This is a genomic window from Marinovum sp. (assembly GCF_034669705.1).
Lineage (GTDB): Bacteria > Pseudomonadota > Alphaproteobacteria > Rhodobacterales > Rhodobacteraceae > Marinovum.
The window spans coordinates 1-41,959 of sequence record NZ_JAXMOR010000041.1; the positions used below are offsets into that span (position 1 = coordinate 1).

The window sequence follows — 41,959 nt, forward strand, 5'->3', positions numbered from 1 at the left end:
GGCCAACCTCGAGAAACTTGGCGCTGCGAGCCTCGCCGCGCTGGTCATGGACCTGGTTAAGGGGAGCGCGACTTTGCAGCGTCGCGCGCGGATGGAACTCAGTGCCGCCCAGGGGCCCCACGAGGTTGCCGCCGATCTGCGCAAACGCTTCGCCTCGCTGCGCCGCGCGACCAGCTTTGTCGACTGGCGCAAGCAAAGGGCGCTGGTCAAGGATCTCGAGGGTCTGCTGGGCATGATCGAGACTACAATCGCCCCGCAGGATCCGGACGAGGCTTTTGAGCTGCTCTGGTCCTTCCTGCAACTGGCCCCCGCGATCCACGAACGCACCGATGTCAGCAACGGCGCGATCGGTGGCGTCATGAGCCATGCGGTGGCCCTGATCGCGGAGATCTCGCCCAGAATTTCAAAGGACCGGACTGCGCTGGCTGAAGGGGTTCTCGACGCGGTCGCCGAGGCCGGCTACGGCGAGTTCGACGGGATCATTCCCGCGACTGCGGAGGCGCTCGGCCAGGAGGGGCTTGAGCATCTCAAGCGCATCACACAAGCCTGGGCCGAGGCGCCACCGACCGAGCATCAGCTCGAGCAATACCGGGGCTACGGCCTCATGTCGTCTGCCGAAGACAGCGTGCGCCGCAACAAGCAGGCGACGCTGTCGATCATCCTGGCCGACGTCGCGGACGCGCAGGGGGATGTCGACGCCTACATCGCCCGCTATTCCGCAGAACAGCTGACCTATGGCACCATCGCCCCCGACGTGGCCCGGCGCTTGCTGGACGCCGGACGTGTCGACGAGGCTTTTGACATCGTCACCCGTTCCCGCGCAGCCGAAGACGGGAAGTCGTTCCGGATGTTCCGCTACGATCTCGACGCGGTCTATGAAGAATGCCTTGAACGGCAGGGCAAGACGGAGGACTTGAAGGCCCATCTGTGGACGACATTCGAGCAGACCCTCAGCGCGCCCTGCCTTCGGAAGTATCTGAAACTGCTGCCCGATTTCGACGACATCGAGGCCGAAGAGGCCGCTCTGGACTTCGCTGAGGCCTACCCGCACCTCGGCGCCGCGATCAGCTTCCTCGTGGACTGGCCGTCTCACGACCGCGCGGCACGGACCGTTCTGGCACGGGCCGGAGAGGTGGACGGAAATTCCTATACCACCCTGACGACGGCGGCTGACGCGCTCGAAGCCGAGCATCCGCTCGCCGCCACGCTGATGCGCCGCGCGATGGTTCTGGACACGCTGAACGGAGGAAAGTCCAAGCGCTATCGCCACGCGGCGCGCCACTTGGCCGAATGCCAGTCCCGCGATGCCGCCATCACGGATTATGCCGACCAACCAACGCATTCGGAATTTCTCGAAGTGCTAAAGCAGGACCACGGTCGAAAACACGGGTTCTGGCGACTGGTCGAAGTGTAATTCCGGCCCAGTGCTGACTTTCCGGGCTACTCAGATGCGGCAGCGCAGAGTCCCCGAACCGGACGTTCAAACATCGGCTCGGTTCACCCTGCATAGAAGGACGCCCGACCCAAGGGGGCCGAACGCTCTCCTGCTGTCGATCAGAACGGATCAGTCGTCGTTCGCATCATCAACGGTCTCTTCGAGGTCTTCCTGTGCATCCTCTGCAGCTTCTTCGGCGTCCTCCGCCGTATCCTCGGCCGCATCTGCTGCGTCAGTCATGTCGCTGTCACGCGGGCCCGAGGTGTCGATGCCGTTCTCGGCAGCAGTTTCCTGATCGATCTCACACGCGGTCTCGTCGGAGCCCTTGAACTGTTCGGCGATCACGTTGGCATCAACGTCACAGACGTTGGCGGCCACGCCGACCGGCACCTGAACGGTGTTACCGTCGACCGAGAGATTGACGAGGCCTTCCTGCTGACCATTGCCAGTGCCCGACCCGCCATTCGAACCGGTCCCGATGCCGTTCTCGGCAGCAGTTTCCTGATCGATCTCGCACGCGGTCTCGTCGGAGCCCACGAACTGGCTGGCCAACACATTGACATCGAGATCGCACACATTGGCTGCGACGCTCACCGGCACCTGCACGGTGTTGTCGTCCACGGAAACGTTGACGAGCCCTTCCTGGCCTTGGGCAAGGGCGCCTGAGGCGGCAACGGTGAGGGCTGTGGCAGCGACGAGGCTCTTGGATTTCATGAACATATGATTCCTCTCCTTCAGTGTTCTGACCGGCCGGGACAGTTATCTGCTGAGTGGGCCCAGGCGGTCTCGGAGGGTAGAACCGTCGCAACAGGGTCTCGTTCCAACCTGTTTCGTAGTCCGCACCGAGGGCGAGGTCGTCCGGCAAATATCTGCCGGTGCCTCGGCGAGGATCTGCGAGAACCGGCGATCAGCCCGCCGCAGCGGTGATCGTGATCGCTCTGTGCGGGAACCTTTTTCAGCGCAGCAGCCGCGCGACGTCTGAAAGTCGCATTTGCTCCGGCGGATTCGTCGAACTGGCTTGGCGTCTGTTCAGATGGAGAGGGGTGGTTGAGATCGCCGCCCCTGAGGTCCTTAAGAACACAATGCGAGAGCAGTTGCAGGAATCGGCCGCGCGATTGTAGCTCCAAGGCGCCAGAGCTTATTGGTCTTTCGTATGGCAGCCTTAACGAATTGATAGGTGCTTGGTTGGTTGGGCTCAGGACCCATTGATTTCAGCAGAATGTCATGATTCACCGCGCGAAAACAGAGCGGTGAACCTGTCTGATCTCTTGTGCCAGCGGCCAACTCAAAGTCTTGCTGAGGACCCGGCGGCTTCTCGTCACCGCGTCAGCAACGATGTCCGCGCTGTCGGCATCGAAATCGTTTCCGGTACGTTCCCATAGCTCAACATCAGGTTTTCGGGCGCGCGCAGCAAGACAGTGTGGCTGGTGATATTGGATCCGATTGTAGGCCGTCAGTCGGGCGACAACAGGACAACATCCTAGTGGTGAATTTTCCGAAAGTTAACTCGTTTACAAAGGCTTGCTTCCCATGGGCCAGGTTTGTCCGCCCTCGATCATATCTATGTCAGACATAAATGTTGACTTTGTCCGACATTGATTCGATGATGCTTTCAACGTGAAGGAGTTCAGACCAGATGACCGAAATTTCCACTTCAGCCGACGCCATGCTGTCGCACGCCCGACGGCTCGAGACCGGGCGCGACGTGATGGATACGCTGGCCGAGCTGGTCGAGGTCGCCGGGCTGAAAGTGGGTGACCGCTTGCCGCCCGAAGTGGAGCTGGCGCGCAAGCTGGGGGTCAGCCGCTCGAAAGTGCGCGAGGCGCTGATGTCCTGGCAGAAGATGGGCATCGTGACGCGTAACAAGGGGGCCGGCACGGTGCTGGCGGCCGAGGTGTCGCGCGGTGCGATCCACATGCCGCTGACCCTGAAGATCGAGGCCGAGAGCCTGCTTCGGACCCACGCCGTGCGTCGGCCGCTGGAGATCGAGGCTGCCCGCCTGGCGGCGCGCAATGCCAGCGACCAGCAACGCCGCGAGATCGTCGCGCGGATGACCGAACTGCTCGCCGTCTTTGAGGCGCGAGAGGACTGGCGCGGCAGCGACCACCGCTTTCACCACGCCATCCATGAGGCCAGCGGCAATCCACTTTTCGGTCAGTTCATCGAGCAGATCCAACGCGCTTTCGACAGCGTGTACCCGGCGCCGCTGGGCAAGCCGCAACTGGGTGAGAGCACGATCCCGATGCACCGGCCATTGGCCGAGGCGATCGCCGCGGGCGACGAAGAGCAGGCCGGCCGTGTGATGGCCGAGATCCTCGACATCGTCGCCGATGAGGTCGCCCGCGAGATGGAGACCGCCCGTGGATAAGCGCTTGCCCCAGACCGGCCTCGACATCGCCACGCTGCTGGCCGAGCCCTACCATGCCGCAGGCGGGATCGCCGCGGCGGTGCCGCCGATCGTGCAGACCTCGCTCTTTACCTTCGACGATTACGCCGCCTTCGAAGCGCGCATGTCCGGCCGGTCCGACAGCCCGATCTACACCCGGGTCCAGAACCCGACGGTCAGCGCTTTCGAAGAGATGATGGCCCGCGCCGAAGGGGCAGAGGAGGGCATCGGCTTTGCCTCGGGGATGGCCGCGATCTCGGGCACGCTGCTGTCGCTGTTGGCGCCCGGCGACCGGATCGCCTGCATCACCCATGTCTATTCCGACACCTTTCGCCTGATCGAGACGCATCTGAAGCCCTGCGGCGTCGAGGTGACCTATCACGATCCCGAGGCGTTCGAGACCGACCCCGACCTGCTCAAGGGTGCGCGGCTGGCCTATCTCGAAAGCCCCGGCTCGATGATGATGCGCACGCTCGATCTCGACCGCGTGGCCGAGCATGCCCGCCGCCACGGGGCGCTGACGGTGATCGACAACACATGGGCGACGCCGGTGCTGCAGACGCCCATCGCCCATGGCATCGACGTGTCCCTGCAGTCGGCCTCGAAGTACATCGGCGGCCATTCCGACACCGTGGCCGGCATTGTCTGCACCAGCGCCGAGATCGCGGCCCGCATCCGCGCCCATGCGCTGACCTTGTTTGGCGGCAAGCTCGCGCCCTTCGAGGCCTTCCTGCTGACCCGCGGTCTGCGTACCCTGAGCGCCCGGATCGCCCAGCACCAGCGCGCTGCCGATCTCTTCGTCGACCGGTTTGTCAGCCGTCCGGAGGTGCGCGCGGTGCATGCGCCGGGCCAGGGAGGCACGCTCAAGGGCCGGTCGGGTCTGATGTCCATCGAGTTCGACGAGACCGTCGATATTCCCCGCTTTGCCGATGCCCTGCGCCTGTTCCGGCTGGGCGTCAGCTGGGGCGGCTTCGAAAGCCTCGTGCTGCCCGCCAGCGTGGGACTCGCACAGGCCGCCGACCCGAATCCGATGCGCCATTTCGGCGTGCCGGAGCGGCTTGTCCGGCTCAGCCTCGGGTTGGAGGAGCCCGAGGATCTCTGGGCCGATTTCTGCACCGCGCTCGACGCGGCGCGCGTCTGAACCATTCCAAGAATACCAACAGGAGGAGACCCCCATGAAACCTATTGCTCTGCCGACGGCCCTGACCGCCGCGCTGATGGCCTCTGGCGCCTATGCCGAGACCCGGCTGAAGCTGGTCGAGGTGATCACCAGCCCCGAGCGTACCCAAGTGCTGCAGGAGTTGGTCGACGAGTATGAAGCCGCAAACGAGGGCGTCGAGGTCGAGATCGTCTCGCTGCCTTGGGGGCAGGCCTTCGAGAAGCTGGCAACCATGGTGGCCGGTGGCGACATTCCCGACGTGGTCGAAATGCCCGAACGCTGGCTGTCGCTCTATGCCGGGGCCGACAAGCTGGTGAACCTCGAAGAGCACATCGCGGGGTGGGAACACGGCGACACCCTGTCGGACAAGACCATGGACATGGCACGCTATGCCGGGGGCGAGGCGCATATGCTGCCCTACGGCTTCTATCTGCGGGCGATGTTCTACAACAAGAAGCTGCTGGACGAGGCCGGTGTGGATGCGCCGCCGAAGACCATGGAAGAATTCCGCCAGGCCGCTGCGGCTGTCTCGGCGCTGGACGGCAAGTCGGGCTACTGCCTGCGCGGCGGGCCCGGCGGGCTGAACGCTTGGGTGATGATGGCGGCGGCGATGAACGGCACCAACGAATTCTTCACCGAGGACGGCCAGAGCCGGATCAACGAGCCGGGATCGGTCGAAGGTCTCCAGTTCCTGATCGACATGTACCAAGACGGCAACGCGCCGCGCGACAGCGTCAACTGGGGCTTCAACGAGATCGTCGCCGGTTTCTATTCGGGCACCTGCGCCTTTCTCGATCAGGACCCCGACGCGCTGATCGCTGTGGCCGAGCGGATGCCGGCCGAGGATTTCGCGGTGATCCCGATGCCGGTCGGCCCCTCGGGCAAGGCCTTCCCGACCATGGGTTTCGTCGGCTGGTCGATCTTCAACAGCACCGAGCACGAGGACGAGGCGTTTGACCTCGTCGCGCATCTGTCGTCGCCCGAGGCCAACGCCACCTGGACCAAGCGTGTCGGCGTGATCCCGATCCACGAGGGCGCGGACGAGGATCCGCACTTCAAGACCGAGCAGTTCGCCGGCTGGTTCGAGACCATGGAAAGCGCCGACTACGTGCCGACCATCATGCCCAGCTACCTCGAACAATTCGGCTATTTCGCCGACTCCATCGCGCTCGACTCGAGCCAGGAGGCGCTGCTGGGGCAACGCAGCGCGCAGGAGATCGCCGATGAATGGGCGGGTTTCCTGACCGAGCAATACGCCGAATGGAAGTCGGAGCAATGACCTCGCTCACCGATACAGTCGTGCCCGGGAAACCCTGGGCGCGACGCTCCTTCTACCTGAGCTATATGGTCGAGCCGTACCTCTATATCGGCCCGGCGCTGGTGCTGATCGGCGCGGTGATCCTGTTTCCGCTGATCTTCGGCATCTCCTATTCCTTCCAGTCGATCGCGTTGCTGAAACCCTTCGACACCGGCTGGGTCGGGTTCGAGAACTACATCGACCTGTGGACCGACGCGAAGTTCTGGCGCGCCATCGAGAACACCGCGTGGTGGACCTTCGGATCGCTCGCCTTCCAGTTCTCGCTGGGCCTCGGCCTCGCGCTGATCCTCAACACCGCCTTTCCCGGCAAGCGGCTGTTTCAGGCGCTGGTGTTCCTGCCCTGGGCGGTGCCGACCTTCCTGACCGCGCTGACCTTTGCCTGGCTGTTCAACCCGGTGATCGGCCCGTTCCCGCACTGGCTGGCCGCCCTCGGCATCCTCGACGAGCCCTATAACATCCTCGGCGATCCGAGCCTTGCGATGTGGGGGCCGATCCTGGCCAACATCTGGTTCGGCGTGCCGTTCTTTGCCATCACCCTGCTGGCGGCGCTGCAATCCATTCCGGGCGAGCTTTATGAGGCCGCCGAGATGGACGGCGCCAGCGACTGGCAATGCTTTGCCAAGATCACGCTGCCCTACCTCGCGCCGATGATCACCATCACCGTCATGCTGCGCACCATCTGGATCGCGAACTTCGCTGACATGATCTACGTGATGACCGGCGGCGGCCCGGCCGGATCGACCGAGATCCTGTCGTCCTATGTCTTCACCACGGCCTTCCGCAAGCTCGACTTCGGCTATGCCTCGGCCATCGCGGTCGCCCTTCTGTTCATCCTGCTGATCTACGCGCTGATCCTGCTCGTCGTGCGTCAGAAGCTGGTCAAGGTCTGAGGAGGCTCGCATGTCCACGCTCACCCAACCCTCGGCGCTGAGAACCACCGGCAAATACGCCGCCATCGGGTTCTACCTGCTCTTCGCGCTGTTCCCGATTTACTGGCTGGTCAAGATCGCGCTGACGCCCGATGCGCTGATCTATTCCGAAGGCACGCGGATGATCCCCTCGGCGCTGACCCTCGAGAACTTTGCGGCGGTGCTGCAAAGCGACTTCCTGAGCTACTTCGCCAACAGCCTGGTGGTGTCGCTGGGCGCGGCGGCGGGCACCACGCTGGTGGCGGCGGGCGCGGGCTATTGCTTCTCGCGGTTCCGCTTTGCCGGCAAGAAGGTGATCATTGCGCTGCTGCTCATCACCCAGATGTTCCCGCTTCTGATGATCATCGCGCCGATCTACAAGATCGTGGCCTCGCTGGGCCTGCTCAATTCGCTGGTCAGCCTAATCGTGGTCTACACCGCTTTCAACATCCCCTTCGCGACCTTCCTGATGCAGTCGTTCTTTGACGGCATCCCCGAAGACCTGGAAGAAGCGGCGATGATGGACGGCTGCACGCGGTTTCAGGCGCTGCGCAAGGTGGTCTTTCCGCTGACGCTGCCGGGGCTTGGCGCGACGCTGGGCTTTGTCTTCACCGCCGCATGGTCCGAGCTGCTCTTCGCGCTCATGCTGATTTCCAAGAACGACACGATGACCTTCCCGGTGGGGCTGCTGACCTTCGTGTCGAAATTCTCGGTGGACTGGGGGCAGATGATGGCGGCGGGCACGCTGGCACTGATCCCCAGCTGTCTCTTCTTCATCTTCATACAACGCTACCTCGTGCAGGGACTGACGTCCGGCGCGGTCAAGGGATAACGGAGGCGATCATGGCCAGAATGGAACTCAAAGACGTCACCAAGAGCTATGGCAGTGTCGAGGTGATGCGCGACATCAACCTTGCCATCGACGACGGCGAATTCATCGTCCTCGTCGGCCCCTCGGGCTGCGGCAAGTCCACGCTTCTGCGGATGATCGCGGGGCTGGAGCCGATCTCGGGTGGCGAATTCACCATCGACGGGGCGCGCATGAACGAGGTGCGCCCCCGCGACCGCGACATTGCCATGGTGTTCCAGTCCTACGCGCTCTACCCGCATATGACCGTGGGCCGGAACATGGGCTTTTCGATGGAGATCGCCGGCGCCCCCAAGGAAGACCGCGCCCGCAAGGTGGCCGAGGCCGCCAAGGTGCTGGGGCTGGAGAAACTGGTCGACCGCTATCCCCGTGAGCTCTCGGGCGGCCAGCGCCAGCGCGTCGCCATGGGCCGCGCCATCATCCGCGAGCCGCGGGCGTTCCTGTTCGACGAGCCGCTGTCGAACCTCGATGCCTCGCTGCGCATCGAGATGCGGCTCGAGATCGCGCGGCTGCACCAGGCGCTGAAATCCACCATGGTCTATGTCACCCACGACCAGGTCGAGGCGCTGACCCTGGCGGACAGGATCGTGGTGCTCGAGGCGGGCCGCATCCAGCAGGTCGGCTCGCCGCTGGAGCTCTACGAGCGCCCCGCCAACAAGTTCGTCGCGCAGTTCATCGGCTCTCCCACCATGAACGTCCTCCCCGCGACGCCGGACGAGGCGGGGGTGCGGCTGCCGCAGGGCGCCACCCTCGACCTCGGCCGCGAAATCGCCACCCTTGGCACCGTCGAGCTGGGCATCCGCCCCGAGCATATCGACGTGGTCGACCCCGCGCAGGGCGACATCCGCGCCAAGGCCGATGTGGTCGAACACCTCGGATCGGACACCAACATCTATGTCCGGACCGAGCATCAGGGCGGGCTGATGGTGCGGGTACACGGCAATATCGCCATGACGCCCGGCGCACCGCTGGGGCTGCGGCTGCAACGCGAGAACCTGCATCTCTTTGCCGCGGACGGCACCGCGCTGGGCCGCAAACCTGCCCTCGCGGCCTGAACCGCGACCCCCGAAACCCCCTGAGAGACCCGGCGAGGCGCCCAAGGCGCCCCGTTCTCTTCCGCTCATCCAGAGGTTCGCCATGAACAAGCCAATGTCCCCCGTGTTCCCCTTGTCCCCCGACATCGACCCGATCGAAACCGGGGAATGGATCGAAGCGCTCGACAGCCTCGTCGGCACCTGCGGGCCGGAGCGCGCGCAATACGTGCTGACCCGGTTGCAGGACCGCGCCCGCATCCACAGCGTCACGCCGCAGGGCCTGCCGTTTTCCAGCTATCGCAACACCATCCCGGCCGCCGCCCAGCCCGCCTATCCCGGCGACCTGGAGATGGAGCGGCGCCTCACCTCGATCATCCGCTGGAACGCGCTGGCCATGGTGGTGCGGGCCAACCGCGCCTATGGCGAGCTGGGCGGGCATATCGCCTCCTACGCCTCGGCCGCCGAGATCTTCGAGACCGGGTTCAACCATTTCTTTCAGGCGGATACCGAAAGCGGACCGGGCGATCTGGTCTATTTCCAGCCGCACTCCGCCCCCGGCATCTATGCCCGCGCCTTTCTCGAAGGCCACCTGAGCGAGGCCGACATCGCCAATTACCGCCAGGAGGTGCCGGGACCGGGCTTGTGTTCCTACCCGCATCCCTGGCTGATGAAGGACTTCTGGCAGGTGCCGACCGGGTCGATGGGCATCGGCCCGCTCTCGGCGGTCTATCAGGCGCGGATGATGCGCTATCTCGAGGCGCGGGGTCTGGCGCAGACCCGGCGGCGGCACGTCTGGGGCGTCTTCGGCGATGGCGAGATGGACGAGCCGGAATCGATTGCCGGGCTGACGCTGGCGGCGCGCGAGCGGCTGGACAACCTGACCTTCGTGGTCAACTGCAACCTGCAGCGGCTCGACGGCCCGGTGCGCGGCAATGGCCAGATCATCCAGGAGCTGGAGTCGCTGTTTCTCGGTGCCGGCTGGAACGTGATCAAGGTGCTCTGGGGCTCCGACTGGGACGATCTGTTTGCCCGCGACCGCAACCACGTGCTGCTGCGCCGCTTCGCCGAAACCGTCGACGGCCAGTACCAGACCCTCGGCTCCAAGGACGGCGATTACAACCGCGCCACCTTCTTCGACGCCGACCCCGAAACCGCCGCGCTGGTGCGCGACATGAGCGACGAACAGATCCACCGGCTCGAACGCGGCGGGCATGACATGCGCAAGCTGCACGCGGCCTTTGCCGCTGCCAAGGCGCATGAAGGCCAGCCGACGGTGATCCTTGCCAAGACCAAGAAGGGCTACGGCATGGGCGGCGCGGGTGAAAGCCGGATGACCGCGCATCAGGCCAAGAAGCTCGACGAGGAGGCGCTGCTGGCCTTCCGCGACCGCTTTGACCTGCCGCTGTCGGACGCGGCGACGCGGGCGCTGGAGTTCTATCGCCCCGCTGAGGACAGCCCCGAGCTGCGCTACCTGCGCGACCGCCGCCGCGCGCTTGGCGGCTATCTGCCGCGCCGGCGCACCCAGCCCTCGGCGCCGCCACTCGCACGGCCGGCGCCCAAGGCCTATGCCGGCTTCGCCCGTGACGCCGACGGCAAGGCCATGTCCACCACCATGGCCGCCGTCCGCATGCTCTCGGCGCTGGTCAAGGACAAGGTGCTGGGGCCGCGCATCGTGCCCATCGTGGCCGACGAGGCGCGCACTTTCGGCATGGACAACCTGTTCCGCCAGATCGGCATCTATGCCCCCGACGGCCAGCTCTACGAGCCGCAGGACAAAGGCTCGATGCTCTACTACAAGGAATCCGCCAGCGGCCAGCTGCTCGAGGAGGGCATCACCGAGGCCGGCGCGATTTCGTCCTGGACCGCCGCCGCCACCGCCTATTCGATCCACGATACCGAGCTGCTGCCGGTCTACATCTACTACTCGATGTTCGGCTTTCAGCGTGTCGGAGACCTGATCTGGGCCGCAGCCGACCAGCGCGCCCGCGGCTTCCTGCTGGGCGCCACCGCCGGGCGCACCACCCTGTCGGGCGAGGGGCTGCAACACCAGGACGGCACCAGCCAGCTGATCGCCGCGACGATCCCCAACTGCCGCGCCTACGACCCCGCCTTTGCCTGCGAATTGGCGGTTATCATGGAATACGGCATGACCCGGATGATCGACGAGCGGCGCGACGAGTTCTTCTACATCACGGTGATGAACGAGAACTACGCCCAACCCTCGCTGCCCGAAGGCGTGGAGGCGGACATCATCCGCGGCATGTACCGCCACTCGACCCACGGCGAGGGCCCGGCGCAGGTACGGCTGCTGGGCGCTGGCACGATCCTGCGCGAGGTCATTGCCGCCGCCGAGACGCTGGCCGCCGAGCATGGCATCACCAGCGAGGTCTATTCCGTCACCTCCTTCAGCGAACTGGCCCGCGAGGGCGCAGAGGTCGACCGCCGGGCCCGCGCGGGCGCAGACCCCGGGCCGGCCCATGTCAGCCGCCTGTTGTCCGGCCCCGCGCCGATCATCGCGGCCACCGATTACGTCCGCGCCGTGCCGCAGCAGATCGCGACCTACGTCGACGCGCCGATGACCGTGCTCGGCACCGACGGCTTTGGCCGCTCGGCCAACCGCGAGAACCTGCGCCGGTTCTTCGGCGTCGACCGCGAGACGATCTGCCAAGCGGCGCTGCACAGCTGCAAGGATGCGTGACATGACCCCATCCGCAGATCCCGGCCAATCAGGAGGTCCGATGACTGACCCTCCCTCGCTCGGCGCCCCGGACCCCGAGACCCGCTGGCTGCAAGACCCCGTCCATCGCGACTGGCTGGCCCGGCACGCCGCATCGCAGTTCGCCTTCTTCCGCCGCTGCCTGCGGCCCGAACCGGGATTTCACCTGCTCGACACCGACGGGCCGCCCGATCACGGGTGCCCCGCAGCAGCTGCATGACACGTCCCGGCTGGTGCATTCCTTCGCCCTCGGGCAAATCGCGGGCGCTCCGGATGCGGCGGAGGTGGTCGATCACGGCATGGACTTACCGCCGTGCGTCTAAGTCGTGCAGCAAGGTCACGTGAAGGGGTCTATAATTGTCTCAGCTGAGGCAGGCGGGAATGTCGCCCGAAGCAGGAACAGGCACTGTTCCGCCGCGGCAGCACCAGAACGGCAGTATCGAGCGATCTGCAGAGTGGCTGGTGCCCGGCGGTGAGATCTCGCGGCGACCCGGCCCTGTGCGTCAACATTCCGGCCGTCGGGCGTCAAATCCTCCGATCAGGCGCATGAGGTGGCTGGCCCGGACACCGCAATCGCATCCGGTCAGCAGGGCGCGATTGCGGCAAACGTCACGCAATGTCAGGAGGCTCACTTGCCGCGCTCCGGTATCTCCATCGCGGTCCATCTGGTAATCGACAGGTCCAAAGGGAACCGCCGACGCGATGGAAATGGGCGACGTCTTGGTGGTTCGTCAGGACGGCAATAAAGACCCGAACCCAGACAATCCGCACCTCAAGGGAATCGAGGCTTACTTGACCAAGAAAGAAAATCGCGTCCGCCAGAGGGTTGCTATTTGAGCGTGCCTGACAGACAGATCCGCCGAGCCCCTGATCGGACGCCATTCAGGCTTACCTCAAGGCCATGCCGTGCTTAACTGGTTGTTGATGCCAGGTTTCGGTGAAGATGGGGCTGCGCCGCAGAATTGTTGTTATCTTCGAGGTCGGATCGACTTGTCTTTTGCGATCTTCGGGTCCGCGAGGTGCAGCAAATGCACGCTCGGCGGATCGGGACTGCCGCCATGCATCAGCACCATGTCGGGATACTTGGCGCGGACTTGGTCGAGCTTGGCCCAGATTAGCTGGTGGTCGTTGAATTCGGGGCCGCGGGTCAGGGCCACTTGCCAGCCCCATGACCAGAACAGCCCTCCAAGCAGGTCCTTCCGAGCAATAGAGCTGACTTCTATGCCTCATAAAAGATCTAAATACGAGTAATAGAAATGGCGTCTATACCTCATGGCTTGGAACTGGACGCTGCCGGATTTCCGGTATGACGCCTCCGCTTTGGAGCCGTTCGAGCAGCAGTTTCTCGTGTCTTCTGGGGAAATCCTCGGCGCAGTCCATCATGTCAGCCAGCCGGAGCGCGAGCAACTCCGCATCGAACTGCTCAGCGAGGAAGCGATACAGACGAGCGCCATCGAGGTCGAAATCCTCGACCGGCTCAGTGTCCAGTCGTCGCTGCGCCGCCATCTGGGGCGTGATCCGGACAGCTACCCTACCAAACCACGCGAACAGGGCGTCGCGGAAATGATGGTCGACGTCTATTCCAGCTTTGCGGACCCGGTGGCCCACGAGACTTTATTTCGCTGGCATCGGATGCTCCTGTCCCATGACCGCCAGTTGGACACCATCGGGACCTACCGACACCACGCCGAGGCGATGCAAATCGTTTCCGATCGTCTCGACCGTCCGACGATCCATTTCGAAGCGCCTCCCTCAGCGCGGGTCAAGCCCGAAATGGAGCGATACGCGGCTTGGTTTAACAAGACCGGGCCGGGGGTAGCAGAGCCGCTCCCGGCCCTGACGCGTGCGGGGTTAAGCCACCTCTATTTTGAGAGCATCCACCCCTTTGAGGATGGCAACGGCCGCCTCGGACGGGCCCTCGCCGAGAAGTCGCTGGCGCAGAATATTGGCCAGCCCACCCTCATCTCGCTCGCCTTCACCATCGAGAAGGAGCGCAAGGCTTACTACGACCAGCTCGAGCAGCATCAAAAAACGCTCGATGTGACCGAGTGGCTCGTCTGGTTCGCGGAGGTCGTCTTGAAGGCCCAACAGGTCACACTCGACCGCGTGGGCTTCTTCATCAGCAAAGTACACTTTTACGATCGGCATAAAGACCAGCTGAACGAACGCCAGGCCAAGGCCATCGCTCGAATGTTTCGGGAAGGCCCTGGCGGATTCGAAGGCGGCCTCAGCGCCGAGAACTACATCAAGATCACCGGAACCTCACGCGCAGCCGCGACCCGCGACCTGCAGGACATGGTCGAGAAGGGAGCGCTCAACCGAACCGGTGAACGACGTCACACGCGGTACTGGTTGAATCTCGACCAAGGGATTGAAAATTTGTCATAAAGCCAGTTACTTGCCAGATTTCTGGTATCCGTTTTATGTAAGTTTCGTCAGGCGTAGCTTGATGATATGTCAACGAGACGAAGCCGCGCGCACCTGCCGCGGCCCCTTCCCTGCCTTGAATGGAAGGTCTTGCCATGCGTTTCATCTTCGCCCTTCTCCTCGCCGCTGTTGCCGCGACGGCCACGGCACAGACTGCGCCGTCATCCAGCGAAATCGCCAGCTACGACGGGCTGTTCCGCGCCGCGCATGAGGGTGACACCGCCGCCATCCGCCGGCTTGCCGCCAATGGCGCCGACCTGAATGCCCATGACCGCCGCGGCCGCACCCCGGCCCATGTCGCGGCCTTCGCCTCGCAGGATGCCGCCCTGCGCGCGCTTGCCGAGGCCGGGGCCGATATGAACGCGTTGGAGCATCAGGCTTATGACGTGGTCACCATCGCCGCGGTGGCGGACGATCCCGAGCTGATGTCGCTGGCCATCGAACTCGGCAACGATCCCGGCCTTGTCACCAGTCCTTATGACGGCACTGCGCTGATCGCCGCGGCGCACCTCGGCCATGTCGAGGTCGTCCGCCGCCTGATCGCCGCCGGCGCTCCGCTCGACCACGTCAACAACCTGCACTGGACGGCGGTGATGGAGGCGGTGGTGCTGGGCGATGGCGGTCCGGACCATCAGGCCGTGCTCGACGCCCTGCTTGATGCCGGGGCCACCGAACGCTTGCGGACCGCGAAGGCCTTACCCCGCTGCAACATGCCGAAAGGCGCGGATACACTGAAATGGCCCAACGACTCCGACAGGAGGATTAGGGCGCTTACGCCCCCGCTCCGAACTTCAAAACCGGGATGCCCAGCTTGCGGGCCTTGTCGGCGAGGTTTTCCTGGATGCCGGTGCCCGGGAAGACCAGGACGCCCACCGGCAGAACCTCGAGCATCGCGTCGTTGCGTTTGAAGGGCGCCGCCTTGGCGTGCTTGGTCCAATCGGGTTTGAAGGCGATCTGGGTGACCTTGCGGGTCTTGGCCCATTTGGCGGCGATGCGCTCGGCGCCGCGCGGACTGCCGCCATGCATCAGCACCATGTCGGGATACTTGGCGCGAACCTGGTCGAGCTTGGCCCAGATCAGCTGGTGATCGTTAAACTCGGTGCCACCGGTCAGGGCCACTTTGGTACCTTCGGGCAGGAGCTGCTCGGCCTCGGCGCGGCGGCGGGCCTTCAGGAAATCCCGGCTGTCGATCATCGCCGAGGTCAGGCCCCGGTGGCTGATCGTGGAGCCGGAGCGCGGGCGCCAGGCGGAGCCGGTGTGCAGTTCTAACTGCTCGGCGGCGATTTCGCGGAACAGGTCCATGCAGCTCCTGTCGCGCCTGGACGGCCGCGACATCGCCCAGCACAAGTTGGTAGAACCGATATTGATACGACGCGAGAGTTGCCGACGTTTCGGATTACCGCGCCAGCCAGCCGCCGTCGACGTTGAGAACCGCGCCGTGCACGTAGTCCGAGGCCGGGGCGGAGAGGAAGACCGCGCTGTCGGCGATGTCCTGGGCCTGGCCCCATCGGCCCGCAGGGATGCGGTCGAGGATGGCCTTGCTGCGCTCGGGATCGGCGCGGAGCGCCGCGGTGTTGGCGGTCTCGATATAGCCCGGCGCGATGGCGTTGACATTGATGCCCTGCGCCGCCCATTCGTTGGCCAGAAGCTTTGTCAGCCCCGCCACGCCATGTTTCGACGCCGTATAGGAAGGCACCCGGATGCCGCCCTGAAATGACAGCAGCGATGCGATGTTGACGATCTTGCCGCGCCCCTCGCGCGCCAGCACGGCTTTGCCGAAGGCCTGGCAGGTGAAGAACAGCGCCTTCAGGTTGACGTCCATCACCGCGTCCCAATCGGCCTCGGTAAAGTCCACCGACTCTGCCCGGCGGATAATGCCGGCGTTGTTGACAAGGATGCCGTAATGGGCCCCCTCGAATACGTCGCGCGCCGCCATAGGATCGGCGAAATCCAGTCGCAGGCTCTCCGCCTGCCCGCCGGCTTCAACGATCCGGCTCACCGTCTCGTCGCAACTTCGCCGCCCTGAGCAGGTGACATGCGCCCCTGCGCTCGCCAGCGCTTCGGCAATCGCCTGCCCGATGCCGGTATTGGCGCCGGTGACCAACGCGCGGCGGCCCTCCAGTGAAAAGCGGTTCATTTCAGGTCTCCGGGCTGCAGCAGATCCATGTCGGTGTAATCGACGTTGTCGCCAGCCATGGCCCAGATGAAGGTATATTCCCCGATCCCGGCGCCCGAATGGATCGACCATGTGGGCGAGATCGCCGCCTCCTCGTTGGCAACGAAGAGGTGCCGTGTCTGGGTCGGCTCGCCCATCAGGTGCAGCACGCGCGCCCCGGGTGCCATGCCCCAGTAGAGATAGGCTTCCATCCGGCGGTCATGCACATGCGCAGGCATGGTGTTCCAGACCGAGCCGTCCTCGAGCGAGGTATAGCCCAGGATGAGCTGACAGCTTTGCATCACTTCGGGGTGGATGAACATCTTGATGGTGCGCTTGTTCGAGGTCTCGACCGCGCCCAGCTTGACCTCCTTGCAATCGGCCAGTGTCACCAGCCGGTGTGGCAGGCTCTCATGCGCTGGGGCGGAGGCGATGTAGAACCGCCCCTGCCCCGCAAATGTCACCGGCCCGGCGCCGCGGCCGAGGTAGAGCACGTCGCCCTTCGCCATCTCCCAGGTCTCGCCAGCGGCGGAGACGGTACCGGACTCGCCGATATTGACGATGCCCATCTCACGGCGGTCGAGAAAGTTGGGCGTCTTGGTCTCGTCCACCCGGTCCAGCACCAGTTCACCGTCGTTCGGTACTGCAGCGCCAAGGGTGAAGCGGTCGTAATGTGTATAGATCAGGCGGATCTCGCCGTCGCGGAACAGCCCCTGGCCGAGGAAGTTCTGCCGCAGCGCCTCGGTGTCCATCGCCTTGGCGTGATCGGGGTGGATGGCGTGCCGCGTTTCAACGGTAAGCATCATGTGTCCTTTCGGTATGGGTGGATTGTGGCGTCAGAGCCCCAGCCAGCGCGGCAGCGCCAGCGTCAGCGCGGGCACATAGGTGACGACAATGAGGATGGCAAAGAGCAGCGCGTAAAAGGGCAGAAGGGCCACGATGGCGCGCTCGACCTTCACCTTGGCCACGCTGGCGCCGACAAAGAGGCCGGTGCCGACAGGCGGGGTGATAGTGCCGATCGCGAGGTTGAAGATCAGGATCACCCCGAAATGCACCGGATCGACGCTGACCTTTTGCGCAATGGGCAGAAGGATTGGGGTGAAGATCAGGATCGCCGGGCCGATGTCCATAAAACAGCCGATGACGATCAGCAGGAGGTTGATGATCAGCATCACAACGATGGGATTTTCCGAGATTCCCAGAACCAGCGCGGTGACGGCCGCCGGAATGCCGGTGAAGGCCATGGAGAAAGAGAGCGCCGCCGAGGCCGCGAGCAGCAGCATGATCGCGCCGGTGATCTCCGCCGTCTCCAGCAGGAACTTCCAGAAGTCGCGGATCGGCGTGGTGCGATGGATCACGAAGGCCAGCAGCATGGTATAGATCACTGCGACGCCCGAAGCCTCTACGGGCGTGACGATGCCCAGGATGATGCCGCCGATCACGAAGACGATCAGCATCAGGCTGGGAATGGCGGCCAAAGTGGTGTCCAAAGCGTAACGCAGGCTCGGCGCCTCGGCCAGCGGATAGCCGCGGCTGCGCGCGACCACCCAGGTGATGCCCATGAGGCCGAGACCCCAGAGCATCCCTGCCACCGCGCCACCGACGAACAGCGCCGCAATTGAGGTGCCGCCGGAGACCAGCGAATAGATGATGAAGGCGGTGGTCGGCGGGATCAGCATCCCGGTGGGGGCCGAAGCGATATTGACCGCCGCCGCGAAATCGCGGTGATAGCCCTCTTTCGCCTGGATCGGCACCATGACGCCACCAATCGACGTCGAGGCGGCGATGGCCGACCCGGAAATGCAGCCGAAGAGCATGTTGCCCGCGATATTGGTCTGCGCCAAAGATCCGGGGATGCGGCCCGCGATCAGCTTGGCGAAGTTGACCAGCCTGATGGCGATCCCGCCCGAGTTCATCATCACGCCCGAGAGAATGAAGAACGGCACCGCCAGCAGGGAGAAACTGTCGAGGCTCGCCACCATCTTCTGGGCCGAGGTGAACAAGGCCATGTCGAGCGGGATCACCAGCATCACCGAGGCAAGCGCCGCGGCGATGAGCGAAATGGCCAGCGGCACGCCCAGCAGGGCAAACAGACCGAAGACCGAAATGAGAATGAGACTTGCCTGTCCGGCCATGGTTCAATCTCCCGCCGCGAGGGCTTTGTCGATCTCGTCGACCGAGGCGCGCTGACCGCGCAGAAGATCGACGAGGTTGAGAAGCGCATAGATTAGTATAAAGACGCCGCCCACGGGCATTGCCGCGTAGACCCAGGTCATCGGGATCTGCAGCACGGCGCTTTTCTGCGTGCCGGCAACCTCCATCGCTCGAAGCCCACCGCGGATCAGCACCGCCAGCGACAGCGCGCCAAAGGACAGCGGCACCAGCAGCTCCATCATCAGCCGGGCCCGCCCCCGCGCCTTGTCCCGCAGCAGCTCGATCGACATGTGCGTGCCGCGGCCCGAAGCTAAGGCCGCCCCCAGAAGGGACGACCAGATCATGCCGTAGCGCAGGACCTCCTCGGAGACCGCCGACGGCGTGTTCAGAACGTAGCGGCTGAACACTTGCCAGGCGAGCACGACGATCATGCCCGCCAGGATCAGGCAGCACGCCGATCCGACGATCAGATCGAGGAAGCGACGCGCCGCTTTCATTACGAGCCCTCTGCCGCGCCGCGGATCTGATCGACCAGGGCGGCTTTCTCGGGATCGGCTTTCAGCTCGTCATACATCGGAGCCACAGCCTCCTGGAATTGTGTGAGGTCAGGATAATAGAAGGTGACGCCGAATTCCTCCTCGCTCTTCTTCTTTTCGGCCTCGATGGCCTCGGACCAGACCTGCTTGTGGAACTCGGTCGATTCTTCGGCCGCCGCCATCACCGCCGCGCGGTGCTCTTCGGAGAGTCGGTCCAGCGTGTGGGTGCCGATCAGCAGGATGTCGGGAATACGGGTGTGGACGTCATAGCTGTAGTGTTTGGCCACTTCGCCATGCCGCGCCACGGTGATCGCGTATTCGTTGTTCTCGGCACCGTCCAGCACACCCTGTTGCAGCGAGGTATAGACCTCGGCCTGGCCCATCGCGACCGGGGTGGCGCCCAGCATCTCGACCATCTTGATCGAGGTCGGGCTTTGCATCACGCGAAACTTGAGCCCGGCCAGATCCGCCACCGACATGATCGGCTTGTCCTTGGTGTAGAAGCTGCGCGCGCCGCTGTTGTAATAGCTCAGCCCGACGATGCCCTGATCGCGGGTGGCGTCATAGACCGGCTGCATGATGTCTTCACTGTCCATGACGCGGTAGAAATGCTCTTCGCTGTCGAAGAGGTAGGGCATGGAGAACACGCCGTAGACCGGCGCGAAGCTCTCCATCAGGCCCGACGAAACCTTGGTGATGTCGATTGTGCCGGCCTGGACCAATTCCACCAACTCGCGTTCGCCGCCCAGCTGGCTGTCGGGGAAATACATCACGTCGACTGCGCCGCCGGTCTTTTCCGACACCAGCTCGCCAAATCTCTGCATCGCTTCCACGGTGGGCGTGGCATTGCTGGCATAGGCAAACTTCAGCGTCTCGGCCAGGGCCGGGGCGGTGCCGGCAATCAGCGCTGCAATCGATACGGTTGTCAGGGTCTTCAGCATGGTATCCTCCTGTTGATGCTGATGCGGTGTCCGACCGGGGGTCAGAGATAGGTCCGCAGGTATTCGCTGAGGCAGAGCATCGCCATCGCCTGCCCGTAGGGCATCGAGGTGAGCTTGATCTGCCGGTAGAATTCGAGGTCTTCGCCCATCGCCGTCCCGAAGGAGACATTGAGCAGCTCGCCGTCTGCAGAAATGTTTTCGACCACACCGCGCACGGCCTTTTCGGCCACCTCGGCGTATTCGGGCGCGAGGTAACGTTTGCGCACGCCCTTCAGCAGGCCATAGGCAAACCCGGCAGTGGCCGAGGCTTCCAGATAGCTCTCCGGATCATCCACCAGCGTGTGCCACAGGCCGCTGTCGTGTTGCGTCGCCTTCAGGGCCGCGGCCTGACGGCGCAGGGTCGACAGCAGGTGCCGGCGGATCGGGTCGCCCTCCGGCAGGCCGAGCATGTCGATGAATTCCGGGATAGCGATGGTGATCCAGCTGTTGCCGCGGCCCCAGAGCGCGCGGCCGAAGTTGTGATTCTCGCCGAAGGTCCAGCCGTGAAACCACAGGCCGGTCTCGCGATCGGCCAGATACTGGGTGTGGATCAGGAACTGGTATTTGGCCTCTTCGATGTACTCCGGCCGGTTTAGCACCTGGCCGATCCGTGCCAGTGGCAGCACGCTCATCATCAGCGTGTCGTCCCACATTTCCTGATCGTTGACGTCATTGTAAACGATATGCTGCAAGCCGTCCTCGGCGGTGCGCGGCATTTCGTACATTACCCAGTCGGCCCAGGTCTCGAGCAGCGCTGCCCACGTCGGGTTGGGGTTCTGCGCATAAAGCTCGGCCAGGGTCAGAAAGGGTGCGACGGTGTTGATGTTCTTGGTCGGCGTGCCTTCGGCCAGTCGCGCGGTGAACCACTCGGTGATCACCGTCATCGCGGTCTCAGAGCCGGTCAGCTGCCAGTACTTGAACAAACCGTAAAGCCCAACGCCATGGGTCCATTCCCAGCCGGCCCAGCCCTTGGTGTCGATCACCCGGCCATCCTCGAGCCGCAACAGGAACTCGCCGGTTTCGTCGGTGATATTGACCAGATTGTCGGTCAGCCGGTCGATCAGCGCGCGCACCTCGCCCTGCGAAATGAAGTGATCTTTCTGGCGCAGCAGCGGATGCATCGTCTGTCTCCTCCCCGGATAGTCGTGCCGAAATTTTCGGAACCTCGTTCTGAAATTATGAAAGCCAGATTCCACCGTCGACGTCAACAGAATTTCGGAACGTCGTTTCGAAATTTGTTTAAGCGTTGTAATTCAATAAGATATCGAGGGCGCCGCAGAACTGTTGACATCACCGATCAACAATTTCAGAATGCAGTTTCAGAAAATATGGAATTCGAGATGCCGACTCAGCGCCCTCAGAAAACCGAACATGTCGCGGCTGTCCTCAAGGTCTTTACCGTACTCGAGGCGCTGGCCGCCGAAAAGCGCGTGGGCCTTGCGGACCTGTCGCAACGCACCATGACATCGAAGAGCACGGCCCACCGGCTTTTGCAGACTATGGTCGATCTGGGCTATGTCGAGCAGAACCCCGAGACCGAGAAATACGGGCTGACGCTCAAGCTCTTCAGCCTCGGCGCGCGCACCCTCAGCGGCCAGGCCGACATCCTGCGCGTCGCAGACCGCGAGATGGGCAAGCTGTCGCGCGCCTTTGGTGAATCCGTCAACCTAGGCGTGCTCGACGACCACGACCAGCGGGTCACCTATATCCACAAGTTCGACAGCGCCTACAATCTCGCAATGCAATCCACCCTCGGCTACCGCAACCCGATCCACTCCACCTCGCTCGGCAAGGCGCTGCTGGCGTTCCGTGACGAGCAGGAAATCGCCGATCGGCTGGCGCGGATGGACTACCCCAAGCTCGCCCCCAACACCCTGACCGGAGCGGCGGCGCTGAGGACGCAGTTGCAAAAGGTGCGCGCCGCGGGCTTTGCCGAGGAGATCGAGGAGAGCGAGGCGGGGGTGCGCTGCATGGCGACCCCGGTGCTTGATCACCTGGGCAAATCGGTCGCGGCGATCAGTATTTCCTTTCCGTTGTTCCGCTTCGACGAGGCCCGCAAGCCGGAATATGTCACCCTGCTACGCGGCGCCGGGCTCGCCGCCTCGCAGGCGCTGGGCTACCGCGGGCGGCAGATCGGCGAGACAGCACCGGCGGCCGCCGCGCCGGAGTGACGCGCCGGCGGCCGCCACTCGCTTCCGGCCCCCGGGGCACCTGCACGAGCCCCGGGGCGCAGGCCCCACGACCAAGGGTCACCCGGATCGCAAGTCCTCGGGCAGCAGAGTTTCGGGCAGATTCTGGTAGCTGACCGGCCGCAGGAAGCGGCGGATCGCCAACGTACCTACCGAGGTGGCGCCGAAGTTGGTCGATGCCGGGTACGGCCCGCCATGAACCATCGCGTCGGCCACCTCGACCCCGGTGGGAAAGCCATTGACCAGCACCCGGCCGGCCTTGCGCTCGAGGATCGGCACCAACGGCCGAGCGATCTCGGTGTCGGCCTCTTCCATTTGCAACGTCGCGGTCAGCTGGCCGCGCAATCCGCGTGCCACCTCGAGCATCTGCTCCGGCCCAGATGCGGTGACGAGGAGACCGAGCGGGCCGAAGACCTCTTCCGCCAGCGCGTCGTTCGCCAGCCAGTCGTCGGCCGTCGCCCTGTAGACTGCGGGAGCGGCGTTGCGGCGGTCGCAGGTCGCGCCCAGAAGCTCCTGTACGCCGGCGGTGCCAGAGACCTCGGCGACGCCCTTGCGATAGGCCTCGGCGATGCCCTCGGTCAGCATCAACGCCGCGCCGGTCCCGGCCAGCGCGGCGCGCGCCGCCTCGGCAAAGGCGTCGAGACCGGGGCCCTCAGCGGCGACGACCACGCCGGGATTGGTGCAGAACTGCCCGACCCCCATGGTCAGCGATGCAGCCCACCCCGCGCCCAGTTCGGTGCCGCGCGCCGTCAGTGCTTCGGGCAGCACGAAAACCGGGTTGACCGAGCCGAGCTCGCCGAAGAGGGGGATCGGCTCGGGCCGCGCAGCGCAGAGGTCGAACAGCGCGCGCCCGGCCGCGAGCGAGCCGGTGAAACCCACGGCGCGGATGAGCGGATGGGTCACCAACGCGCCGCCCAGCTCGTGGCTGGTGCCCTGAATCAACGAGAAGGTGCCGGCCGGCATGTCGCATCGCGCGATGGCCGCCGCGATGGCTTCGGCCACGATCTCGCCGGTGGCGGGATGCGCCGGATGGCCCTTGACCACCACCGGGCAGCCCGCCGCCAACGCCGCGGCGGTGTCGCCGCCGGCGGTCGAGAAGGCCAGCGGGAAGTTCGAGGCCCCGAACACGGCGACCGGGCCGATCGGCCGCTGCACCATCTTCAGATCGGGCCGGGGCAGAGGCGCGCGGCCGGGCAGCGCCGTGTCATGCCGGCGGTCGAGGTAGTCGCCTTTGCGGATGTGATCGGCGAACAGTCTAAGCTGGGCGGTGGTGCGTCCCCGCTCGCCCTGCAGTCGCGCCTCTGGCAGGCCGGTCTCGGCGCAGCCCAGCCGGGTGATGTCGTCGCCGCGGGCGTCGATTTCCTCGGCGATGGCGTCGAGCAACGCGGCGCGATCGGCGCGGCGGGTCCATCCGTAGGTGAGAAAGGCGTCTTCGGCAGCCTGCACCGCGCGGTCGACCTCGGCCGCGCCACCGGAAGCAAAGGTCCGCGCGGTGCCGGCGACGGGCTGCGAGGTGAAGCTGTCGTCAGATCCGACGCGGTCGCCGGCGATCAAGTGTGTGCCATGAGGTAGGTAGGTCATGCGGGTCTCCTCACTTGCCCCAGCGCAGTGCGAGCACATCGGCCTCGTTTGCCAGTTGCAGCAGCCGGGCGCGGGTGCGCTCCGTCATCGGTTTCAGCGGGTGGCGGACATGGTCCGAGCCGATCACCCCGCCCTCCTTCATCACGACCTTGGCGGCGCGCAGCCCGCATTGGCGGTTCTCGTGGTTGATCAGCGGCAGGCAGGCACGCCACCCGGCCAGTGCCGCGTCGATGTTGCCCGACCGGTAGTCCAGAACGATCGGCCGGATCAGCTCGGGCTGCAGCGCCGAGGTCATGGTGCCGGTGCAGCCGGCGTCCAGATCGGCCAGCAGGGTCACCGCTTCCTCGCCGTCGCAGGGGCCGACGATATGCTCGCCGCCCTGCTCAATCAGCGCCGCCAGCTTGTCGGCGGCAAATGGGGTTTCCATCTTGAAATAGCTGACGTTCTCGATCTCCCTGGCCATCTGCACCAGCATCGGCACCGACAGGGTGACCCCTGAGAGCGGCGCGTCCTGCACCATGATCGGGATCGAGATCGCCTCCGAGACGGCGGCGAAATGCTCGAAGATCGCGGCCTCCGGCGGCACCAGTCCGACGCCGTGGTAGGGCGGCATCATCATCAGCATCGCGGCGCCCATCGCCTCGGCCTCGCGGGCACGGTCCACCACCACCTGGGTGCTGAAATGGCTGACGGTGACGATCACCGGCGCCCGGCCCGCGACATGCTCGAGCGAGACCCGGGTCAGCGTGGCGCGTTCGGCATCCGACAGCACGAATTGCTCGGAGTAATTGGCCAGGATGCAGATCGCGTCGCTGCCCTGGTCGATCATGCAGTCGAGCACGCGTTTCATGCCCTCGGTATCGATGCTGCCGTCGTCGTGAAATGGTGTCGGGGCGACGGGTAGGATGCCGGTCAGCGGATCTGTCATGGTCTGTCCTTATCGGTAAAGCAAAAGCGGGTGGATTGGCGGAACACCGCGCCAGGACGGAGGGTGATCTGCGTAAACTCCGGGTGATTTGGCGCGTCGGGCCAGGACTGGGGCTCCAGCGCCAGCCCGGCATGGGCGCCGTAGGGGGCGCCGTGGTGGCCCCCGGCCGGCGCGGTATCCAGTCGGGCGGCATCGTAGATCTGCAGCCCCGGGGCGTCCGTCTCGAGAGTCATCGCCAGCCGGTCGGTCTCGAGCCGCGCGACCGCGCGCATCCCATTGCCATTGAGGCAGAAGTTGGTGTCGAGATCGACCGCTGGCGGCAGCGCCACGGGCCGGCGCAGGTCGTAGCCGGTGCCCGCGACCGGCGCGACCTCTCCGGTCGGCAGGAGCGCCGCGTCGGTCGGCAGGTAGGCGTCGGCATCGACGGTCAGGCGGTGCCCGGCCAGCCCGGTGCCGGTCAGGCTCCAATAGCCGTGAAACGCCGGGTTGCAGAGTGTCGGCCTCTCGCTCTCCGCGGTGATCTCGATCCCGAGCGCACCGACACCGTCGATCGCGTAGGTCACCGAGATCTCCAGCGGCCCAGGTAGACCGCCCTCGCCGTCCGCCAGCGTCAGACCCAGCGTGACCGACTGCGCGCTGCTGGCAGTGACGGCCCAGACTTGCTGCGACAGCCCGTTCGGGCCGCCGTGCAGCGTATTGCCGTTCTCGTTGATGTCGAGTTGCAGCGTGGTCCCGTCCAGCGATGCCCGGCCGTGGGAGACGCGATTGGCCACCGGGCCGACGATGGCGCCGAAATAGCGCATCGGCCCGCGGTAGGCCCGGGCGTCAGGGCTGCCGAGGACGAGCGCATGATCGACCCCCGCGAGCCGGAAGTCGGCCAGCGTGGCGCCGTAGCTCAGGACCCGCGCCCGTGCCGGGCCGTTGGCGATGGTGACCTCTTGGGTGTCGTCTGCCATGGCGCTAGTCCTCGAAGGGCGCGACGGTCACCCGCCGACCCAGCGTGAAGGCATCGGCGACCAGCGTCATTGGCCGCAGGTCGACATCGCAGCGCCCGTCCCGGACCAGCTCGGCCATGTGGGCGTAGAGCCGGGGGTATTCGCCGGACAGCGCCGCCGCGGTGCCGCTGGTGCTGCCGTCGACGGCCATATGCGCGCCGCCCTCGGTCAGCTTGAGGGTGCCGCCCTCGGTGACCGCCTCGATCTCCCAGGTCTGCGCGCCCTCCTGCCGCCAGTCGAAGACGGCGCTGACCTCGGCCCCGCCGGGGTGGTGAAAGCCCAGGCTGGCGGCAATCGGGGTCTGGCGGTTCTCGGGCACGTCGAGCCGCGCCTCGGTGACATGCAGCGGGTCGGGCAGGATCTCGGTGAGGATCGACAGCGCGTTGATGCCGGGATCGAAGACGCCGAGCCCGCCCGGCTCCCAGATCCAGTCCTGACCGGGGTGCCAGCGGCGCACGTCCTCCTTCCAGGTGACGGTCAGCCGGGTCAGCGCCTTGTCCGCCAGCCAGGCCTTGGCCGCGGCCACCATGTCAGCCGCGCGCGAATGCCAGGTCGCATAAAGCGTCAGCCCGGCCTTGCGCGCCGCCGCGTCCAGCGCGTGGCACTCGGCCAGCGTCGCGCCGGGCGGTTTTTCCAGCATCACATGGCGCCCGGCCTCGAGCGCCTGCATCGCGTAGTCGAACCGCGGCACCGGCGGCAGGCAGAGCGAGACGACGCGGATATCGGGCCGCGCCTCGAGCATCTCGCCCAAGTCGGTGAACGCCTCGACACCATCGACCGCGCCCTGGCGACTGACCGTGGCGGCGAGGTCCCAGTCGGGGCTGTCGCGGATCGCTGGAATATGCTGGTCGACAGCGATCTTGCCGATCCCTACGAGGGCAACTTTCATCAGTGACTGTCCTTTCCGACCGCCGCCCCGCGACAGCCCTTGAGAAAATCCAGGTCGGCGCCGGTATCGGCGCCCTCCACATGCTGTTGGTGCAGCCATTCATAACCGCTCGCCGCACGCTCATGCGACGGCGCCCAGGCGTCCAGCCGCTGTCGCAACTCCGCCTCCGGAATATCCAGATGCAACCGGCGGCCCTCCACGTCCACCTCGATCATGTCGCCGGTCCGCACCACCGCCAGCGGTCCGCCCGCCGCCGCCTCGGGCGAAGTATGCAGGATCACCGTGCCATAGGCAGTGCCCGACATGCGCGCGTCGGAGATGCGGATCATGTCCTTGATGCCGCGTCGCAGCACCTTCGGCGGCAGCCCCATGTTGCCGACCTCGGCCATGCCCGGATAGCCCTTGGGCCCGCAGTTCTTGAGCACCATGATACAGGTCTCGTCGATATCCAGCGCGTCATCGTTGATCCGTGCCTTGTAGTCGTCGATATCCTCGAAGACGGCCGCCCTGCCCCGGTGCTGCATCAGGTGCGGCGACGCTGCCGAGGGCTTCAGGATCGCCCCCTTCGGCGCAAGGTTGCCCTTGAGCACCGCGATCCCGCCCTTCTGGGTCAGCGCACGGTCCAGCGGCAGGATCACCTCCTCGTTCCAGTTCTTGGCATCCTTGACCTCGTCCCAGACAGTCTCGCCTGAAACGGTCAGCGCGTCCTTGTGCAGCTTGCCGCCCTCTGCCAGCCGTTTCAGCACCACCGGCAAGCCGCCTGCGTAGAAGAACTCCTCCATCAGATATTTGCCTGAAGGTTGCAGGTTCAGGATCGTCGCAATGTCGCGCCCGCAGCGGTCCCAGTCGTCAAGCGTGATGTCGATGCCCACCCGGCCGGCAATCGCCAGCATGTGCACCACCGTATTGGTCGACCCGCCCACCGCGCCATTGCAGCGGATGGCGTTTTCAAAGGCCTCGCGGGTCAGGATGTCCGACGGCTTCAGATCGTCCTTCACCATCTGCACGATGCGCCGCCCCGACAGCTGGGCCATCACCCGCCGCCGCGAATCCACCGCCGGGATCGCCGCATTGCCTGACAGCGCCATGCCGAGCGCCTCCGACATGCTGGCCATCGACGACGCCGTGCCCATGGTGTTGCAGGTGCCTGATGAGCGCGTGACGGCCGACTCCGCGTCGAGGAACTCCTCCTGCGTCATTTCCCCGGCCTTCACCGCCTCGGAGAAGCGCCACAGATGCGTCCCCGCGCCGACCCGCTCGCCTTGGAACCAGCCGTTCAGCATCGGCCCGCCGGTCACCACGATCGACGGCAGGTCGCAGGAGGCCGCGGCCATCAACAGCGACGGCGTGGTCTTGTCGCAGCCCACCATCAGCACGCAGCCGTCCATCGGCTGACCGCGGATCTGCTCTTCGATCGACAACGCGGCGAGGTTGCGGAACATCATCGCCGTGGGCCGGAAGGTGTTCTCCGAGGCTGAGAACACCGGCACCTCCATCGGGAAGCCCCCGGCCTCCCATATCCCCGCCTTCACCTTCTCGGCCAGCTCGCGCAGGTGGCCGTTGCAGGGCGTCATGTCGGACCAGGTGTTGAGGATGCCGATCACCGGGCGGCCATCGAACAGGTCATCCGGGTAACCCTGGTTCTTCATCCAGCCACGGTGATAGATCACGTCCTTGGTGGAGCCCTCGTACCACTCGGCCGAGCGCAGCCTGCGCGGCCATTTCGCCGGTTTGAACGCCATGCCTCAGCCCTTCTTCTTGTTGTAGACGTCGAAGATCACGGCAGCCAGCAGCACCAGCCCCTTGATCATCTGCTGGTAATCGATGCCGATGCCCATGATCGACATGCCGTTGTTGAGCACCCCCATCAGGAAGGCCCCGACCACGGCGCCGACGATCCGGCCCACGCCGCCCGACATCGACGCGCCGCCGATGAACACCGCCGCGATGACGTCAAGCTCCAGCGCGAAGCCTGCCTTGGGGGTCGCGGTATTGAGACGCGCGGCGAACACCAGCCCGGCGATGGCAGCAAGGATGCCCATGTTGACGAAGGCGAGGAAGGTCAGCCGTTCGGTCTTGATGCCCGACAGTTTCGCCGCCTTCTCGTTGCCGCCGAGCGCGTAAATGCGGCGGCCCAGCACCGTGCGTTCGGTGATGAAGGCATAGATGATGGTCAGCACGCCCATGGTCAGCAGCACGTTGGGCAGGCCGCGGAAGGTGGCCAGCTTGTAAAGGATGAAGACCAGCGCGAAGGCGATGATCGCGGTGCGGGCGACGAAGAAGGCGCGCGGCTCGTCCTCGATGCCATAGGCCTTGTTGCGAGCGCGTTTCTGCAGGCCGGACCAGATCACCCAAGAGGCGGCGATGATGCCGGTGCCGAAGGCCAGCACGTTGAAGTTGCGGGTGTCGAGCAGCGTTTTCATTGTCTCGCCGCCGGGCAGAAAATCGGGCACGAAACCGGTTGCGATGACCTGAAACTCGCGCGGAAACGGCCCGACCGACTGGCCTTCGAGCAGCCAGAGCGACAGCCCGCGGAACACCAGCATTCCCGCCAGGGTCACGATGAACGACGGGATCTTCCAATACGCTATCCAGTAGCCCTGCGCCCCGCCGATCACCGCGCCAACCACCACGCAGGTGACCATGGTGACCCCGATCGAAATGTCGTAGTTCACCACCATCACCGCCGCCAGCGCGCCGACAAAGCCCATGACCGAGCCGACCGAGAGGTCGATATGGCCGGCGACGATGACGATCAGCATGCCGAGCGCCATGATGACGATATAGCTGTTCTGCAACAACAGGTTGGTCAGGTTGATCGGTTTGAGCAGCGTGCCGCCGGTGACCACCTGAAAGAAAGCCATGATCGCGATCAGTGCGAACAGCAGCCCGTATTCACGCAGATGCGCGGCGAGATAGGCACTGATGCGGCTCTGGCCGCCGGCGTCCCGAGTGTTGTTTTCGGCCATCGTCATGCGGCCCTCCTATTTGTTCACGATGAGCGACATGATGCGCTCCTGACTGGCCTCGGCTTTTGGCATCTCGCCGACAAAGGCCCCTTCGTTCATCACGTAGACGCGGTCGCACATGCCCAGCAGTTCAGGCATCTCCGACGAGATCATCACCACCCCCTTGCCGGCGGCGGCGAGATCGTTGATCAGCCCGTAGATCTCGTATTTCGCGCCGACGTCGATGCCGCGCGTCGGTTCGTCGAGGATCAGCACCTCGGGCCCGGCAAAGAGCCACTTGGACAGCACCACCTTCTGCTGGTTGCCGCCCGAGAGGTTCACCACCTTCTGGAATACCCCCGGCGTACGGATGCCCAGATCGGCGCGGTATTTCTCGGCCACGCGCTTTTCGGCATGTTCATTCAGCACCGCGCCGCGCGCCACCTCGGGCAAGTTGGAAATGGTGATGTTGCGGGTGATGCTGTCGTCGAGGATCAGCCCCAGGCTCTTGCGGTCCTCGGGCACATAGGCGAGCCCGGCGGCTATGGCGCGGCTGACGTTCGAGACATCTACCGGACGCCCATGCATCTCGACCGTGCCGGTGATGTTCTGCCCCCAGCTTCGGCCAAAAATTGACATTGCCAACTCGGTCCGGCCCGCGCCCATCAGCCCGGCGATACCCACCACCTCGCCGGCACGCACGTCGAAGCCGACATCGCGGATCACCTGCCGGTCGTCATGCTCGGGGTGATAGACCGACCAGTCGGCGACCCGCATGATCCGCTCGCCGATCTGCGGCGTCCGGTCGGGATAGCGGTTCTCCATCGACCGGCCCACCATGTCGCGCACGATGCGGTCTTCGGTGATGCCATCGCTGGTGTCGAAGCTGCTGACCGACTGGCCGTCGCGGATCACCGTGACGCTGTCGGCCACACGGCGCACCTCGTTCAGCTTGTGGCTGATGATGATCTGCGTCATGCCCTGCGCCTTGAGATCGAGCATCAGGTCGAGCAACTTCTGGCTGTCGCTCTCCGACAGTGCCGAGGTCGGCTCATCGAGGATCAGCAGCCGCACGTCCTTGGCCAGCGCCTTGGCGATCTCGACCAGCTGCTGCTTGCCGACGCCGAGCTTTTCCACCTGCGTGGTGGGCGCGTCGCGCAGCCCGACCTTGCGGAGGAGGTCTTCGGTCTTGCGATTGGTCTCGCGCCAGTCAATCACTCCCGCGCGGGCGGTCTCGTTGCCCAGGAACAGATTCTCGGCGATCGACAAGAGCGGCACCAGCGCCAATTCCTGGTGGATGATGATGATGCCGCGCGCCTCGCTGTCGGCGATGTCGCGCATCTCAGTCAGGACACCGTCGTAATGGATTTCGCCGTCATAGCTGCCCGCGGGGTAGACGCCCGAGAGCACCTTCATCAGCGTCGACTTGCCGGCGCCGTTCTCGCCGCAGATGGCGTGGATCTCGCCGGTCTTCACCTGCAGCGACACATCGTCGAGCGCCTTGACGCCCGGAAAGGTCTTGGTGATGGCGCGCATGTCCAGCAGCGTGTCCTGCATAGGGTGCCTCGCGAATTCGGGGAGTTTCGTAAGGGGGGACCGGCCTGCCCACGGCAGACCGGTCCGTCAGATTAGCGACGGGGAACGCGCCTAGTTGATTTGATCCGCGGTGTAGTAGCCGGTGTCGACCAGCCGCTCTTGCCAGTTCTCGGCGGTGACCTTCTGCGGCTCGAGCAGGTAGGAGGGCACCACCTTGACGCCGTTGTCATAGGTCTCGGTGTCATTGATCTCGGGTTCGCCGCCCTCGAGCAGCGCCTCGACCATGCCGACGGTCACGCGGGCCAGCTCACGGGTGTCCTTGAAAATGGTCGAATACTGCTCGCCGGCGAGGATCGACTTGACCGAGGGCACCTCGGCGTCCTGCCCGGTGACGATCGGCATCGGCGTGTCGCCCGAACCGTAGCCCACGCCCTTGAGCGAGGACAGGATCCCGATCGACAAACCGTCGTAGGGCGAGAGCACGCCATGCACGGTCGCATCGGTGTAATGCGCCGAGAGCAGGTTATCCATCCGCGCCTGCGCCACCGCGCCGTCCCAGCGCAGGGTGCCGACGGTGTCCATGCCCTGCTGGCCCGAGACGACGGTGACGCGGCCGTCATCGATCAGCGGCTGCAGCACCGACATCGCGCCATCGTAGAAGAAATAGGCGTTGTTGTCGTCGGGCGAGCCCCCGAACAGCTCGATGTTCCAGGTCTCGGCATCGGGGAAACGCTCTTCGAGGCCTGCGACCAGCGTCTCGGCCTGCTGCACGCCGACCTTGAAGTTGTCGAAAGTGGCGTAATAGCTGACATGGCCACTGTCGCGGATCAGACGGTCATAGGCGATCACCTCGATATCGGCGTAGCTTGCATTCTCCAGCGCATTCGACAGGGTGGTGCCGTCGATCGCGGCGATCACCAGCGCGTCGACGCCATTGGTGATCATGTTCTCGATCTGCGCCAGCTGGTTCGGGATGTCGTCTTCGGCATATTGCAGGATGGTCTCATAGCCGGCGTCCTCGAACTGCTTGACCATAGACTCGCCATCGGAAATCCAGCGGGCGGACGATTTGGTCGGCATGGCGATGCCGACGAGCCCGTCGGCAAGCGCGGATGTCGCGAGCGTGGTCGCCAGCGCGGTGCTGACGAGAATGGATTTGAATGTCATCGTATTCCTCCTCTGAGGCGCACGCTCTCTCCCGCGGCGTGGCCTTGCGCCGGTAGAATAGAACCCGGCCTGATAACAAGCGAATGCAAATACTGGCGCTCGACATGACATGGATGTTATGTCTTGACCCATGAGCCAAGCCCTTGTCCACCGCCTGAAACCCGCGCATCTGCGGCTGATCCGCGCGATCCACGATGACGGCAAGCTGCAGCTGGCGGCGCAGGCGGCGGGAATGTCGCAGCCGGCCGCCTCGCGGCTGCTGTCCGAGATCGAGACCGACGCCGGGGGGCCGCTGTTCGAGCGCCTGCCCAAGGGCATGCGGGCGACGCCGATGGGCGCGGCCTTTGTCCGGCACGCGCGGGTCATCCTGTCAGAGATCGACGCACTCTCCGGCGAGCTGGGGCAGCTGCGCGACGGTACGGCCGGGGTTTTGCGGGTCGGCGCGGTGACCGGGCCGGCGGTGGGGGCGCTGGTCCCGGCGCTGATGGCGCTTCGGGCGGAGATGCCCGACATTCAGCCGACCATCGAAGTCGCGCCGTCGGTGACGCTGATCCGCGGGCTCGAGGAAGGGCGGTTCGATTTCGTGCTGGCGCGCACCGGCTCTGACAATGACACCCGCGCCTTTCTCGCCGCGCCGGGCCGGCGCGAGGAGGTCTGCCTGCTGGTCCGCGGAAGCCACCCGCTGGCCGGGCGGCGGATCTCCCTGGCCGAGACGCTGGACTACGAGTTCGTCATCCAAGAGCCCGGGTCGCCGATCCGCGCCGCGCTCGAGACCGCCTTTCTGGTCAACCGGCTGCCGACCCCAGAAACGGTAACCAACAGCTCGTCGCTGCTGGTGGCGTTGAGCCTGCTGACCGGGTCCGACGTGATCGCGCCGCAGACCCGCGAGGTGGCCGAGACCCTGATCCGGGCGCAGACCGACGTACGCATCCTCGAGGCCGAGGAGGAAATCGCGGTGCCGCCCTTCCTCGTGCTGCAGTTCCGCCACCGACAACTGTCGCCGGTGGCTCAGAGGGTGCTCGACGAGGTGCTGCGCCGGCTGTGAGCTAGCCCTTGACGCCGGCCGAAATCATCACCGCCTCAGTCACCCTTTTCTGGAAGATCAGGTAGCCGAGAATCACCGGCGCCGCCGCCAGCAGTGCCAGTGCCATCATCCGGGCATAGGCTACGCCGAAGGCATCGTTGACCTGGGTGATGCCGACCGGGATGGTCATCATGTTCTCGCTGGTGGCGATCAGGAACGGCCAGAAGAAATTGTTCCACGTCCCGATGAAGGTGATGATCGCCAGCGCCGCGGTGATCCCCCAGTTGAGCGGCAGGTAGAGTTTGAACAGCAGCACGAACTCGCCGCCGCCGTCGAGCAACACCGCCTCGCGCATCTCGCGCGGGATGGCGTCGAAGAACTGCTTGTAGACGATCACCACCACCGGCGCGATCAGCTGCGGCAGGATGATCCCCGACCAGGTGTTGACCAGGTCGAGGTCGTTCATCAGCACGAACTGCGCCACGTAGAGCGCCGGCACCGGCACCATGAAGCTGGCCACCACCATAAGGTAGAGCGTCTGCCGGCCGGGAAAGCGCAGCTGCGACAGCGCATAGGCGCACATCATGCCGGTCAGCAGCACGATCGCGGTGGTGATCAGCGAGGTGCCGACCGAGTTCAGGTACCAGATCGGCAGCTTCGAGGTCGCCAGCACCTCGGCATAGGCCGAGAAGTTGAGCTCGTCGATCAGCACTCCGGCCTCCGAGACGATGCGGTTCTCGCTGCGAAGCGAGGTGGTCAACGCCCAGTAGAGCGGAAAAATCCAGATCATCGCGGCGATCAGCGCGAGGGCGGAAAAGGCGATGCTGCGGGCGCGTTTCGCGGTCATTTGCGGCCTCCGATGCGTAGGAGCTGGAATTGCAGAACCGACACGATGACAATGATCATGAACAGCACCATGGCGATCGCCGAGGCATAGCCGCCGTTGTTGAGCTGGAATGCCTCGCGGTACATCTGCATCAGCACCACGTAGGACTGGTTGAAGGGGCCGCCGTTGGAAAGCAAGTAGACTTGGTCGAAGAGCTTGAGTTGCAGAATCAACTGCAGCGTCAGCACCAGGGCGGTGACCGGCCAGAGCAGCGGCCAGGTGACCCGCCAGAAACGCTGCCATGCGGTCGCGCCGTCCAGCGCTGCGGCCTCGTAGAGATCGGCCGGGATATTGCGCAGCCCGGCGATCAGCAGCAACACGTTGAATCCGTTGGTCCACCAGATCGTCACCACGGCGATCATCGGCATCACCCAGTAGGGGTTCTTGAACACCGGCACCGGCTTGCCGGTCACTAGCTCGAGCAGCGGTTGCAGGATGCCGAACTGGAAATCCAGCATCCAGGACCAGATCATGGTGACGACCGAGACCGGCAGCACATAGGGCAGGAAGAACAGCGTCAACACCAGCGCCTGCATCCGGCCCTTCAACTTGCTGACCACCAGCGCGATCAGCAGGGCGATGACGGTGGTCGGCACCACGGTGAGCAGGACGAAGTAGAAGTTGTTCCACAGCGAGGTGTAGAATAGCCGGTCGTCGAGCAGTTTCCGGTAGTTGTCGAGGCCGATCCAGGTGCCGTCACCGATCAGCGGCGCATCGGTGAAGCTCAGGGCCACGACCTTGTAGGTCGGATAAAGGAAGAAGGCGCCGAAGAAGAAGAGAAACGGCGCGATCATCAGCATCGCGGCGCGGATCTCGCGGTGGCGGCGGGTTGCTTTCGACAAGATGGTCTCCCTTTCCTCGGTGCCGTCTGATGGCAGGGGGCGCGATCACGCCCCCTGCGCCGGGATCAATCGAGCAGCGCCTGCAGTTGGTCTTTCATCTGCGCCGCGGCGTCCTCGGCGCTGAGGAACCCGTGTACCGCCGGTGCGATCAGGTTGTCGACCGCGTCATAGACCGGCGAGGCGACGCCGGCGATCTTGGAACGCGGATCGAAGGCGGCGTTGTCTGCCAGCGAGGCATAGGTCGCATTGGGCTGCAGCGCGGCGTAGTCGGCGCTTTCCACCGTCGGCTTGTAGGCCGGAATGTGGCCTGCCCCTGCCCAGGCCAGCGAATGCGTCTGCATCCAGCCGATCACCTTGAGCACCGCGTCGCGCGTCTCGGGGTCCATCTCGGGATCGTTGGGGACGGCGAAGGCATGGCTATCGGCCCAAGTCGCGGGCTGGTCCATCATCTGCGGCACCTCGTTGGCGAACCAGTCAAAGCCCAGGGTGTCGGCCTCGGTCTGGTCCTTGAAGGTCGGCACCTCCCAGACGCCGTTGATGTGCAGTACCGACCGGCCACCCGAGAACAGCGCCACCGAAGCCTCATAGGCCGCCTGCTCGGGGATCAGACCCGCGGCGCGCCAGTCGGCCAGCGTCTGGATCGCGGTCACCGCCTTGTCCATGTTGTCACCGGCCAGCACCTCGCCGTCAGTCAGCATCTCGCCGCCCTGCTGGCGCAGCAGCGTGTAGAACATCCGCCAGGTGCCGCCGCCGCCCTCGGTCTGGAAGCTCAGGGGATCGGAAAAGCCCTCGTCCTTGGCCCAGGTCAGCAACCGGGTCATGTCGTCGATCGAGGACAGACCGGTGAGGTTGCCGTCGGCGTCGAGCCACTCGGTGCCTTCCAGCGCGCTGCGGTTATAATGCGCCACCACTGCGTGGATGTCGAAGGGCACCGCCATCAGCGCACCGTCATCGGTCGAGGCGGCGGTGATCGAGGCCTCGAAGAACTCCTCTTTCGACAGTCCCGCGGTCTCGAGGTCGGCGTCGGTGATCGGCGACAGCACCTCCTCTTCCAGCGCCAGCGGCAGCCGCGAGAGATGATAGGTCATGATGTCCGGCCCCTGCCCGACCGCCACCGAGGTACGCACCTTGGTGTAGAACGGCAGCCCCCATTCCAGCGTCGTGCCGCTAATCTGGATGTCGGGGTGCTCGGCGTTGAATTCGTCGATCAGCGCCTTCATCCGCACGCCGTCGCCGCCGCCGAGGAAATCCCACCATTCGATCTCGACCTGTGCCCATGCCGGGCTCGACAGGCCCACGGCGAGCGCCGTGGCGGTCGCCAGTTTTCCAAGTCTGTTGGTCATTTCAGTCCTCCTCCTGATAATACTCGTGACCTCAGCGAATGCGGTCACCCTTGATGTTGAATGCGAAGATCCGGTCGGTCTCGGGCCGCACCTTCTGGACCGTGCCGTGCATGTTGTGGCGCGCGCCGGTCTGCTGGAATACCACCGGCTCGCCGCCCTCGAGGGTGCCATGCTGATACGAGACCCCGCCCAGCTCCTCGGCCACGTCCACCGTCACCCGCATGCCGCCGCCCTCCGTCACCACCAAATGCTCGGGGCGCATGCCCAGCACGATCGCGCTGTCGGTCTTGGGGCGTTCGGCGAGCGGGATGTCGAGGCTCAGGTCCGGCTGCCCGTTCAGCCGCGCGGTGATGCCATCGGCGGTCTGGCCCGCGACCGTGGCCGCGAAGAAATTCATCGAGGGCGAGCCGATGAAACCAGCGACAAAGCGATTGGACGGGTCGTCATAGAGATCGAGCGGCGCGCCGGACTGCCGCACGTGACCGCCTTGCAGCACGAAGATCGTGTCGGCTAGGGTCATCGCCTCGACCTGGTCATGAGTGACATAGATCATCGTGGCGCCGAGCTGCTTGTGCAGCCGCGCCAGCTCGAGCCGCATCTGAACGCGCAGTTCCGCGTCGAGGTTCGACAGCGGCTCGTCAAACAGGAACACCTCGGGTGCGCGCACGATGGCCCGGCCGATCGCCACCCGCTGGCGCTGCCCGCCAGAGAGCTGCGCGGGCTTCTTGTCGAGGTGATCGGTCAGCTGCAGGATGCCGGCGGCCTTGCGCACTTTCTCGTCGACCTCGGACCGCGACCGCTTGGCAAGCCGCAGGCTGAAGGCCATGTTCTCGAACACCGACAGATGCGGATAGAGCGCGTAGGACTGGAACACCATGGCGACCCCGCGGTCGGCCGGGTCGGCGTGGGTCACCTCGCGCTCGCCGATCACGATCTCGCCGTCTGAAGTGTCTTCTAGTCCGGCGATCATCCGCAGCAGCGTGGACTTACCACAGCCCGAAGGGCCGACGAACACCGCGAACTGGCCGCGCTGAATGTCGATGTCGACGCCGCGGATCACCTCGACGGCGCCGAAGCTCTTCCTGATTCCGCTCAGATGAACGCCCGAGTTCTGCATGACATCTCCCTTCTGTCTCACCGTTTCGCGCCAGCCCTATCCGACCGACAGCCGGATCATGCTGTAGGAGAACGCCGGCAAAGCGCCCTTGACCGCCCCCTCCTCGACCGCCAGTTTCTCGCCCTTGCGGGGCTTGATCCGGTCGGGCTGCTCGCAGGTGTTGGCGATGCGCGCCTCGGCGCTGTTGCCGCCCATGACCTGATGGTCAATGAGGCCGAGACCGGCGAAGCCATGCAGCGTCAGGTCAAGTTCCATGTCCTCGTCGGGGTGGCGGTTTATGGCAAAGACGGTGATCGACCTGCCGTCCGGCGCCAGCACCGCCGCCACGTCGAGGTAGTTCACGTCCTGCGCCGCCTTGGCGTCATAGCGCGGCCCGTCCACCGCAACGTTCAGTGCCGTGCCGCGGCCATAGAGGCTGGCAAACTGGTAGGGGTAGTAGATCGTCGTCGCCCAAGCCGGCCCGCCGGCCCTGGTTCGGATCGGCGCGATGACGTTCACCAGCTGCGCGATACAGGCGATCTTGACCCGGTCAGACCGACGGATGAATTCGTTCAGCAGCCCGCCGACAAAGATCGCATCCTCGAGGTTGTAATCCTCTTCCAGGAGCGCCGGCGCCTCGGGCCAGTCCCATTCGTGCCAGTTCTTCGAGTCTTCTTCGCGGTTGTGATACCAGACGTTCCACTCGTCGAAGCAGATGTAGATGTCGTTCTTGGCCCGCTTTTTGGCTTTGACGTAGTCGATCACCCCGGCGATCGACTGGATGTAGCGGCCGGTCTCCTCGATCTTGGAGAAGTAGTTCAGGCTGTCGTGGCTGGAGTTGCCGAAATACTTGTGCAGCGAGATGTAATCAACATTCTCGTAGCATTCCTCGAGCACCTGCCGCTCCCAGTCGGGATAGGTCGGCATCTGGTCGTTCGACGAACCGCAGACCACGGTCTCGATCCCCTTGCCGAAGGCCTTGACCGCCTTCGAGGTCTCGTCGGCGAGGCGGCCGTATTCCTTGGCCTCCATGTGACCGATCTGCCAGGGGCCGTCCATCTCGTTGCCGAGACACCACATGTTGACGCCATAGGGCTGCTCGACGCCATGGCTGCGGCGCAGGTCACTCCAATAGGTGCCCGAGGAATGGTTACAGTATTCGACGAAATTGCGCGCCTCCTCGATGCCGCGGGTGCCGAGGTTGACCGCCAGCATCATCTCGATCCCGGCATTCTCGGCCCAGCGGGCAAACTCGTTGATGCCGACCTGGTTGGTCTCCTTCGAGCGCCAGGCGAGGTCAAGCCGCACCGGGCGGTCTGCCTGCGGGCCGATGCCGTCCTCCCACTTGTAGGCCGACACGAAATTGCCGCCCGGATAGCGGATCGCCGGAATGTTCAGCCCGCGCACCAGCTCCAGCACGTCTTTGCGGAATCCGTGCGAATTGGCGGTCGGATGGCCCGGCTCGTAGATGCCGGTATAGATCGCCCGGCCCATGTGCTCGATAAAGGCTGAGTACAGCCGGTCGTCAATCTGCGCGACAGTGAAATCGCGGTGTATGGAAGCGCGGCCCTTCATGGTCCCTCCGAAGTGCAAACCCGTGTTGAGGGCCACGCTACGTCGAGATCGAGTTACCAGTAAATTTACTTGTTTTACTATCGCGTTGACAGAACTGGTAACTCAATCCCGGCCCAGGCGCTGCAGGACCAGCGCCAGCAGCCGCTCGCCCGCGGCCGACATCACCCGGTCGCGCGGGCGCAGGACGTGATAGGGTTCGATCATGATTGACCGCTCGGTGTCGAGCAGTACCAGATCGGCGTCATAGGGCGGCGCCAACAGCAGGTCGACCACCTCTTGGGTGACGACGGCGATCACGTCGGAGTCGCGCAGCAGCGCCATGATCGCCACCACCGAAGCGGTCTTGATCAGGTTCTCGGGAAGCGCCACACCCTCTTCGTGAAAGGCGATCTCCAGGGCGTGGCGGATTGGCGCGCCGCGGACCTGCATGGTCCAGAGCTGGTCGCGCAGCTCGGAAAGCGAGACCTTGCCGCGGCCCGCCATCGGGTGGCTGCGACGTACCATCAGCAGCACCGCCTCGTCGCGGGCGGGATGGATGTCGAGATTGCGGGAATAGTCATGCGGCCCGACCCGGCTCAGGGTAAAGTCGTACGCCCCCGCCTCCATCCCGCGCATAAGCTGTGCCGAGGAGGAGACATCCAGCGAGACATCGACCATCGGTGCCTCCTGCTTGAGTTGCAGGATCGCCGGGATCGTCGCCGCCAGCGCCCCGCCCGTCACCGCGCCGACATGCACCGCGCCGCCCGTGCCGTCGAGATGCGCGTCGAACTCCTTCGCCATTTGGTCGATGTCGAACACCAGCTTGCGGGCATGTTTGGCCAGCACCGCGCCGACCGAGGTCAGCAGCATGCCCTTGGGCGTGCGTTCGAAAAGCGCCGCGTCTAGCTGGCTCTCGATATCGGCCAACATGCGCGACGCCGCCGGGGTGGTCATGCCGCAGCTGTCCGCCGCCAGACGCAGCTTGCCGTGACGGGCGACGGCCGCGATCAGCCGCAGCTGCACCGGCCGGAGCGAACGAAGATAGAGGGTCATGGAGATCTTGCCTGTCTGTCTGCCTCGGCTATCTTGCCCCGCTTCGGGCGCTGCCGCAAACCCCAGTCGTCGGTGCCGGGTCTGGGGTCGCCGCAGGGGCTTTGGCAGATTATTTTCCGGCGCCTGGAAGAAGAGCAGATGCAGCAGCATCAAGCGACGATTTCATCCACATAGCCAACCCAGAGGCCATGGGCATTTGTTCGACTGCGACGGTAGCCGGCTGCGTTGAGGCGCTGGCGTTTCGGGCGGACGAGAGCAGTGGTTTGATCATGGGCGGACAGAAACATCTGAGCCTGTCTTACTGATTTGAACCGGCCGAATATCTTTTCTCGGCGACGGGTTTGCCGATGTGACGCCTCGCTGCGATTGTTCAATCCCTTGTGCGATCTGTGATCGACGCTTGGGTGTGAACAGGCGTGCAATTTTGGCTCTGACTCAAAGTTGATGCACCTTTTCAACTATGATGTCGCGACAAGCCGAGCCTTGAGCAGGTCGAAATTCGCGCGACCATACATCGGTCACGTCCCACGGAGAGGTGTAACTCCGGGCAGCGCCCTTGATGGCGTCCGCGCCCATCACGAGGCGCTGTAGGATGGCATCAAGGGCGCGGTGGTCATCGGTGAATTTTCGGTAGGGTCGGGTTGCAAAAGCCAACCTGAACCGAAGGAAGACTCCGATGACCAAACCCATGATGGACCTGAGAGAGCTGGTGGAGAAGAGCGCAGATGCCGATCTGCTGCGCGAGATGATCGGTTTCGCCGCCGAACGGCTGATGGAGCTGGAGGTGGGCGCGAAGACCGGTGCCGACTATCACCAGAAGACCCCGGAACGAAAAGCGCAGAGAAACGGCTATCGTGAGCGCGATTGGCAGACGCGGGCCGGGAACGTGGAGTTGCGGATCCCCAAGCTGCGCACCGGCAGCTACTTTCCCTCCTTCTTGGAGCCGCGGCGGGCGGCTGAGAAGGCGCTGAGCGCGGTTATTCAGGAAGCTTATGTCCACGGCGTCTCAACCCGTTCCATTGACGATCTCGTGCAAGCGATGGGCGGGACCGGCATCTCGAAGAGCCAGGTCAGCCGCCTGTGCGAGGAGATCGACGAGCGGGTCGATGCCTTCCTGACCCGTCCGATCGAAGGCGAATGGCCTTACCTCTGGATCGACGCGACCTATCTCAAGGTCCGCCAGGATGGCCGTATCGTCTCCGTTGCCGTCACCATCGCCGTCGGCGTCAACATGGACGGCCGCCGAGAGGTGCTGGGCATGGCCATCGGTCCGTCAGAGGCGTTCAGGGGCTTACGTCGCCCCACTGGGGCGACGGTCCCCTTCAGCCTTCTGGACGGAGTTTCTGCGGGACCTGGTGCGTCGCGGGCTGCGTGGCGTGAAGCTGGTCATCAGCGATGCGCACGAGGGCATCAAGGCCTCGGTCGCACGCGTCCTGAACACGACTTGGCAGCGTTGTCGGGTGCATTTCCAGAGGAACGCTCTTGCGCATGCGGGCAAAAGCAGCAGACGCGTCGTCTCCGCCTTTATCGCCACCGCCTTCGCACAGCCGGACCATGCGGCGGCGAAAGCCCAATGGCGCAACGTCGCCGACCAGATGCGGGGCAAGCTGCCCAGGCTCTCCGGGCTGATGGACGATGCCGAGGAGGACGTGCTCGCTTACATGACCTTTCCCCATCAGCATCGGACGAAACTGAATTCGACGAATCCGATTGAACGTTTGAACGGCTTGACCTGCCCCCCGCGAAATCCCTCACCCTAATGTAGAGTCTGCCCAACACTGAAGGAGCAGACAGATGCGGAAGAGCCGTTTTACCGAGGCGCAGATTATCGGGATGATCAAGGAGCAAGAGG

The 41,959-nt window shown here is 64.7% G+C and carries 34 protein-coding genes and 5 pseudogenes; 15 read left to right on the plus strand and 24 right to left on the minus strand.

Annotation, left to right across the window (positions count from 1 at the left end):
- Nucleotides 1-1,414 (plus strand): DUF6880 family protein (locus VOI27_RS20450; RefSeq protein ID WP_323768028.1); only part of this gene is annotated, 1,414 nt, incomplete at its 5' end.
- Nucleotides 1,415-1,564: 150 nt separating this feature from the next.
- Here the strand turns inward: VOI27_RS20450 and VOI27_RS20455 are convergent.
- Nucleotides 1,565-2,155, minus strand: coding sequence for a hypothetical protein (locus tag VOI27_RS20455; RefSeq protein WP_323768030.1), 591 nt, complete (start codon nt 2,153-2,155; stop codon nt 1,565-1,567).
- Between the two features lie 916 nt (nt 2,156-3,071).
- On the opposite strand from VOI27_RS20455, the gene VOI27_RS20460 reads away from it, so the two are divergent.
- From VOI27_RS20460 to VOI27_RS20495, 8 genes are all read left to right on the plus strand, one after another.
- Nucleotides 3,072-3,803 carry a FadR/GntR family transcriptional regulator gene (locus tag VOI27_RS20460; RefSeq protein ID WP_323768032.1) on the plus strand — a complete coding sequence of 244 codons (732 nt, stop codon included), beginning with the start codon at nt 3,072-3,074 and terminating at the stop codon, nt 3,801-3,803.
- Complete coding sequence (locus VOI27_RS20465; protein WP_323768034.1) at nt 3,796-4,962, plus strand: aminotransferase class I/II-fold pyridoxal phosphate-dependent enzyme; 1,167 nt, start codon at nt 3,796-3,798, stop codon at nt 4,960-4,962. The genes VOI27_RS20460 and VOI27_RS20465 overlap by 8 nt, the downstream gene beginning before the upstream one ends.
- Before the next feature lie 34 nt (nt 4,963-4,996).
- Nucleotides 4,997-6,259 (plus strand): sugar ABC transporter substrate-binding protein, encoded by a 1,263-nt coding sequence (locus tag VOI27_RS20470; protein WP_323768036.1) that lies wholly within the window; start codon nt 4,997-4,999, stop codon nt 6,257-6,259.
- On the plus strand, nt 6,256-7,188 hold the full coding sequence (locus VOI27_RS20475; protein WP_323768038.1) for a sugar ABC transporter permease: 933 nt from the start codon (nt 6,256-6,258) through the stop codon (nt 7,186-7,188). The genes VOI27_RS20470 and VOI27_RS20475 overlap by 4 nt, the downstream gene beginning before the upstream one ends.
- A gap of 10 nt (nt 7,189-7,198) precedes the next feature.
- Nucleotides 7,199-8,038, plus strand: a complete 840-nt coding sequence (locus VOI27_RS20480; RefSeq protein ID WP_323768040.1) for a carbohydrate ABC transporter permease — start codon at nt 7,199-7,201, stop codon at nt 8,036-8,038.
- A gap of 11 nt (nt 8,039-8,049) precedes the next feature.
- The gene (locus tag VOI27_RS20485; protein WP_323768042.1) at nt 8,050-9,129 is read left to right on the plus strand and encodes a sn-glycerol-3-phosphate ABC transporter ATP-binding protein UgpC; all 1,080 of its coding nucleotides are present in this window, start codon (nt 8,050-8,052) and stop codon (nt 9,127-9,129) included.
- A gap of 94 nt (nt 9,130-9,223) precedes the next feature.
- The gene (mdeB, locus tag VOI27_RS20490; protein WP_323768044.1) at nt 9,224-11,806 is read left to right on the plus strand and encodes an alpha-ketoglutarate dehydrogenase; all 2,583 of its coding nucleotides are present in this window, start codon (nt 9,224-9,226) and stop codon (nt 11,804-11,806) included.
- 40 nt (nt 11,807-11,846) lie between these two features.
- Nucleotides 11,847-12,044 carry a hypothetical protein gene (locus VOI27_RS20495; RefSeq protein ID WP_323768046.1) on the plus strand — a complete coding sequence of 66 codons (198 nt, stop codon included), beginning with the start codon at nt 11,847-11,849 and terminating at the stop codon, nt 12,042-12,044.
- Between the two features lie 826 nt (nt 12,045-12,870).
- On the opposite strand, the pseudogene VOI27_RS20500 reads toward VOI27_RS20495, so the two are convergent.
- Nucleotides 12,871-12,990 (minus strand): annotated as a pseudogene (locus tag VOI27_RS20500) (DUF2493 domain-containing protein); the annotation flags it as partial.
- Nucleotides 12,991-13,096: 106 nt separating this feature from the next.
- Here VOI27_RS20500 and VOI27_RS20505 point away from each other — a divergent pair.
- Together VOI27_RS20505 and VOI27_RS20510 are read left to right on the plus strand one after the other, a co-directional pair.
- Nucleotides 13,097-14,212 (plus strand): Fic family protein, encoded by a 1,116-nt coding sequence (locus tag VOI27_RS20505; RefSeq protein WP_323768048.1) that lies wholly within the window; start codon nt 13,097-13,099, stop codon nt 14,210-14,212.
- Between the two features lie 134 nt (nt 14,213-14,346).
- Nucleotides 14,347-14,859 (plus strand): annotated as a pseudogene (locus tag VOI27_RS20510) (ankyrin repeat domain-containing protein); the annotation flags it as partial.
- A 163-nt stretch (nt 14,860-15,022) separates the two neighbouring features.
- Here VOI27_RS20510 and VOI27_RS20515 read toward each other — a convergent pair.
- The 7 genes and pseudogenes from VOI27_RS20515 to VOI27_RS20545 form a co-directional block, all read right to left on the minus strand.
- A pseudogene (locus VOI27_RS20515) lies at nt 15,023-15,562 on the minus strand (DUF2493 domain-containing protein); the annotation flags it as partial.
- A gap of 85 nt (nt 15,563-15,647) precedes the next feature.
- Nucleotides 15,648-16,388 (minus strand): 2-dehydro-3-deoxy-D-gluconate 5-dehydrogenase KduD, encoded by a 741-nt coding sequence (kduD, locus tag VOI27_RS20520; protein ID WP_323768050.1) that lies wholly within the window; start codon nt 16,386-16,388, stop codon nt 15,648-15,650.
- The gene (gene kduI / locus VOI27_RS20525) at nt 16,385-17,209 is read right to left on the minus strand and encodes a 5-dehydro-4-deoxy-D-glucuronate isomerase (RefSeq protein WP_323768094.1); all 825 of its coding nucleotides are present in this window, start codon (nt 17,207-17,209) and stop codon (nt 16,385-16,387) included. The genes kduD and kduI overlap by 4 nt, the downstream gene beginning before the upstream one ends.
- A gap of 33 nt (nt 17,210-17,242) precedes the next feature.
- On the minus strand, nt 17,243-18,541 hold the full coding sequence (locus VOI27_RS20530; protein WP_323768052.1) for a TRAP transporter large permease: 1,299 nt from the start codon (nt 18,539-18,541) through the stop codon (nt 17,243-17,245).
- A gap of 3 nt (nt 18,542-18,544) precedes the next feature.
- Entirely contained in the window at nt 18,545-19,057 is a 513-nt protein-coding gene (locus tag VOI27_RS20535) for a TRAP transporter small permease (RefSeq protein ID WP_323768054.1), read from the minus strand.
- Entirely contained in the window at nt 19,057-20,037 is a 981-nt protein-coding gene (locus VOI27_RS20540) for a TRAP transporter substrate-binding protein (RefSeq protein ID WP_323768056.1), read from the minus strand. The genes VOI27_RS20535 and VOI27_RS20540 overlap by 1 nt, the downstream gene beginning before the upstream one ends.
- Before the next feature lie 41 nt (nt 20,038-20,078).
- Complete coding sequence (locus tag VOI27_RS20545) at nt 20,079-21,197, minus strand: glycoside hydrolase family 88/105 protein (protein ID WP_323768058.1); 1,119 nt, start codon at nt 21,195-21,197, stop codon at nt 20,079-20,081.
- Nucleotides 21,198-21,416: 219 nt separating this feature from the next.
- On the opposite strand from VOI27_RS20545, the gene kdgR reads away from it, so the two are divergent.
- Nucleotides 21,417-22,247: a DNA-binding transcriptional regulator KdgR gene (gene kdgR, locus VOI27_RS20550; protein ID WP_323768060.1), complete on the plus strand. Its 831-nt coding sequence runs from the start codon at nt 21,417-21,419 to the stop codon at nt 22,245-22,247.
- A gap of 78 nt (nt 22,248-22,325) precedes the next feature.
- Here the strand turns inward: kdgR and VOI27_RS20555 are convergent, their stop codons facing one another.
- From VOI27_RS20555 to chvE, 8 genes are all read right to left on the minus strand, one after another.
- Nucleotides 22,326-23,846: an aldehyde dehydrogenase (NADP(+)) gene (locus VOI27_RS20555; RefSeq protein WP_323768063.1), complete on the minus strand. Its 1,521-nt coding sequence runs from the start codon at nt 23,844-23,846 to the stop codon at nt 22,326-22,328.
- Between the two features lie 10 nt (nt 23,847-23,856).
- On the minus strand, nt 23,857-24,774 hold the full coding sequence (locus VOI27_RS20560; protein WP_323768065.1) for a dihydrodipicolinate synthase family protein: 918 nt from the start codon (nt 24,772-24,774) through the stop codon (nt 23,857-23,859).
- A complete protein-coding gene (locus VOI27_RS20565) occupies nt 24,771-25,730 on the minus strand; it encodes an aldose epimerase family protein (RefSeq protein WP_323768066.1) in 960 nt (319 codons plus the stop codon). The genes VOI27_RS20560 and VOI27_RS20565 overlap by 4 nt, the downstream gene beginning before the upstream one ends.
- 4 nt (nt 25,731-25,734) lie before the next feature.
- The gene (locus VOI27_RS20570) at nt 25,735-26,658 is read right to left on the minus strand and encodes a Gfo/Idh/MocA family oxidoreductase (protein WP_323768068.1); all 924 of its coding nucleotides are present in this window, start codon (nt 26,656-26,658) and stop codon (nt 25,735-25,737) included.
- Complete coding sequence (araD, locus tag VOI27_RS20575; protein WP_323768070.1) at nt 26,658-28,400, minus strand: L-arabinonate dehydratase; 1,743 nt, start codon at nt 28,398-28,400, stop codon at nt 26,658-26,660. The genes VOI27_RS20570 and araD overlap by 1 nt, the downstream gene beginning before the upstream one ends.
- A 3-nt stretch (nt 28,401-28,403) precedes the next feature.
- Entirely contained in the window at nt 28,404-29,633 is a 1,230-nt protein-coding gene (gene mmsB / locus VOI27_RS20580; RefSeq protein WP_323768072.1) for a multiple monosaccharide ABC transporter permease, read from the minus strand.
- 9 nt (nt 29,634-29,642) lie between these two features.
- Nucleotides 29,643-31,163 (minus strand): multiple monosaccharide ABC transporter ATP-binding protein, encoded by a 1,521-nt coding sequence (gene mmsA / locus VOI27_RS20585; protein ID WP_323768074.1) that lies wholly within the window; start codon nt 31,161-31,163, stop codon nt 29,643-29,645.
- Nucleotides 31,164-31,253: 90 nt separating this feature from the next.
- Nucleotides 31,254-32,309, minus strand: a complete 1,056-nt coding sequence (chvE, locus tag VOI27_RS20590; RefSeq protein WP_323768076.1) for a multiple monosaccharide ABC transporter substrate-binding protein — start codon at nt 32,307-32,309, stop codon at nt 31,254-31,256.
- A 130-nt stretch (nt 32,310-32,439) separates the two neighbouring features.
- On the opposite strand from chvE, the gene VOI27_RS20595 reads away from it, so the two are divergent.
- Nucleotides 32,440-33,354 (plus strand): LysR family transcriptional regulator, encoded by a 915-nt coding sequence (locus VOI27_RS20595; RefSeq protein WP_323768078.1) that lies wholly within the window; start codon nt 32,440-32,442, stop codon nt 33,352-33,354.
- A 1-nt stretch (nt 33,355) separates the two neighbouring features.
- On the opposite strand, the gene VOI27_RS20600 is transcribed toward VOI27_RS20595, so the two are convergent.
- From VOI27_RS20600 to VOI27_RS20630, 7 genes and pseudogenes are all read right to left on the minus strand, one after another.
- Complete coding sequence (locus tag VOI27_RS20600; protein WP_323768080.1) at nt 33,356-34,180, minus strand: carbohydrate ABC transporter permease; 825 nt, start codon at nt 34,178-34,180, stop codon at nt 33,356-33,358.
- Nucleotides 34,177-35,061, minus strand: coding sequence for a sugar ABC transporter permease (locus VOI27_RS20605; RefSeq protein WP_323768083.1), 885 nt, complete (start codon nt 35,059-35,061; stop codon nt 34,177-34,179). The genes VOI27_RS20600 and VOI27_RS20605 overlap by 4 nt, the downstream gene beginning before the upstream one ends.
- Nucleotides 35,062-35,126: 65 nt before the next feature.
- Nucleotides 35,127-36,404 carry an extracellular solute-binding protein gene (locus VOI27_RS20610; protein WP_323768085.1) on the minus strand — a complete coding sequence of 426 codons (1,278 nt, stop codon included), beginning with the start codon at nt 36,402-36,404 and terminating at the stop codon, nt 35,127-35,129.
- Nucleotides 36,405-36,435: 31 nt separating this feature from the next.
- A complete protein-coding gene (locus tag VOI27_RS20615; protein ID WP_323768087.1) occupies nt 36,436-37,521 on the minus strand; it encodes a sn-glycerol-3-phosphate ABC transporter ATP-binding protein UgpC in 1,086 nt (361 codons plus the stop codon).
- A 36-nt stretch (nt 37,522-37,557) separates the two neighbouring features.
- Nucleotides 37,558-39,075: an alpha-N-arabinofuranosidase gene (locus tag VOI27_RS20620; protein ID WP_323768089.1), complete on the minus strand. Its 1,518-nt coding sequence runs from the start codon at nt 39,073-39,075 to the stop codon at nt 37,558-37,560.
- Between the two features lie 102 nt (nt 39,076-39,177).
- Entirely contained in the window at nt 39,178-40,107 is a 930-nt protein-coding gene (locus VOI27_RS20625) for a LysR family transcriptional regulator (RefSeq protein ID WP_323768092.1), read from the minus strand.
- Nucleotides 40,108-40,256: 149 nt separating this feature from the next.
- Nucleotides 40,257-40,511, minus strand: a pseudogene (locus VOI27_RS20630) (DDE-type integrase/transposase/recombinase); the annotation flags it as partial.
- 341 nt (nt 40,512-40,852) lie between these two features.
- Between VOI27_RS20630 and VOI27_RS23185 the strand changes: the two are divergent.
- A pseudogene (locus VOI27_RS23185) lies at nt 40,853-41,446 on the plus strand (IS256 family transposase); the annotation flags it as partial.
- A 37-nt stretch (nt 41,447-41,483) separates the two neighbouring features.
- Nucleotides 41,484-41,867: a transposase gene (locus tag VOI27_RS23190; protein WP_416374702.1), complete on the plus strand. Its 384-nt coding sequence runs from the start codon at nt 41,484-41,486 to the stop codon at nt 41,865-41,867.
- The last annotated feature ends 92 nt before the right edge of the window (nt 41,868-41,959 follow it).

Bases quoted from the DNA above. Each gene is read 5' to 3' on its own strand.
- VOI27_RS20615 (WP_323768087.1), bottom strand. From the start codon at position 37,521: ATGCAGAACTCGGGCGTTCATCTGAGCGGAATCAGGAAGAGCTTCGGC.
- kdgR (WP_323768060.1), top strand. From the start codon at position 21,417: ATGCCGACTCAGCGCCCTCAGAAAACCGAACATGTCGCGGCTGTCCTC.
- VOI27_RS20470 (WP_323768036.1), top strand. From the start codon at position 4,997: ATGAAACCTATTGCTCTGCCGACGGCCCTGACCGCCGCGCTGATGGCC.
- VOI27_RS20610 (WP_323768085.1), bottom strand. From the start codon at position 36,404: ATGACCAACAGACTTGGAAAACTGGCGACCGCCACGGCGCTCGCCGTG.
- VOI27_RS20475 (WP_323768038.1), top strand. From the start codon at position 6,256: ATGACCTCGCTCACCGATACAGTCGTGCCCGGGAAACCCTGGGCGCGA.
- VOI27_RS20505 (WP_323768048.1), top strand. From the start codon at position 13,097: ATGGCTTGGAACTGGACGCTGCCGGATTTCCGGTATGACGCCTCCGCT.
- VOI27_RS20565 (WP_323768066.1), bottom strand. From the start codon at position 25,730: ATGGCAGACGACACCCAAGAGGTCACCATCGCCAACGGCCCGGCACGG.
- kduI (WP_323768094.1), bottom strand. From the start codon at position 17,209: ATGCTTACCGTTGAAACGCGGCACGCCATCCACCCCGATCACGCCAAG.
- VOI27_RS20540 (WP_323768056.1), bottom strand. From the start codon at position 20,037: ATGCTGAAGACCCTGACAACCGTATCGATTGCAGCGCTGATTGCCGGC.
- mdeB (WP_323768044.1), top strand. From the start codon at position 9,224: ATGTCCCCCGTGTTCCCCTTGTCCCCCGACATCGACCCGATCGAAACC.
- VOI27_RS20480 (WP_323768040.1), top strand. From the start codon at position 7,199: ATGTCCACGCTCACCCAACCCTCGGCGCTGAGAACCACCGGCAAATAC.
- VOI27_RS20600 (WP_323768080.1), bottom strand. From the start codon at position 34,180: ATGACCGCGAAACGCGCCCGCAGCATCGCCTTTTCCGCCCTCGCGCTG.
- VOI27_RS20530 (WP_323768052.1), bottom strand. From the start codon at position 18,541: ATGGCCGGACAGGCAAGTCTCATTCTCATTTCGGTCTTCGGTCTGTTT.
- kduD (WP_323768050.1), bottom strand. From the start codon at position 16,388: ATGAACCGCTTTTCACTGGAGGGCCGCCGCGCGTTGGTCACCGGCGCC.
- VOI27_RS20535 (WP_323768054.1), bottom strand. From the start codon at position 19,057: ATGAAAGCGGCGCGTCGCTTCCTCGATCTGATCGTCGGATCGGCGTGC.
- VOI27_RS20620 (WP_323768089.1), bottom strand. From the start codon at position 39,075: ATGAAGGGCCGCGCTTCCATACACCGCGATTTCACTGTCGCGCAGATT.
- VOI27_RS20570 (WP_323768068.1), bottom strand. From the start codon at position 26,658: ATGAAAGTTGCCCTCGTAGGGATCGGCAAGATCGCTGTCGACCAGCAT.
- VOI27_RS20485 (WP_323768042.1), top strand. From the start codon at position 8,050: ATGGCCAGAATGGAACTCAAAGACGTCACCAAGAGCTATGGCAGTGTC.
- mmsB (WP_323768072.1), bottom strand. From the start codon at position 29,633: ATGACGATGGCCGAAAACAACACTCGGGACGCCGGCGGCCAGAGCCGC.
- VOI27_RS20560 (WP_323768065.1), bottom strand. From the start codon at position 24,774: ATGACAGATCCGCTGACCGGCATCCTACCCGTCGCCCCGACACCATTT.
- VOI27_RS20595 (WP_323768078.1), top strand. From the start codon at position 32,440: ATGAGCCAAGCCCTTGTCCACCGCCTGAAACCCGCGCATCTGCGGCTG.
- VOI27_RS20625 (WP_323768092.1), bottom strand. From the start codon at position 40,107: ATGACCCTCTATCTTCGTTCGCTCCGGCCGGTGCAGCTGCGGCTGATC.
- araD (WP_323768070.1), bottom strand. From the start codon at position 28,400: ATGGCGTTCAAACCGGCGAAATGGCCGCGCAGGCTGCGCTCGGCCGAG.
- chvE (WP_323768076.1), bottom strand. From the start codon at position 32,309: ATGACATTCAAATCCATTCTCGTCAGCACCGCGCTGGCGACCACGCTC.
- VOI27_RS20545 (WP_323768058.1), bottom strand. From the start codon at position 21,197: ATGCATCCGCTGCTGCGCCAGAAAGATCACTTCATTTCGCAGGGCGAG.
- VOI27_RS20455 (WP_323768030.1), bottom strand. From the start codon at position 2,155: ATGTTCATGAAATCCAAGAGCCTCGTCGCTGCCACAGCCCTCACCGTT.
- mmsA (WP_323768074.1), bottom strand. From the start codon at position 31,163: ATGCAGGACACGCTGCTGGACATGCGCGCCATCACCAAGACCTTTCCG.
- VOI27_RS20460 (WP_323768032.1), top strand. From the start codon at position 3,072: ATGACCGAAATTTCCACTTCAGCCGACGCCATGCTGTCGCACGCCCGA.
- VOI27_RS20555 (WP_323768063.1), bottom strand. From the start codon at position 23,846: ATGACCTACCTACCTCATGGCACACACTTGATCGCCGGCGACCGCGTC.
- VOI27_RS20495 (WP_323768046.1), top strand. From the start codon at position 11,847: ATGACTGACCCTCCCTCGCTCGGCGCCCCGGACCCCGAGACCCGCTGG.